The sequence below is a fragment of the bacterium genome, from assembly GCA_035549195.1.
Lineage (GTDB): Bacteria > Oederibacteriota > Muellerivitia > Muellerivitales > Muellerivitaceae > DASZRK01.
This window is the reverse complement of record DASZRK010000080.1, coordinates 1-57,671: the sequence shown is the minus strand read 5'-3', so window position 1 is coordinate 57,671 and position 57,671 is coordinate 1. Positions and strand designations below refer to the sequence as shown.

Below are 57,671 nucleotides of genomic sequence, written 5' to 3'. Positions count from 1 at the left end.
CACCTTTTGGATCTCCCTTTTCAGGTCGTCCAAAGTTGCCTTGACCCCTTTTCCAACAGGGGGAAAAACGGTCAAAAAAATACCATCGGATTGGGTCTTAATGGTCAGATAGCCGTTGGCGTCCTTGGCTGTTGGCATGCAGCCCCCTTTCGTCCACGAGTTCCTGCAAACGATAAACGGCCATGTGATGAATCTGGCAAACCCTGGACTCGCTCACCCGGAGGACCTTACCGATCTCCTTGAAAGTGAGTAATTCCACATAATAGAGGTGGAGGACTTTCTGTTCTGGTTCGCCCAACCGACCCAAGGCAAGGGAAACAAGTTCAATTTTCTCTTGTTTCTCAACTTTATCAAGGGGATTTTCGGCACGCGTGTCAGGCAGTATTTCTGCCCAGGTCTTCCCTTCCCCCCCCTCGACCCTTTGGGCATCCAAGGAAAGAAGGTTCAACATATTGATTTCAGCTATCCATTCATACAACTCATCCAACGGAATACCGATGGCTTTGGCCGTTTCTTCTTCCCGCGGAGACCGGCCCAGTTTGGCCTCTAATTTCCGTTCGGCCTCCTGGATGGTCCTGGCCTGCTTTCGGAGGTTCCTTTTGGCAAAATCAAGGGTCCGCAACTCATCGAACATTTGTCCACGGATCCTGAAGCGGGCATAGGCCTCGAATGCCCTTCCCGGATCGCTCCGCTTCTCTTTTGGGGGTTGAAAATGATCCAAGGCTTGAAGGAGCCCAATGACGCCCGCGGACCCAAGATCGTCCTTTTTCTCCCAGTAAGCCCTTGCTGGTAACCGCGCCAACATTCTCCGGGTCTCTGATTCCACGAGAAAAAAATAACTCTTCGCGAGCTCGTCCCGCACCTTGAGATCGGCTTTATTTTTGAGGAACCTTGACCAGAGGGACGCCGAACGATCCGCGGGCATGGACTCCTGCTACTGTTTGTCGGGTGTGAATTCGGGGAAAGTAAAATCGACCGATTGACCTTTTTCATCTTCGGTCGCCACCACAGGACCCTCCGCCAGAGGTTCCTCGGTCGCAGTTTCTTCGGTCATTTCCTGCCCGACCGGTTCCACCGAGGATGCGGAGAGTTCATTAACGAATGAGCTGAAGTAATGAAGGAAAAGCCACACCAAGCCCGCCCCGAAAAAGAAACCCAGAAGAGAGGCCACTAAAAAAGCGAGCACCAACGAATCCATCTCGATCCCTTCATAAGCACCAATCAGTGAAGCGATCAAAAAACCCGTGACGGAACCGGCGGATCCACCCACCAACAACATCTGGAATTGGCCGAATGGTTTTTCCCTTGTGATCTCGTAATAGATCCGATCTTTTTCTTGTCGCGCCATAATTCCTCCCGAAATCCGTCACATCACACGAGTTTGAAATTGGTTCCAGTTAACCTAAGCACCTTTAATGCTCAGCTCACGCCTCTTTTGCCCCGAAGATCCGGGTGACCTTTTTAAAAAAATTCAGGAGTGATCCATCCCCTTCCACAGGGCCACTCGTCAAAAGACCATCGGCCAGTCGCGATAATTGTAATGCAGCCGGGTTCATCGGAGACGACAAAAGAATAGGCCTTTGTTCTTTGACCGCTCGGACCATACCCATGTCCCGGGGTATAAAACCCCGGTAATCAACGTCCAAATTGAGGAATCGTTTCGAAAGGACCACCAGTTTTTTTCCCGCTTCATCCGCTTCATTTTGGGAACCGGCCATGTTGACCACGACCCTCACTAAAGGGTTTTTTCTTTCGCGGTTCAGTATCTTGATCATGCCATAGGCGTCCATCAAAGCCGTCGGTTCCGGCGTGGTCACAACAACCACCTCATCCGCCGATAACGCGAAAGCCAGGACATTTCTTTGAAGGCCAGCTCCCGTGTCGATCAGGATGACATCGACGTCGTTGCGCATCCGGACCAGGGCATCCAGGAACCTGGCGCGCTGGGTTTCGGAAAGGTCGGCCAATTCCTGGACTCCTCCGGAACCGGCCGCTATGATCTTGATGCCTTCCGGACCGTCGGTCAGGATCTCGTGCAGTTCCTTTTGTCCGTTCAGAACATGCAAAAGATTGTAAGTCGGCATCAACCCCAGCATCACGTCAACATTCGCAAGTCCCATATCCGCGTCAAAAAGCAGGACTCTTTGCCCTTTGGCCCCCATAGCCAAGGCTAAATTCACAGAAACATTCGTTTTTCCAACCCCGCCCTTTCCGCTCGTGACCGCGATGATCTTCGAGCGGCCAGGCGTAAGTTGGACCTCTTTCGGGGCATTATTATCAGCCTTCTCCATCATTTGTCGAAGGCGTTCAGCCTGATCTTGCACGACTCCCCCTAGCTTAAGAGCATCTTCGAGATTCTCTCCGCCAAGGAGTGGACCTCAGGCACTTCCAGGTCGTCCGGTACGTTCTGACCCGTGGAATAAAACGAAAGCGGTATCTGGAAATTATTCATTAAATTCAAAAAAGCTCCGTAAAAACGGGTCTCGTCCAGTTTTGTGAAGATCATCCGATTCAATGGAACAGCGGACCCGAACCGCTCAATGATCCGGATCATATCGAGGTATTTCGTGGTGGCGGAAAGGACCAAATGGATCTCGTCCGCTTGGCTTTTGGAGATGAAATACTTCAATTCTTCCAATTGATCATCGCTCGATGGACTCCGACCGGCCGTATCGATAAGGACCAGGTCCATCGAACGGTACTTGGCAAGTATCGTTGGAACATCCTCGGCCGACTCGGCGACTTCCACGGGTATACCCATGATTCGTCCGTAGGTCTTCAATTGCTCGGTGGCGGCAATTCGGTAAGTGTCCGCCGTGATCATCGCCACCTTTTTACGTTCCATCAGGTTAAAACGGGCGGCCAATTTAGCCAAAGTCGTCGTCTTACCGACACCCGTCGGGCCAACAAAAGCCAAAACCTTTTGGTACTGGGACGCGGGCCCAGGACCGGCGATCTTCAGGGCATTGCCCACGAATTGATGAATCCATCGATAGACCTCGTCCGAGCGGTCCGGATCCACGTTCTCGGTCATCATACCTTTGATCATTTTTTGAATTAAGAACTCCTCCACCTCTTGTTTGCTCAATTTTTTCCTCAAACGGGCGAACCCCGGGGATAAAAGAGCGGACGGATCCAGTTGGTTCATATCGCGGAGGGCCGATGCCACACTCGATGTTTTCATTTCATTCAATTCACGTTGGAGCGCCTTGACCTTGATCCGGTTCGGGTCCAATGTCCCCGTCGGAGCGCTCTGTGGGATCGCAGGTGATTTGACCATGGCTTTGGGGATGGACGCTTCGGCCCTTTCAGCCACCACCGGGGATAAGGACGCCTTTCTTTTAGCCACATCATCCAGAAGATTCAGATCGACCCCTGCGGTGATCTCCGCCATGGGCCGGCCAAACAGTCCCATGACCCCTCCCTTCCGGAAGGTCTTGGTGTAAAGAATGACCGCTTCAGGCCCCAAATCTTTCTTTACCTTCATCAAGGCCTCTTGGATCGTCGGCGCCTCATATCGACGGATTCTCATTCAGGGGCCTCGATGGACCCCAAGGATTGAATTTCGGTCCGGGGAAGTAATTCGCTGAAAGAAATCACGGTCAGATGCGGTATAAAACGTTCGATTATTTTTTTGAAGTAGGGCCGTACCGCCGGCGAGCAAAGGACAATGGGTTGACGCCCAGCTCCAGCCATTTTCTCAATACCTTGGGAAAGGCTACGGAATAAATTTTGAAGTATCTTCGGGTCTAAGGCCGAAAGATTCCCGGTTTCTGCGGATTGGACCGAATCCATGATCTTTTTTTCCAACCGGGGATCCACCGTTAGCCCATAAACCTTCCCATCGGTAGATTGGTAAAGTTTCGTGATAGAACGGGCCAATCCTTTTCGGGCATATTCGGTCAGGATCTGGACGTCCTTCGTTTCACGAACATGATCTGCCAATGATTCCAAGATCGTTTCCATATCCCGGATCGGAATATGTTCCCGCAACAGATTTTGAAGGACTTTTTGAAGATCACCTACGCTGAACTGGGCCGGCACCAACTCATCGACGACCGTCGGCGAATCCTTCTTGACCGTATCCACGAGTTTCGCAACGGCCTGTCGGGTCAGGAACTCATGGGCATGATTGCGGATGATTTCGGTCAAGTGGGTCGCCACGACCGTCGAAGCATCCACCACCGAATATCCGGCCTGTTCGGCCGTTCCCTTCTCCTCATCCGTGATCCAATAGGAGACCAAATTGAATGTCGGCTCCCTCGTCTCGATCCCTTCGATCTTCGGCATGTTGGGATTGGTGGACATGGCCAATAAATGCCCGGGCATGATCTTCCAACGCGAAACTTCGACACCCTTGATCTTGATGACATATTCGGCGGGTTGTAATTGCATGTTGTCCCGGATTCGGATCGGAGGCACCACAAGTCCAAGATCGGTCGCCATTTGACGCCTGATCCCCGTGATCCTCTCCAGTAGATCCCCGCCTTGAGCTTCATCCACCAACGGGATCAGGCTATAACCTATCTCCACCTCTAGATGGTCCACTTGAAGGAGACTCGTTACATTCTCGGGTTCTTTCCGCTTTTCCGGTCCCACCTGAGCCTTTTCACTCTCAGCGACCTCTTCCGCTTCCAAGCGCAGGGATCTCTCGACAAAATAAGCCAATGTCGCCGTAACGATCGAAATGAACAAAAATGCGAAGTTTGGCAATCCAGGGACGAGACCCGCAATGAACATGACCGCCGCCGTCAACCAAAGCGCCCTCGGAACGGAAATGATCTGTTTGATGAGATCCGTGCCGAGATTGCTTTCCGAAGCCGCACGTGTGACCACCACACCGGTCGCGAAAGAAAGCAGAAGGGCCGGAATCTGGGTGGCCAAACCATCACCGATGGTCAGGAGCGTGTAGCGTTGAAGGACCGCCCCCATTGGCATGCCGTATTTAAAGAATCCAACGGCAAATCCGCCCAAAATGTTGACGATCACGATCACAATGGCGGCAATAGCGTCCCCTCGGACGAATTTACTGGCACCATCCATAGCCCCGTAGAAGTCCGCTTCCCGCTCGACCTCTTTGCGGCGTTTACGGGCCTGATCGTCCGTGATCAGGCCCGAATTTAAGTCCGCATCGATCGCCATTTGCTTTCCCGGCATCGCATCCAAGGTGAACCGGGCGGCCACTTCGGCGACCCGTTGAGCGCCACTCGTGATGACAACGAACTGGACGATGATGAGGATCAAGAAGACGACGAACCCGACCCAGTAATCCCCCCCCACCACGAATTTACCGACGGATTCGATCACACGTCCGGCCGCATCCGCGCCATCCTGCCCATGTAAAAGGATCAATCGAGTAGCCGAAATATTAAGGGCCACACGGAAGATGGTCGTAATGAGCAAAAGGGTGGGAAAAATAGAAAAGTGGAGGGGCTCCAAGGTATACATCGTGATCAAAGCCACCACGAGAGCCATGGTGATATTGAATGAGATCAGGATGTCCAAAAAGATCGAGGGAAGTGGAATGATCAACATCAAAACGACCAAGATGACGCCCAGCGCCACAAAAAGATCTTGGTTATTGTTTTGAGTGGGATTGACGCTACTAACTTCAGGCATACGACCGTCCATGTTCAAGGGTGGCCAAAAAAGCGAATTCGTATTGTAACCGGATTCCCTCTATTCTTCATGCTTCCTTTTGGGGGACCCGCCCTTTCTTTTAACCTGGGGCGGGCATACCCTCCCGTCTTTTCTGGTTCAAACGGTAAACGAAAGCCAACACTTCGGCGACGGCCCCAAAAAGGTCCGAAGAGATCGGGGCTCCAACAGGACATTGCTTCAGGATCGCCCGGGCCAAGGGAGGATTTTCCACGATGGGAACACCATGCTTCCGGGCCATTTCCTTGATCCGCTCCGCGATCACCCTTTCTCCTTTCGCGAGAACCATCGGGGCCTGCATTCCATCCTTGTACTGGAGCGCCACCGCCACGTGGGTCGGATTTGTAATGACCACATCCGCTTTTGGAATGGATTCGAACATCCTGCGCCGGGCCATTTCCCTCTGGATCTGTCGGATTCGGGCTTTGATCATAGGATCGCCCTCAGATTGTTTGAACTCGTCCTTGATCTCTTGTTTTGTCATCTTGAGGCCGTCCTGGTATTCCCATCGTTGATAAAAATAATCCATCAGGGCCAGGATCACGAAAGCGAAAATGATCCAGTCCAGGATCCCCAAGGTCAACTTTCCGACGAATTTTAGCGACTCGCTCCCCTGCATATCCATGGTCGGTACCAATTGGGCAAGGGCTTCTTTCATTCCAAAAAAAGCGATGATCCCGACCAAAAAAAGCTTCATCAGCGACTTAATGAACTCCACCAGGGAACGCCGAGAAAAAAGCTTTTGGAACCCGGTCACTGGATTGATATTGGTGAACTTGGGGACCAGGGGTTTCATTGTAAAAAGGACCCCAACTTGAAGGTAATTGGAAAGCAGACCTACCACTAGGACGACACCCAGGACAGGGGCGATGATCTTAAAAACCTCCGTCATATAAAAGAGAACCATGGCGTAAACATTTTCCATGTCAAAAGACACGTCCAAATTGCGATAGCAAAAAGACGATAACCTGCCCATGGATTCGATCATATAAGGTCCCGCGAACCGAAAAGCAAACAAGGCTCCCAAGAGAACTAAGGCCGAATTGACCTCAACGGACCTGGCGACCTGTCCCTTTTCCCTCGCTTCCTGGAGCCGCCGCGGGGTCGCTTTTTCGGTTTTGGATGGATCTGCCATGCGAGGAACCTCGCCGCGTTAGTGAAGGGCCCTTAAAAGGATGGCGAAATCCCTGTGCATCCCTTTAAAAAGACCTTGAAGCATGAAAGAGAAGAATCCCATCGAAAAGGCCGTGATGATGAGACCGACCGCCATCCCCAGTGGCATACCAACGATAAAAACATTCATTTGCGGAACGGTCCTCGCGATGATGCCTAGCGTCATGTTCGTTATGAAAAGGGCTCCGATAACCGGGGCTCCAACGCGAAAAGCGATGAAGAAAACCTGGGTGAATATCTCCATCATTTTGGATCCCAAAGCAGGAGTGAAATGGGCTCCTCCCAAAGGAACGACCCCGAAACTATCCATGATCCCCCGTAGCAAAAGGTGGTGTCCATCCGCGGACAAGTAGACCAAGGTCGCCACCATGAAATAAAACTGTCCCATGACCGATATTTGGGTCGCGGTGACGGGATCGATGATGTTCGCCATTCCTAGTCCCATTTGGATATCGATGATCTGGCCAGCCAATTGGATGCCCGTGAAGACCAGGGTGGCGGCCAGACCAATGGAAAAACCAAGTAGAAGTTCGCGGACCACTGCCAGTCCGAAGGCCAGGCCGGGAGCAGGCAAGTCCCCCGTTGGAAGCGGGACAATGGGGAAAATGAGAAAAGCCGTCAAAAGAACCCAAGAAGCCTTCAAAAGAACGGGGATCTGACGGCTGGAAAAGACCGGCGCTGTCAGGAAAATCCCTGCCACTCGCATCAGGACTAGGACGAAACCCACCACTTCCCCAGGACTGAAATGGAATGGATTCTCAGGCATGGGGTCCTCACTTCACATATTGGGGTAAATTCACCCAAAGGTTGGATGTGAAGTTCAAAAGAACGATCATCATCCACTTCCCAAAGACCAGGATCGCGATGAAAATCGCGATAATTTTCGGGATGAAGGTGAGGGTCATTTCTTGTATCTGGGTCACGGCTTGAAAAATGGAAACAGCTACACCGACCACCAAGCCCAAGCCCAGGATGGGAGCGGATACCAGAAGGGTCACCCAAAGAGCCCGACTGGCAAGATCAGCGATGAATTCAACGGTCACGGATGGCTCCTAAAAGCTCAAGGCGATGGATCGGACGATCAGGTTCCATCCATCGACCATAATGAAAAGAAGGATCTTGAAAGGAAGGGAGATCAGAACAGGCGGGAGCATCAACATACCCATCGACATGAGGACCGAAGCCACCACCATATCGATGATAAGGAACGGGATAAAGATGATAAATCCCATTTCGAACGCCTTTTTCAATTCACCGATCACAAAAGCCGGGATCAGAACCCAAGTGGAAATATCCGCCGGCGTCCTAGGACGGCTGGACTTGGAAAGTGCGACAAAAAGGGCCAGGTCCTTCTCGCGGACCTGTTTGAACATGAATTGTCGCATGGGATCCTCGGCTTTTTTAAAGGCTTCAGCGGTTCCCAATTTCCCGTTCAGATAGGGGGTCAAAGCGTCCTTGTCGATCTTTTGGAACGTGGGCTGCATGGTGAAGAAGGTCAAGAAAAGTGCCAGTCCGATCAAGACTTGATTCGGAGGTACTTGTTGGGTTCCCAGCCCCTGACGCAAAAAAGCCAAGACGATAACGATCCGAGTAAAAGAAGTTGTCAGGATCAAGATGGCAGGAGCAAGGGAAAGTACCGTCAAAACCAGAAGTATCTGAAGGCTCATCGCCACTTCCTGGGGGCTCTTGGCCTGGTCGACCCCGATCCGGATGGCGGGCAAAGGAATATCCGCAGCATGGACCGGGATCGTGAAAAGGACCAAGCCTAACAACAAAAATGGCGAGGAACGTAACCGCATTAAGTATCCTTGTTCGGTGGAGTGTTCAGGATTTTTTTCTTCTTAAGATTCTTCAGTTTTTGAACGTATTCCCCAACTGCCTGGTTGCTTTCACGGATCATCGCTTGGGCACGCTCACCTCTATCTTCTGCCTCTTTGGACTTCAGTATCTTTTGAAGAGCCTGTGGAAACCCGGCAGGAAGACTTTCCTTAAGTGTCGCAACCTCACGTGGATCCATGATCACGTCCAAACAACGTATCTCCGTGGGCCCCACACCCAGGACAAGCACTTTTGAACCGATCTCCACCAATTGAATGGACAATCGGGGGCCCAAATACGTGGTATGGAACACACGGATTGGTTTTCCCTCTTCGCCAACCTGGGACAAGCCTTTGCTTTCCCACACCCATTTCAGTCCCCAAATGGTGATCACGACCAGGCCAAGGGTTATCCCCAGCGCCAAGATCAGCCGGATAAAGGTCGAAAATAAGCCGGGAGATGGGCTCGGGGTTTCCTCAGGTAGTGCCATGGGAGCCGTAACGGACGCACCAGGCGTGGAAATCGTTCCTGTTTGACTCTGGAACAAACCACTATGATCGTCCAACCCGTGGGCCGCGGAAAAAGAACACAACAAAAGACAAACCCCAACGAACCCTCCCCATAGCCGGGAGAATCTCGCGGGGTTCTTGTAGGATGAGGCGATCAAAGACATGTCACGTCCAGGACAACGGACTTTCTCAACCCTGGACTGCGGTCAGTCGTTCTTCCGGATTGATGATCTCGGTGATACGCACGCCGAAGTTCTCATCGATCACCACAACTTCGCCCTTGGCGATCAATTTTTCGTTGACCAAGATATCAACCGCTTCCCCGGCCAGCTTGTCCAATTCAACGACCGAACCCGGCGCAAGGGCTAGGATCTCTTTGACCAGTTTGGTCGTACGGCCAAGTTCCACCGTCAACTTGAGCGGAACATCCATCAGCAGGGCGATATTGCCACCCGCTGGGCGGGAGGATCCCGCGAACTCGTTCTCTAAAGGTTCCACAGCCTTACCTCCTGGCATCGATTGGGCACTTCTAACAGAAGCACCGGGTTTAACAACTTGCGCGGGCGAGGGGCCCGCCTTCCTCCCTGAACCCGTTGAAAGTCGGGTCGCGACCGCACCGGGAAAGCAAACCATCAGGTCGCCTGAAACTAGTCCCTCCACATTCAAACCATAGGTAAGCACAGCCAAGGAACTTCCCAATTGAGAAAGGGCGTTCTGGGCCCCGTCACCCTCCTGGGATACCGTTTCCTGCACTTCAAAATGGGCTTGAGGCCCGGCCAAGGGCTTGAGCCCACTAGTCAGGACCCCCGCTAACTGTTGGACGACCTCTCCAAACGCCGATAGATGGAGTTCGGTCACACGCTCCGGTGCATTCGTCCCCTCCTGCCCGATCAAGAGATCGGCGATGACGGAAGCGTCCTTTTCACGGATCACCAAAAGAGCCTGACCATCCAGCCCTCCGCTCCCTTGCAGGAAGGAGAAGAGAAAAGGACCGTCCAACACACCGCTCATGGAACCGGGGTCCGTTTCCATCAACTGAACGAACGAAACGGAGCTTTCCCTTCCCAGCAATCCGGTCAGGGTTTGGCCCATCTCGGCTGCCATGGACCCCGCCGCCGCATTCAACTTTTCCAGATCAGACATGGCCCCTACCTAGGACTTTTCATCCGGCGACATCACTTTCGTGACTTGCAACGCCTTCTTTTTCGAGGAGATGCCAGGGCGTCCCTTCAACTTGATCAAATTCTCGATCAGGACAGAGATCTCTTGGTGGGGGCTGGTATCCAACCGGACGACATCTCCTGACTTCAAGCCCAGCATTTCGCGCACGGTGATTCCGGCCGCGCCCACCCGAACAACAATAGGGATGGTCGTTTCCTTCATCACCTTGGTGAGATTCTCGACGGTCTCCGCCGTGGACTCTTTCTTCCCGACCGTGAACCATTTTTGGGCCGACAAATCCCCGATGATGGGCTCTAAAACCACATAAGGGATGCACATCGACATCTTGCCTGTCACATCATTGATCTTGATCTCGAACTCGATGACCGCAGTGATCTCGGAAGGAGCCACGATCTGAACGAATTGGGCGGTCGTTTCATACCCGGTCAGCTTGGGCTGGAAGTGACCAACCTTGAGCCAGGCTTCCTGGAGCGCTTCCATACCGCGATTGATGATCTTCTCAATGACCGATTGTTCGATCAAGGTGAGTTCCCGTGGCGCCATCGGGGCCTTTCCGGGACCTCCCAAGATACGGTCGATCAGGGTGAGGACCAACTCGGGGCCGATCTCCAAAAGGAAAGAACCATCCAGCGGCTCCATTTTAAGCACAAAAATGCAATCGGGACGGGGAAGGGACATGGTGTATTCCCGGAACGGCAACTGGCTGACCGAGACCACCTTGATATCCGCAACCGTACGAAGATAAGCCGCCACCGAAGCCGTGAAGCCCCGAGAAAAGATCTCATGGAGCATTTCCAAGGTCCGCATGTGATCCTTGGAAAAACGGTTGGGTCGGTTGAAATCATAGGTCTTGATCTTACGGCCCTGCTCATCGACCGTGATTCCCGCCTCAGGTGCCGTCGAGCTACTACCCGGTGTGTCGACCGAAGGGGATTCCCCCCCCGTCATCCCGACATCCAATTCGGAAAGTAACGCGCTTACCTCACCATCAGATAGCAGATCGTCCATTTCTCTTCTCCCCTATGGCAGCTTCCACCAACAACTTATTGGATCGCAAACTCCGTCAAGAAAACATTTGTAATAGCGCCGTATTTCAGGGTTTCGTTGACCTTCAGTTGGAACTCGCGGCGGAATTGTTCCTTCCCTTCGGCGGTCGATAATTCCACGGCCTTTCGATCGTTCAGGAGGGTGTTCACCAGATCCTTGAACTGAGCCTCACGCAACTTGATTTCCTTGTCCAGCTCGGGGTTCAGGGAACTATATTCCATGACCACATGGGCGCGGACATAACGGGAGGCCTCTTCATCGGCAAGATTCACCGTGAAAGTGCCCAGGTCATAATTCTTCCCGGGTTCCGGTTTCTGTTCGATGACCTTGACCTCCTTTTTCGATTCAGAAACACCTCCCAATTTCGTGAGGGCCAGAACACCCAAGACCGCCATCCCCACCAAAGTGAGGGCGCTGAGTAAAAGCGAGATCATCACCAAACCCCGCAAGCCCTTTTCTCCTTGATCTGCCATGTTCACCCCTCCTTTAATTAATTCAAATTCATGATAACAATGTCGACCCGCCGATTGATCCGGCGGTTCGCTTCACTGATGTTCGGGACCAACGGCTGGTATTCCGCATAACCAGCTGCGGAAAATCGGGCCGGATCCAACCCCTTTTCACCCACTAAATACTTTACGACTGCCGTCGCCCTGAGGGCAGATAGTTCCCAGTTGCTTGGGATCTTGCGGGTTTGGATGGCCAAATCGTCGGTATGGCCCTCCACTTCGACCTTTTTATCCGGATTCTTCCTGAGAATATCTGCGATATCGTTCAATGTCTCGTACATTTCCGGCCTAATCTTTGTCTCGCCGAGGTCAAAAAGCACCTTGTCCGTTAGGAGACTAATAACCAGCCCCCGAGCTTCGCGACGGATATAGACCTTATTGGCACCCAACTGCTGGCGAATACCCGGATGACCACTCTTCAGTTCTCCCATTGTAGTGATCTTGTTCGGCGGAGCGGGTCCGCCCACCGGCCCCCCTTCCCGCGGCTCTCCAGGAATGATCTTATAATGTTCACCCGCATTCGCGCTTTGGGAGGGAAGGACAGCTGTATTCCCGGGGATAGGGCCGAAAACCGCCCGGATCTGTGCCTTGATCTCCTCGATGACCTGTTTGCTCTGGCTCGCAGTCGCAAAAAGGATGATAAAGGTAGCTAACAAAAGGGTGATCAAGTCAGCATAGGTCAGGAGCCAGCGCATCATGCCGCCGGATTCCATCTCCATGCCACCGTCGTGGCCACCTTTTTTACGTTTAGGCATTCAAAAACTCCATGACACCCCCGATTCGGGGAGGATTATTCCTCTTCCTTGCCTTCGCCCTGTTTTGCCGCCGCCTCCATGTCCAGTTTCATACGCGGCGGAAGGAAGGCCTTTAACTTCTCCTCAACGATACGCGGGTTATCCCCAGCTGAAATGGCCAAGATACCTTCCAGCATGACCTCGCGAAGGAGCACCTCCGCTTGGCTGTTCTGTTTCAATTTGAAGGAAATGGGAAGGAAGACCAGGTTCGCAAAGGAGATCCCATAGAAAGTCGCAATGAAGGCTGTTGCGATAGCCGCGACCAGGGCCGCCGCATCCGCCTCCCCGCTACCGAAGGCCGACAAGGCGTGCACGAGACCGACGACGGTCCCGATGATACCCAGGGTAGGGGCAAAACCACCCAGCGTCCCGAAAATACTTTCACCGATCTTGTGACGAGCCTCCAGGAACGCTATGTCCGTCTCCATGATATTGCGGATCATTTCGATGTCGGTACCGTCAACGACCAATTGAAGGCCCTTCTTCAGGAAAGGATCCTGGATCGCTTCCGCTTCCTCTTCAAGGCCCAGCAGACCTTCGCGACGAGCCTTGGTCGCAAAACCCACCAATTGAGTGACGATCGCCGCAGGATCCAGTTCCTGTTTTTTGAAGGCCTTTTTAAGGACCGGCCAAAATTCCCTCACCGTATCGATGGGAAAGCTCATCATGGTCGCGCCTGAGGTTCCCACAAAAATGATGACGAAGGCCGCGAACTGCAACAACGCGGTCAAGGGTGTTCCATCGAGGAGGGACCCCCCGACGACACCGATGAGCCCTAAAAACAATCCTAGAACCGTTGCGATATCCACAATATCACCTCCCTAAGTTTTCGGTCGTAGCGGCCCCGATGGTCCTTTGGACCCGGTCCCGCCTTACAAAAGCGATCGAAGCGATCTCATCCAAAAAACGCTGTTCTTCGCCCAGGACTTCTTGGGCATGCTGTTTAGCTCGCTTTTCCTTCAAATTCTCCAACAATCGTCTTCCACGGGACGCCCGCATGGCCGTTTGGCGCCGCCGCTCAACTTCCTGTGCCCATTCCCTTTCCCGACGTTCCATCTCTTTTTTACGGCGCGACAACCAATCCCGATATTCGGAAAAAGCCATCACTTGGTCACTACTGAACGTCCCGGCCTCCTCAAAACGACCGTAAGACCCCAGAAAGGCGCCCTCCTCTTGCTCATGCCCCCGGAGCTCCTCTTCTATCTCCAGAAGACGCCCTTGAGCTTGGGCCAATTCCCGCACCTTTTGCTCCTCCAGCTGCTTACGGAGATTCAGTACCTGTTCCAACCGGAACCGAAAACGGGTCGGCATCGGACCCTCAGTTCAAGAAGCCAAGGAGCTTCTGGGTCATCTCCGCCCAGGGCGCCCGATCTTCTCGTGATTGCCTCAAGAACCCTTGCACCGCATCAAGCTTTTGAAGGGCTTCGTCCACTTTTGGATTGCTACCCTTCACATAAGCGCCGATGGAGATGAGATCCTCGGCCCCTTTATAGGTGGCCAGGATGGACCTCATCTTCCCCGCCGCGTCACTCTGCTCCTTCGTCACAATATCCCGCATGACGCGGGACACACTATTCAGCACATCGATGGCCGGATAGTGATTCTGCGCTGCCAGGTCCCTTGAAAGCACCACATGTCCGTCCAAAATCGACCGGCAAGTGTCCGCCACCGGCTCGTTCATGTCATCGGCTTCCACCAAGATGGTATAAAGGGCCGTAATGCTCCCTTGATGGGCCGTGGTCCCAGCCCGCTCCATCAGTTTAGGCAACAACGCAAAGACCGAAGGAGTATACCCTTTGGTCGCCGGGGGTTCTCCGATAGCCAACCCCACCTCCCGCTGGGCCATGGCAAAGCGGGTCACCGAATCCATCATTAGCATGACCCTCTTGCCCTGGTCCCGGAAATACTCCGCGACCGCCGTCGCCACCAGCGCTGCCTGGATACGGATCAGGGAAGGCTGGTCCGAGGTAGCGACCACAACCACACTACGTTTAAGCCCTTCGGTCCCCAGGTCCCTCTCCAGAAAATCCTTCACTTCCCTTCCACGTTCGCCCACCAAGGCGATCACATTGACATCCGCCTCGGTATTACGAGCGATCATCCCCAACAAAGTGCTCTTCCCGACACCGGACCCCGAGAATATCCCGAGCCGCTGACCCTCTCCCAGGGTCAACAAGGCATCAATCGCCCTCACCCCTGTCGGCATTGGCCGAGTGATCCTCCTGCGTTCCATAGGCGAAGGCGGTTCCCGGTGGATCGGGTAACTCGCCGGTTCAGGCCCCAAAGAGCCCTTTCCATCCATGGGCTTTCCCATGGCATCGATAACACGCCCCAGCAAGCATTCGCCCACCGGGATCCGGAAGGCCTGTCCGGTCGGGACCACCTCACTTCCCGGCCCGAGGCCCCTCATCTCCCCCAGGGGCATCAATAGAACACGGTGCTGGCGGAATCCAACGACCTCAGCTAGGACCATCTCGCCCTTGCCATCCGCCGGAGTGATCCAACAAGCCTCTCCCACCGAAGCGGCGGGGCCCGTCGATTCGATCACCAACCCAACGACCTGCTCCACGCGCCCATTCACCCGGACGACTTCCATGCTTTCCAGGTTCTTCTTCAACCCCTCGAGGGGCGGAAGAATCTCGTTCAAAACAGGGTTCAAGCATCCACCTTCCCCAGCCTCAACGGGCCGGCATTCCCTGCGTCAAGGCGTCCTTGGCCTGGGAAACCATCGTGGCCAGTCGCGCATCGACCGATCCAGCCTCGGTTTCCAAGACACACCCGCCGCGCTCGATGCGCGCATCCGGGACCAATTCAAGGTGTCCCGCACCCACCGAAAGGCTCAGCCTTTCACTTTGGCTCTTCACCTCTTCCACGTCGGCAGGGTTCAGATGCAGTTTCAAATGAACCCGATCCTGTGCCTTACGAAGGGCCTCCCCGACCATCTCGACGATCATCTGGTTGTCGCCTTCCGCCTTTCGCTTCAGACATTGGTAAAGGGCCTGTCCAACCAAGTCCACTAAAAGCGGCTGCATCTCCCCCAGTAACTGATGCCTCTGTTCTAAAGTCGCTTCCATCATCCCGGACCATTTTTGAATGGCTTCAAAATAGGCCTTTTGGCCTTCTTGACGGCCCATCTCAATGCCTTCCAACTTGCCTGCCTCCATTCCCTCATGACGGCCTTCGATCGCCGCATGGTCCTTCAAAGCCTGAACTTCTTTCTCCGCCTCTTCCTTGGCTTTTTGGATCAGGTCCTGGGCTTCCCAACGGGCCTGCTCCACTAGGTCATAGGCGCTCTTTCGAGCCGTTTGTTCGATACTCTTCGCCTTCTCCTCGGCCTCCAGCTTTAGTTTCTCCGCAACTTCCTCAGCGGATGGTTCGAGGGCCGCCTGCACCTCCGATGCTTCAGGATTTTCCGGAAGCATCAGAGGTTCGAATTCAGCCGGGTTCAAGGTCGGCATCGGGTCCAACAGTTTCGGAGCCCGTTCCGCCTCCAACCGCTTACGGATCTCATCCTGCCATGGCATATTGTCGACCAGGTAGCCCTGTTCGGCATACGCATAGTTCTGGTCCGGCAACAAACTGCGGCTCATGTACCTAGGGCCCGCCTTTCTTATCGACCACTCCCCGGAGATCTCCGGGGCCGGGGTTAGATCATGGCCTCTTCTTCGCCACCACGTGAAACGACGATCTCACCCATTTCCTCCAACTGCCTGACCACGTTGATGATCTTCTGTTGGGCTTCCTCGGCATGCTTCAAGCGCACCGGACCCATTACTTCCATGTCTTCGATGATCATGGCCTTGGCGCGGCTGGACATGTTCTTCAAAAGATGTTCCTTCACCTCTTCCTTGGCGCCCTTGAGGGCCAAGGCCAAATCCTTGGCGTCCACTTCCCTCAATATCTGCTGGATCGTACGATTGTCCAACGCCACCAGATCGTCGAAGACGAACATGAGGCGTTTGACCTCCTCGGCCAGTTCCGGATTGACCTCGTCCAGTTTCTCCATGATGGCCTTTTCCGTGGAGCGATCGGCTCGATTAAGGACCTCGGCCAATGCACGGACCCCACCTGCGGCCGTGAATTCCTGGGTGAAGACGGACGAAATCCGGCGCTCTAACACCCGCTCGATTTCCATGACTACGTCAGGCGCGGCCCGATCCAAGATCGCGATACGGGTCGCTACATCAACTTGGATGTCGGTAGGCAAGGCCCCTAGGATCGTTGCCGCATGATCCGCCGTCAGATGGGCCAGGATCAAAGCAATGGTCTGTGGATGCTCGGATTGGATGAAATTGAGCAACTGTTGTGGATCGGTCCGCTTGATGTAGTCGAAAGGCGTCATCTGCAGGGAGCCCTGCAGGCGGTTGATGATCTCCATCGCCTTATTGGCGCCCAAAGCCTTTTCTAGGATCTCGTGGGCATATTCGACCCCGCCCTGAGAGATGTATTCCTGGGCCGCAGCGATATTCAGCACCTCCTGCATCACCGAATCTTTTTCTTCCGGAGTGATCTTGCGCAGGTTGGCGATCTGAAGGGTGACCTGTTCGACGGTCTCTTCCTTCAGGTGCTGATAGATCTTGGCGGCGAGCTCCGGCCCCAAAGAGATCAGAAGGGCGGCGGCTTTTTGCTCACCGGTCAAGGCGGTTTTCTTTTTCGTTTCAGCCATGAAAGCTACTCCTCAGAGAGCCATTTCTTGATGATCTGAGCGACATTCTCGGGATTACGATTCGCCATATCGAAGACTTCTTTCCGGACCGCCTCCCTCTTCTTGGCATCGCGGGCCGCCTCGGCCCTAGCCAAGTCCTCCGCCGTCACATCCGTCGTGATGATGTCCTCGACCTGGGGCATCATCACGGGTTCTTCAGGCAGATCATCCAAGGTCTCGATGTATTGCTTCTCCCGTTTCGGCTTCAGCAAGGACCTCAAGAACAGGAGCATCCCCAAGGCCATCAGAACCAAAAGGCCGATCTTTCCGACGGTCAGGATGAAATTCTGGTGTTCTTCCATTTGCTTCTCCTTCTGGGCAGCCAAAGCATCCGTATTGATGAAGGGCATGTTCTCCACGGCCACTTGATCGCCCCGGTTGAGGTCCAGTCCGGCAGCGGCGACGACCGCCGACTGGATGGCTTCCTTCTGCTGGGGCTGAAGATTATCAACGAACACAGCGACCGAGATCCGCTTCGGTGCCCCTGGGGCGATCACATTGTGCTTGACCGTCCGGTTGATCTCATAATTGGTCGTATTCTCTTCCTTCGAATATTGGGAATTCGTGCCCGCCACAGCTTGGTACCCGGGAATATTGGAATCGGTCCCAGGAACCCCCCCAACAATACTGGCCGGGAAGCCACCGTCCCCTACATATTGCTCTTTTTTCGTCTGGCTGGAACGGGCGATCCCTTGCCCATCCACGACGGGTTCGAATATTTCCGAATCGCTTTCAGTCTTGTCAAAATTAAGCTCGGCGGTAACTTTCACCGAAAAATGCCCGTTCCCTTCGAGGACCTTGGCCAGCATGGAATTGATCTTGCCTTCCAGGTTCCTTTCAAAGCTTTGCTGGACCTCCATCTGGTGAAGGGTCAGCTTCGCCTGTTGGGTCAAGGCGGTCCCTTCAGGATTATCCGGATTGTTCTCTTCCTGCTCCTCTTGAATGAAGGCGGAGAGAATGTTCCCTTTGCTGTCGATCACGCTGACATTCTCGGGTTTCAAACCCTCCACACTGGCCGAGACCAAGTGCACGATACCCCGCACCTGTTCTTTGCGGAGCGGATTGTCAGGTTTCAACTCAAGGACCACGGAAGCCGTGGTCGGCTTCTCCTTCTCGGTAAAAAGCTCGGGTTCCGGCATCACGATGCTCACTCGAGCGGTTTGGATCTGCTGGAGGCTGCTGATGGTCCGCGCCATTTCGGTCTCGAGGGCGCGTTTATAATTGACCTTCTGGGTAAAGTCGGTGGACCCCCATTTGGGCTGGTCGAAGATCTCATAACCGACCCCGCTGCCTTTGGGAAGTCCCTGGCCCGCCAGATTCAGGCGAGTGTCATAGACCTTCTCGGAAGGAACGAGGACCACCACATAATTGTCCTTTGTGGCCAACTTATAAGGAATATTCTCTTTTTTAAGCTCCGCCGTCACTTCGGAGGCGTCTTTCTCCTCCAAATGGGAATAAAGGACCTCATAGCGGGACTGGGACGAGACCAGGATGAACACCAGCAATCCGATCAAAAGTACGGATGGAATGGCGATGATCAAGGTCTTCTGGGTCCGGTTAAAGCGGCCCCAAACCTCTTTGAATTGCTGGATCATTTGTTGAAAAAAGTTGTTCAATCTTTCCTCACCAAGCCCGGAATTAGGACGACCTCAACCAAAAACAAAACTTCTAGATCTGCATTTGAATGACCGACTGGTAGGACTCCAGGACCTTATTACGGATCTGGATCGCGTACTGCAGGGTCAAACTGGCCTTCTCCATCGAGATCATCACATCATGAAGGTTCTCTTCCCCGCCGGTGGCGAGGTTCTTGATCGATTCATTAGCGCCCACCTGGCTGGCATTCAGGTCCGTCAAAGCATTCTTCAAAAGATCCTTGAAGTTGGCCGCCGAAACTTCGGTGGAATTGGCGATAGATTGAGCCTCCAAAGGTTGGATAGGCTGGATCATTCCTTGCGTCATTGAGATGGGCATTTGGATCGGTTGGATCTGCATATCATCCTTCAATCGTTTTTTGCGCCAACTTTAAAAACTTACTTCCCCAGCGAAAGCGCCTGCAATGCCATGGACTTCGTGGCGTTGAAAGCCGTAATGTTCGCCTCGTAAGCCCGTGTCGCCGAGATCATATCGACCATTTCATTGACCACATTGACATTGGGATACGCCACATAGCCCTCCGCGTTAGCGTCCGGGTGGCCTGGGTCGTAGACCATTTTGGGAGTCGCCGGATCCCTTTCGATCGCCGTTACACGGACACCGACCGGCTGCCCATCCGGGGTCATCGTTGGCAAAAGCGGGGCGAAAGCCGGGGTCGCATCAAAGCGGGGAGCGAAAACCACCCTTTGCCGGACATAGGGGCCGCCTTCGACGGTCCTTGTCGTATTGGCATTGGCGATATTGTTGGAGATCACATCCATTCTCAAGCGTTCAGCCGTCAAGGCCGATGCGGAGATGGCGAACGGAGCAAAAACACCGGAAAGAGCGCCCATCGATTACTGTTTCCCTTCCGTGATGGAGTGCCGCAAATTCGCCATATAGCGGCTTGTCACATCCACGAGACTGTTGTAAAGAAGGTTGTTCTCGGCCAAAACACCGGATTCCATTTCCAAATCGACGTTGTTACCGTCATTGCGTCCGATGGTCTCGGTAATGGTCCTGGAATCGGGTTGAAAATGGTCCAGGGAGATCGGCTTGGCCATTGGAAAATGCATGGGGTTGGTCCGCCAAAGGTCCGAGGGCGGGTTGACCTCCAATGCATTCTTGAGCTTGTCTTGGAATGAAACGACCGTCCGCTTGAATTGCGGCGTATCGATGTTGGCCAGGTTGTTGGCGATGGCTTCATGCTGGATCGCAAGCGAATCCAGGCTCTTCTGGAGCACCATCAAGGGATCGATAGGGACGACAGGATTAACCACGCTGGCTCCTCAGGACAAAGTCCAATCCAACTTGGGGCGAAAGCGACGTATTTTACAAAAATGAGACTGATTTCGGCTTGAAGAACTAAGGACCAAATTTTCGACAGGGCGAAAAATTACCGTCATTATGGCAATTCCATCGTCACTGTCAAGAAATAAGCTCCCAAAACGCCTTTGTTTTCAAGCCTTTCCGAAGTCACGTTCCCCAAAAGCTCTTGACTCCGGATCCCACATTAGTGGCGGTGGCCGACCACCACCCCCTTGACCCTTCCGTTCTTTTCACGTGCCAATAGTTCTTTTATGCCACGCAAATTGATGCCTTGATCCGAGAGGCCGATGATCTTCCGACATAAGAGGAGGTCCTTTTCATTGTATATCCGGGTCCGATTCCGTCCAAAACGAGAGATCTTCAGAAGCCCGGAACGTTCCCAATTGCGCAGTGTTTGCTCGTGAACGCCAAGCTTTGAGGCGATTTCTTTGATAGTCAGGATCATTCCGCCCTCATGGCAGGGGGTTGACAACGCTCTTTGGAGCCAAGTGACAACCGCATTGTAAAGGGAGGGAAAAAGAAGGAAAGATAAAGGGCGTTTTCGGCCCCCAATAGGTGACTTTTTTGTTCCGGAACCCTTTTTTTAGTAGGTTTACTTTAAACCATACAACATATAGCACCCAACCAGCGATTTTCGGACAAGATCAATCTTGGCCAGGCCGGTAAAGTTCGACACGGTTCCGTCCATTTTTTTTTGCCGTATAGAGACCTTTATCCGCAAGTTGGATCAACTCTTTTTGCTCCCGGGAATCGAACGGGAAGGTGGATACTCCCAAGGATACTGTCACCCGGTAAAGCGGTTTACCGTTATTTTCGAAAAGATGGCCTTCCACATTCTTTCGGATACGATCCGCCCATTCCCTCCCGGCGTTCCCGTCACATTCCGGCAGGATGATGGCGAATTCTTCGCCGCCGTAACGGGCGACCGTATCGATCTTACGGCGCACGGTCCCTTGAATGACCTCCGCCACCGTTCGAAGAACGCGGTCCCCTTCCTGGTGTCCATAAGAGTCGTTGAATTTCTTGAAGTGATCCACATCCAAAAGAGCTAAGCAGAGGTCCTTGTTATAGCGCTCGGCCTTTGCCATTTCTTCGCCCAACTTTTCTTGAAAATACCTGTGATTGAAGCACCCGGTCAATCCATCCCGAATGGCCATTTCCTCGATCTGTTCCACCATGATCGCGTTTCCCAATGCCATGGCGGTTTGGTTCGCCAACGTGACCAACACATCCTGATCGTAGGACTGATAAGCGTTGGCCCGAGAGCTGTTCAACCGAATAACGCCCAATACATCCTCTCCGGACATGAGCGGCGCCATCAGGAAGGATTGGGTCGATCCCAGCATCCCCTCTTTCTTCGTGAAGGAGTTCAGGCTTTTTTCACGGACTCCCCGGGTATATCGGATCGGATTTTTGTTCTCCAACATCCAAGCCGCGAGTTCATCCTCCAATTTCGAGCTCTTTTCCGCCGCCTGGTGTCCCCACCAGGCGCGTACCGTGAAAGAGCGGTTGTCCCCTTCCAGGAGCGCGATATAGCAAGAATCGCAAATGGCGATCTCCCTGGCCGTCTTCACGGCAGCCTCCAGGACCCGTTCGACCTTCAAATGCGCGGAGAAAGAGCGGGAAACCTCATAAAGCGCGTGGAGGTTCCGTGTCTTGGTCCTTGAAAAATGAAGGATCCGGACGTTCTCGATCTCGTCGGCAACGAGCATGATCAAAGGTTCCAACAATCCCAATATCTTTTCGTTGAAAAAATCTTTTTCTGGGTGGTCCAGGACCAGTACCCCGGCTAGCTCGGTCTCATCGTTCCCGGTCCCTTCCGATGTTCCACTCTTGAAAAAAACGGGTTGCGCCAAAAAGGACCCCACATTCATGGCCCTCACATAATAAGGAAGCGCCCGGGCGCTATCGCTCGACATATCGTTCAGAAGGACCCGTCGACGTTCCTTGGCGGCCAAGCCCACCAGGGTCTCCCCAAGGACCAAGGTCACATCGGGCGCTATCGAATCGCCGGCGCTCGACCACGCCCGCAACCTCAGGACCTCCTTTTCGGCCATTTGAGTCGTGAGGAAGAAAGCGGCGGTTTGAAGGGAAAGGGCGCCTTGGAAAAGGCTCAACTGGCGCCTCAAAGTATCTTCCAGCTCCATCACGGTCCCCACGCGGGCCGAGATCCTCGATTCTTCCTGCAAGAGTTTGTCTTTGGGGATATTGAAAGAGGACGGCTCGGCCTTCGAGACCAAGTGGACGGCGTCGTTCTTCAGGCTTTTCAGTTGGTGGTCCAGATGCTCCTTTTCCTTCCGGGTCTTGACGATCCCCGCCAGGAAAAAGGCCGACGCCAAATAAGCGGCCCAGCGCAGATAAAGGGGAAACCCAAGCGTGCTGTCCTCACGCCGAAGATAAACGGCTTCCAACAGGCAAAAGGAGGCCGCCACCCAGAAACCGAACCGGGCTTCCCCTTCCCAGGCTGCGGTCCCCATCAGGATGAAAACGGCGAATAGCAACGGGGATTGTTCCCCACCCGTGCTTTGGGCCAACAGCTGGAGGCCAAGAACCGTCCCCAGAAGGAAGAACAGTCGGTTCGATTTGGCAAAAACCTGGAAACGGATCAGGGTGAAAAGCCAGGCGAAAGCCAGGCCCCACGAAAGGATGAGCCATTGGTTGGGAACTTCAGGGAGGGGACGGATACAGACCCCGCTGGCAGCCAGGAAGAACCCGGCTGCCAAAAGGGTATAAGCCAATAGTTTTTTGGGACTAAAAGGATTCTTGGACGAAACGGGACTGGTCAAGTCCGCGGATGATTACAATCGACCTTGGCGGCGCATCAGGGCCCGCATCTTCTTGCGATGCTTCTTACGCTTGTGCGTCTTGATCTTTTGACGGTGACGTTTTCTTCCGTTGGGCATCCGAGGATCCTCCGAATGAATGGGTCTTCAAAATCGGGCTTAGTTTAACAGGAAAAACCCCTTCCGAAAACACCTTAGGATACCTTCATGCACTTGGCCGTCCCTTCGGCCACGAGGGTCCCATCTTCCAATTTCGCGTCGGAGGCGGTCCACAAAAGATTCCGTTTCCTTTCCACCAGCCAGGCCGAGAAAAGAACCCTCTGTCCGGTCGGGCAAGGGGCCTTGAGCCGGACGGTGAACTCGGCGGTCACCGCCTTTTCCCCCTTCAACCAATGGAAGTTCACCATCATTTCATCCAAAAGCGTCCCCAAAACGCCCCCATGGACGACGTTCGCGAAACCCTGGTATTCCTTTGGAATGACGGTTTCCGACAAAAGACGGTCCCCTTCGTAGCGGAACTTCATCTTGAACCCGTGGGGGTTCTCCGTACCGCAACAAAGGCAGTAATGGTCGTCCATAAAAGGACCCGGGACTACCCCGCTCACCGTCCCCCCTTCAAAGCTTTACGAAGGGATTTTTCATAGGGGGCGCGACAGATCCCATTCTCAAGGATGATCGCGGTGATGAGCTTCCCGGGCGTCACGTCAAAAGCCGGGTTATAGACCGGATAGCTCTCTTTGGCGATCGGATATCCTTGTGGATGGGTCACTTCCTTAGGATTCCGCTGTTCGATGACGATCTGTTCACCGGTCTTCTTGGTCAGGTCGAGCGTCGTCGTTGGGGCCGAAACATAGAAGGGGATCCCATGGGCCTTTGCCAGGACCGCCAAGGCATAGGTCCCTATCTTATTGGCCGTATCCCCATTGGACACGATCCGGTCCGCTCCCACGATGATGGCATCGACCTTTCCATCCTTCATCAGGGATGCCGCCATGTTGTCCGTAATGAGATGGAAATCGATCCCTGCGTGGTCCACTTCGAATGCCGTTAACCGGGCCCCTTGGAGATAGGGTCTCGTTTCGTCCACCCAAACATGCAGTTTTTTGTTCCGTCGGGCCGCTGCCATGATCCCAGCCAGTGCCGTTCCTTCCCCACCGGTGGCCAAAGCCCCTGTATTGCAATGGGTCAATATATTGCGGGCACCCTTCAACAACCGGGCCCCGTACTTGCCCAATTGATCGCAAAGTGCCTCATCTTCCCGGTGGATGGCAACGGCTTCTTTTTCGATCTCCTTTACCTGGTCAAGGACCGAACGGTTTCGAATTTCTTCAAGTTTATGGGTCATGCGGTCCAAGGCCCAGAAAAGGTTCACGGCGGTCGGCCGCGTCTTGCGCAGACGGCCGATGGCATGAGCCATTTCGATCTGGAAGGCCCTCGGATCCTTGGTCCTGGATCGATGGGCTCCAACGGCCACCCCATAGGCAGCGGTGATGCCGATGGCCGGCGCTCCCCGGACCGTCATTTCTTCGATGGCCGAGGCCGTTTTCTCGACCGTATCACACTTGACCCAAACCTCCCGGAAGGGCAAAAGTCGTTGTTCCAGCAGATGGAGGACCCCGTTCTCCCAACGGATGGGCTTAAGGGACGTTTTCATTTCTTTTCCAAGGCGGAGGCCACTTCCCGCATCAGGAGGGTGAGTTTTGGTTCAGCTTCCTGGGCGTGCTTGATGATCTTTTGGATATCCGCCGGCTCCAAGGTATCGGCAACGCACTTATCGGTCACTACCGAGATCCCCAGGACCTTCAAGCCCGCATGGACCGCCACGATGACCTCCGGCACGGTGGACATGCCGACCACGTCCGCAAAGCTCGAAAGCCAGCGGTACTCGGCCCTCGTCTCGAGATTGGGACCGGTCACCGCCACATAGACCCCCTTCCGCAACGGGATCCGGTTGTTCCAGGCGATCTTTTCGGCCAAAGCCATCAAGTCCTTGGAATAGGGCTCGACCATGTCCGGCCAACGAGGACCCAAACGGTCGTCATTCTTCCCGATCAGCGGGTTATCCCCCATCAAATTCACATGGTCCTCGATGATCATCAGATCCCCTGGATCATAGGTACGGTTCATTCCTCCACAGGCATTCGAAACGAGAAGATATTCCACCCCCAGGGCCTTCATGACCCTCACGGGGAAGGTCACCTGCTGAAGGGTATAGCCCTCATAACGGTGAAAACGGCCTTTCATGGCCACAACTTCCGTATTACCCAGCTTTCCGAAGACCAGTTCGCCCGCGTGCGTTTCCACCGTGGAAAGTGGAAAATGGGGGATCTTGGCATAGGAAAGAACCTTCGGGTCCTTGATCTCCTTGGCCAAAGCTCCCAACCCGGTCCCCAAGATGATCCCGACCTTAGGCTTGGCCTTGATGGACACCCGGATCTCTTGGACCGCTTCTTGGATCTGCTCGAACAATTCAGCCATGGATACCCTCTTTGTTTTATTGGATCAGGACCCCACGAACGTCAGAAGCTTTGGCTTTGAGGACTTGGACCACTTTATGCCGCGAAGACCGCCCCGACACCAGTTCTAACGACCTCCGGGGGACCTTCAACTGGACCGCCAGGAAAGCGATCAAGGCTTCGTTCGCCAACCCATCGACCGGCGGGGCCTTCAAACGCACCTTCAACTCGCCGTTCTCCTCGCCGATCACTTGATCCCTAGGGCATTTGGGGACGACCTTGATGGAAAGGGTGCAACCCTTGCCATTTTCCCGTAGGAATCCCACGCTTTCTAATGCCTCAGCCATTCCAAACAAAACCCGCCCAGATCAGCCAGGGCAAAAAACCTTTCGCCACAGCCCAAAGTCCCAACGCTACTAAAAGCCCCCGAAGATCCAAGGTCCCTAATGACAACGGGACATAATGGTCACCCAGCCAAAGCAACGGGTAGGACGCTTTGAAAAGGGCCCGGCGGACCGGGTTCAAACCCGGCCCCGGTAGATGGTGGACCAGCCATTCCAGGACCAATAGAACGATCAGACCATAAAGCCCCAATTCAAGGGCATAAGCGACCGATCGGATCAGGGCTCCCAGGATCATCCGTTCATCCGGCGCAATTCGGCGCCCCTCTCGTTGGCGGCTTCGATGGCTTCGTGGACCGCTTCCCGAAAACCTCTTTCGGCGAATTTGTTCAAAGCCGCTTGCGTGGTTCCCCCGGGAGAGGTGACTTGGACCCGCAATTCCCCGGGAGTCTTCCCGCTTTCCAGGACCATCCGGGCCGCCCCCAAAACGGTCTGGGCGACAAGCAGATGGGCGATTTCCGGCGATAGGCCGCCCTTCACGGCCCCCTCTTCCATGGCTTCCACCATATGAAAGATGTAGGCCGGGCCGCTTCCCGACACCGCCGTCACTAGGTCCATTTGGTCTTCCCGAACCTCGACCGCACGGCCCACGGCCCCGAACAGTCTGAGCGTTTCCTTCACATGCTTCGACTTGGCCCGCTTTCCGGCGGCGACCGCCGCCATCCCTGCGCCCAAAAGAGCCGGGGTATTGGGCATGACCCGCACGACGGGACAACCCTGGGGGAGCGCCTTCTCGATCTGGTCGGTGGAAACCCCGGCCGCGATGGACACGACCAGGGCCGACCGGGGAATATTCTGGCCGGCTCGGACCAGCAGTTCCTTCATTTGCTGGGGTTTGACCGCCACGAGGACCAGGGACGCCCCATTGAGCGCCTTTTGGGCATCCGCCTCGGCCTTGATCTTGAGTTGGGCCGACGTTTTTTTGAGCTTGGTCACGTCCACATCGACCGCCACGATGGAGGCGGCCTTCATCATTTTGGAGGAGATCCACCCCCTCACCAGGGCGCTCCCCATCGCACCCAATCCCAGGACTACGGTCTTTTGTCGTTTCGGCATAACCCCGCCTTTCCTGGCGTTATTCTATCCAGGAACAACGAACTTCCATATTTTATGTTTGGAACAAATGGGGCGCTCAGGACCGTCGGCCGAATAGGGACGAGCCGATCCGCACCAAGGTCGCCCCTTCCTCGATCGCCGCTTCAAAATCCCCGCTCATGCCCATCGAGAGGACCGAAAATTCATCCCCCCCGATCCCCATTGTTTTCAGGGCATCGAAAAGCCCCTTCAACCGCTTGAAGGATTCCCTTTGGCGCATCCTGTCATCGGTCAGGGGCCCGACCGTCATAAGCCCCCGCAACCGCAATCCCGGGAGACTTGATATCCTTCCGGCCTCCTCCAAGGCCCGATCCGGGGCCGTTCCCGATTTGCTGTCCTCACCTGAAGTATTCACTTCCAAAAGGACATCCTGATGCCCACCCGACAGTCGGGCGGAAAGTGCCTGGGCCAATTTAAGGGAATCCACCGATTGGACCAGGGCGAATTTCCCGATGACCTTATTGATCTTATTGGTCTGGAGCTGGCCGATGAGGTGCCACTGGATATCTCCGGGAAGTCCGTCGATCTTCGGTATGGCTTCCTGGACGCGGTTCTCTCCGAAAAGACGGAGTCCCAGGTCATAAGCCTGCCGGATGGTCTCGGGAGGGAAGGTTTTGGTGACGGCCAAAAGGACGACGGCATCCGGAGCCCGCCCGGAACGCACCGCCGCCTGGGCGATACGCTCCCGGATCTCAAGAAGCCTGGTCTGAAGTTCCAATGGAACCCCTGTCCGACCTAAGCAAGAGCGAAGGATGCGGTCGAAGTCTTATTTCCCGGCGGGTTGGGCCTGGGGGGATTGCGGCTTGTGGCGCGACGCCAGGTCCCACTCCACCAGGATCGGGCTGGCGACGAAGATGGAGGAATAGGTCCCCACCACGATACCCAGGAGCAAGGTCAATCCGAAATCCTTGAGGACGTCCCCGCCGATGAAGGTCAAGGGCAGGAGGGTCAGAAAAACCGTGGCGCTGGTGTTGATGGTCCGGCTCAAGGTCTCGTTCACGCTCAAATTGACCAGTTGGATGAAATTGCGGTCCTTGACCAGGAACTTCATGTTCTCCCGGATCCGATCGAAGGTCACGACCGTATCGTTCAAGGAATAACCGGCCAGGGTCAGCAAGGCCGTCACCTGGAGCAAGTTGAATTCCCGGTGGGTCAGCACGATGATCCCCAGGATGACCAGGATGTCGTGGATGGTCGTGATGACCGCGGCCACCCCGAACTCGAATTTCTTGAAGCGCCAGATGATGTAAAGCAGGATCCCGACCATCGACAGGAAGAAGGCCTTGAAGGCGTCCCCCCGCAGTTTTTGGGAGACCGCCGGCCCGACCTCGTCGCTCCCATCCAGGTTGAACTTGGCGTCGGGAAAGGTCTTGGTGAAGAGGGCCAGTACATCGTCCCCCATGCTTCCCACGGCCTTGGAAGGGTCATATTTGATCTTGATGATGAATTGGAACCCTTTCTTGGTCTCGTCGGATGCCTCTTGGATCTGGGATTCGGGGAACCCTCCCGTCTTCAGGGCCTGGCGAATAGCGTCCACCGACACATCGTTCCCGGCGGATAGGCGTAATTGGACGCCCGTACCAAAATCGGTCCCCAGGACCGCCTTTCCCTGCCAAAGGAGAACGCAGGCATAGACACCCGCCAAACAGCCCAGGGTGGAAAGGAGGAGGAAAAAGCGCCTGGGCGCCATGAAGTCGATCTTCGGCTCTTGGAACCATTGGAACATGGGGCAGCCCTTTCTATATGGAGAGACTTTGACGTTCTTTGCGGACGTCAAAGATCATTTTGGTGATGACAACGGCGGTGAAGAGGCTCAAGGCGACGCCCAAGCTCAAGTTGACCGCAAACCCCTTGATGGGGCCCGTACCGAACTGGAAAAGGAAGATCGCCGAGATCAGGGTGGTCACATGGGTGTCGATGATGGCTTCCAAGGCCCGCTTGTAGCCCGCGTCGATGGCCGCTTGGATCGTCTTGCCCGCCCTCATCTCTTCCCGGATACGCTCGAAGATCAGGACGTTCGAGTCGACCGAAAGCCCCAGGGTGAGGATGATGCCCGCGATGCCGGGCAAGGTGATGGTCACCTTCATAAGCGCCAAGATGCCCAAAAGGTAGATCAAGTTCATCAAAAGACCCGCGTTGGCGATCCAACCCGACCAACGGTAATAGATGCCCATGAAAAGAAGTACCAAGACCAGACCATAAAGGGCGGCCGTGGTGCCCTTCCGCACCGAATCGGCCCCCAAGGTGGGGCCGACCACGAACTGGCTGGTAACCTTCAAGGGCGCCGGCAGGGCACCCGCACGGAGGACCAGGGCCAGGTCGGCGGCCTCCTGGTCGGTGAAACTTCCGGTAATGATCCCCGAGCCCCCGGGAATACGGCTTTGGATGACGGGAGCCGAGTAGACCCGGTCGTCAAGGACAATGGCCAATCGGCGTTGGATGTTATCGCCCGTGATGATCCCGAACTGCTTGCCACCTTCGGCATTCATCTTGAACCCGATGTAAGGGCGACCCATGGTGTCGGTCTCGACGGAAGCATCGGTCAGACACTCGCCGGTCAAAAGGACCTTCTCCAAAAGGTAGCCTTGTTCATCCTTGCCCGGAAGGTAAGTGATCCCTTCCGGAAGCTTGGAGGTTTCCACTTTCCCGTCCTTCATGTATTGGGAGAGAGGGATATCGGAAACGATGCGGAACTGGAGCTGGGCAGTGGAAAGGATGACATCCCGGGCCCGCTTGGGATCGCTCAATCCCGGCAATTGGATGACGATGCCGGAAAGGCCCTCCCGGGCCAGGACCGGTTCGGTGACCCCGAGCCCGTCGATGCGGTTACGGAGGATCTCCAGGGCCCGGTCGGCGGCATCGGACACTTCCTTATCGGTCTTGCCGGGCATCTTGTCCCGGTCCACTTCCAGGTTCATCTGGAGGCCGCCCTGGATGTCCAACCCCAGCTTCAGGGACGTGATCTTTTTTTCCTTATGGGTCTTCAACCAGGTCGTTTGTTCGTCATTGGAGATATTGAGGAAAAGGACATAAAGGCTCCCGAACCCCATCAAGATCACCAAAAGGACCATGAAAGTTCGAAAATTCACGGAACACCTTTCTTAAAAGGAAGAAATGGTAAGAAGGGCCCCCAAGGGCCAAAGCCGGTCAAAAGAGGTGGCAGTATAGGGAAAACCCTAAAAAACTGTCAAGAAACCAGGCGCACCCAAGTCGTGGGCACGATGGAACGGAAAACCCTATGGGATGATCAATTTTTAGCGGTGGACGTTTTCGAGAGGGCTGCCAAAGCGGTTTCCAACTGGGGTTTGAGCTCATTGTAGGGAAGGTACCCGACCCATTCCTTCACCGATGTACCTTTGTTCAAAAGGACCGACCGCGGTATCGCGTTGATCTTGAAGAAAGAGGCCAGTCCCGGATTCTTGTCCACGTCCACCCGGACCACTTTGATCTTGCCCTTATACTCGTCGGAGATCTGGTCCACCACCGGGCCATACATACGGCAAGGCCCGCACCATGTCGCCCAAAAATCGACGAAAACGGGGACGTCAGAACCCATCACTTCTTTTTGAAAGGAATCATCGGTGATCTCGGCCACCGAGGAAGGGCCGCCGTGCTTCGCGCAGGCTGTCAGGGCGGTCCCGGACAGCAGGGCCATGACCAACATCAGTTTGAGGATAGAGGTTTTCATGTGAACTCCCTTTCGATCCATCCGGAGCCCACTGGCCCCCCATCCTTCGGACGTCTCAGGCCCCGATGACTTCCTGTATCTCGGTGACCAATTTGGTCTTGGGATGGGCTCCGATCAATTGTTTCACCATCTGCCCATCCTTGAAGAAGAGCAGGGTCGGGATACTGCGGATATGGAAATCCATCGATACCTGCTGATTCTCGTCCACATTCACCTTGGCCACCTTGATCTTCCCGTCGTATTCCTTGGCCAATTCGTCGAGGACCGGGGCCACCATCCGGCAAGGACCGCACCATTCGGCCCAGAAATCGACCAAAACGGGGACCTTGGATTCCAGGACATCCTTTTTGAAATTCGCGTCAGTGGTATGAAGGGCGGTACCCATGTGATCCTCCGTGATGGAAATAGGCTTTGTTCGAGAAGAAGGTTACATCCTCGGTCTCGGGGGTAAGTTTAGGTACCCCCCTAGGGAGTGTCAAGGACCGGGGGTCGGAGGTTTTCGTCCGGGGTTCCCGCTTTTTTGTCCGACCGGATATCCCACAATTCGTTCCGGACCGACATGATCCGGGCCAGCAGCCCCCTTCGACCAAGACCACTTCATAGCAAGGGCAAGGACGGGTGGCGGGCCATTCGATACCCTGCTTCGATCAACTCGACCGTTCGCAAGCCTTCCTCGCCCGAGACCCAGGGGGTCTTGCCGCTCCGAATGCAGTCCAGGAAGTGTTCATAGATCGAGGGGGCGAAGGAATCCTTGTCCAGGTCCGGGAACCGCTTCCCTTCCTCTCCTCGGTCCTGAAGGGTAATGGGTTCCCCCTTGGCCAGGTTCAAGGAAAGGGTCCCTTGGGTCCCGAAAAAATAGTAGCGGTTCTGATAGGTCGTATCGGCCCAACCCACGTTCACGGTCCCGATGGCGCCGCTCTTGGCCCGAAGAAGGGCCGCGCAATGGACCTCCGAGTCGCCGGACCTGGCACCCTTGGGGTTGGCCAATAAGGCCCCGGTCAAGGTCAAATGGGAGTCCAATAGGTATTCGAGAGCCCCGAAAACATGGGGTCCCAGGTCCATCAAGGCGCCTCCCCCGGACTTCTCCCGGTCGAAGAACCAATTGGCTTTCGGGCTCCAAGCCTCGGGCCCGCGATGGGTCAGGGACCCCTTGAAGGTCAGGATATCGCCCACGACCTTCCGGGCGAGCAATTTTCGGGCGCTCCGCACGGCGGGATCGAACCGCATATTGTGGTGCACCATCAGGACCTTTTTGGCCTTTCCGGCGGCCCGGATGACCTCCAAGGCCTCGGAACGGGTCATGGTCATGGGCTTTTCGACCATCACATGCTTGCCCGCCCGCAAGGCCCGGATGGCGATGGCGGCATGGGTGAAATTCGGGGTACAGATGGAGACCGCGTCCACCTGGTCGGATTCGACCAAGTGGGTCCAGTCCTTGTAGATGATCGGGATGCCATATTGGGTCGCGACCTGTTTGGCGTGTTCTTCACGCTGGGAATGGATGGCCGTGACCTGGCAACCGGCGGCCTGGGTGTATCCCGGAAGGTGGGCTTTGAGGGCGATCTGTCCAAGGCCGATGATGCCGATGCGGACCGGGACCCTGGGGGATCTTTTTTTCACTTTCATGAGGCCATTATAAGGGAAGCGTCCATCGGACGGCTAATGAAGCAACAACACCTTGAAGGTCTTCTTGGCGGCTCCGGTGCCTGAACCGGCCTCCACGCGGAGGTAATAAAGTCCCTTGGCCACGGGAACTCCCGACCTGTCCTTCAGATCCCAGTAGACGTCGCCCTTGCCATAGATCATGGCATTCCCATCCCGCACCTTCCGGAAAGCGGTGGTAAAGACGGACCAATGGACGTTCAGGAGACCCGGCCCCTGCACCTCGATATCCATCGCGGATCCATCCTGGTCCGGATTCGGAAAAGGCGAACCGATGTCGATCCCGGAAAAAACCACGGTCGGGCTGGAGGTTTCCGTCGGGGAGGGGATCGGGGTGTCGGTCCAAGTCGGGGTCCGGGAAGCCGTCGGGGTCCCGGTCGGGGTGGGCGTACCGGATGGGGTCGCGCTAGGCGACCAGGTCTTCGTCAAGGTCGCCGTGGGGGTCGGGCTCGGGGTCAACGTGAAGGAAGCGGTCCAGGAGGCCGTGGCCGTCCGGGTCGGGGTGGAACTGGCGGTGGGGCTCCAGGTCCGGGTCGGGCTATTCGTGGGGCTGGCCGTGGGCGTCGGGGTGATGACATTAGTATTGGTCGGCGTCGGCGAGACCGTCGCGGTCGATGTGGCAGTGCGGGTCGCTGTCGTTGTGGCGGAATCCGTCGGGCTCATGGTCAAGGTCGCGGTCGCCGTTGAACTGGGGGTCAAGGAGGGCGTCGGTGTCCTGGAGGAGGTGGGGGTAGGCGTATAGGAAAGGGTCGGGGTCGACGAAGCGGTCGAACTGGCCGTGACCGTCGGGCTGGCCGTCGGCGTGGGGGTGATGGCGTTGGTGTTGGTCGGGGTCGCGGTCACCGTGGCAGTGCGGGTCGGCGTAAGGCTGGGCGAAGCGGTCGGGCTTGGGCTGGGCGTGGAACTTGGGGTCGAACTGGGGCTTAGGGTCGAGGTGGGCGTCGAAGTCCGGGAAGCCGTGGGACTCGAGGATGGGGTGCTGGAGAACGTCGCCGTAGGGCTGTTCGTCAAGGTGGTGGTCGCCGTCCGGGACGCAGTGGCCGTCGGGGTCGAAGTCAGGCTTGCGGTCGGGCTATTCGTGGGACTGGGGCTATAGGTCCGGGTAAAGGTGGGCGTGGATCCGGTGGGCGTGGGTGTGGGGCTGCAGAGGACCGAATTGTCCAGGATGTCGATCCCCGCGATCTCGGCATTATCCACCGAGGCCGTTTCCACGATATCGATGAGCCCCGTGCCGACCGTCACCACGAAGGTCCGGTCATAGGCCGCGAACTTGCCCACCTGGGTGTAGATGTCCAGGTTGGAAAGCACGGTGTTCCCGTTGATGGCCACACTGAAAACCCGCGAATTGGCCGCGTTCCAATATTGCTCGACAAAATGCAGGACCACCTGGTAGCTGCCATTGGGGACGGTGAACTTGTACTCCACCGGATTCCCGTAACGCTCGGTCTGATAAAGGCCGGGATAGGAAGTCCCCGAAATGGCGGATGTGATCGAGGCGGCCGCCGTTCCGCTGACAGAGCCCCACCCCCCGGCGCTATAGGCTTGGTCGGCCACCCAGGTGATGCCGCCCGAAACATATTGTCCACCCGAGGCGTTGACCCGACGCACCGGCGAGGCACAAGCGCTGGCCGGCTGGGGCGTTGCGGTCGCCGTATAGGTCGGGGTCGGTGTACAGGTCAGGGCCCCACAGGGGTTGGGGGCGATGTCATAGGCGTGCTTCACCGCCCAAAGGCAGTTGGCCCTCATGTAATAAGGGGCCCGCATGTTGGAAAGCCCCGTTTGCCAGGCTTCCGGGGTCCGGAACCACCATTGGCCCAGGTTCCAGATACTATTGTAGAGGCTGTAACCCATGTCGGTGGCCTGGGTGAGCATGCCCTGCTGGACCATCCCCGCCGCCGCGCCCCAACCCACGCCGACCCAGGCTTCTTGGCTCTGGGGATAACTGGTGTCGATGGCCCCGGCCGAGGTCATGACGTTCACTACTCCATGGGCCCCCGAATCGAATTTTTGCCAGTTGTTGTCGTGGACCTTCTGCCAGGCGCTCACCGCGTGGGCATCGGTCACGATGCCCGGCAAACCCAAGGCCCTGGCGTACCATTGACCGGCCAATTGGTCGCTCATGATGCGGCTGGGGGCCGAACTCCCCGTATCGATATGGTAGTAACCGCCGGCGGAGTCCCAAAGCAGGGATTCGAAATTGGTCTTCCCCGTCGTAAGCCAGCCATTGTAGGTCGTGGCCAACGCGCCGTTCCCTTTCGCGGTGGCCATGTCCGCCGCCGCCTCGCAGGCCGCCAGGAACAGGCTTCCGCAATAGGCCGTGTCCCCCGTCAGTCCGAGGTCGTCATAGGTCTGGTCGATCCCCGAGGAGATGGGCAGCCCCGTGGCGTCACATTGGCTGTGGACCTTGGTCATGGCCGCTTGGACGGCCGGCCAGCAATAATTAAGGAAAGTGCTGTCGGTCTTCCCACCCAGTTCCCAGGCCCTATAGACCATGAGGACCAGTTTTGAATTCAGGTCCTTCCAAGTCGTGGAATCCCGGTAGGTATAGTCGTTCCAAGCGGTGAAGACGTCGTTCAGGCTTCCGATGTCGTGGGCACAGGTGCCGATGGCCGTCGGCATGGGGACCCCCATGGAGCCCGCCACCACGCTATCGCAGAACTGTTTCACTTCCTGTTTGTCGATATCGGGCCAAAGCAGGGCCAGTGGCCAGGAACCATAGAATCGGACGTCCGAGGTTCCATAGAAGGGATAAATGTAACTTTCAAGGCTCGAGAAAAGGTCAGGGCCCGGATCATAGGACGTCGAACCATATTGACCGGCTTCCCAGATCGTTCCCCCGGTGAAGTAGTAATAGAGCTCGTTGAAGAGCATTTGCTTCATCCAATCGGGATAATTCCCGGCCAAGATGCCGTTCTGCCAACCGTCGATCGAGGTTTCCCAGGTCGGGTAATTGTTCAGGGCATCAAAAGCGATGGTTCCCGAGCTTTTGCCTGTTTTTCCGTAGGTGCGGGTGTATTCCCGATACCAAAGAGCACCGGTCCCCGGCTTGGCCAGGGGAATGTCCCAGGCCAGGACAATGGGGATCTTGACCGATTGCCCTGGTGCCAGACTGACCTTGAAGGCGATGCCCCCGATGGTATTGGCTCCGGTGGTATTGGCCAAAAGGCCTGCCGTTCCGAAAGCCGTTTGAAGGGTCCCCACGGCCGCCGCCGACTGATAGGTCACCGAGACCCCGGCCCCGGTCTGGGTCGCCAGGGTGAACTGGCCCTGGTTCTGGTTGGTGGCGCTTCCCGCCGCGCGATCCAGGACAAGCCCCACGTTGTTCCCGGAGGTCGTGACCGAGGCGCTGGTTCCCCCGAAATTATTGTCGAAGGTCAACATCACGGCGAAATCACAGGTAACGCCCTGGCTGTTGGTCACATCCCATTCATAGATCCCCTCCGGATAGGAGGAACGGACGTAATCGTTCGGAATGATGGGCGAGAACTGGGTGACCTTGGTCTCCAAGGGGAAGGTGCTCCCGGAATAATCCACCCAAGCCTTGGGAAAAAGGGAGTAATAGGTGGCTTGGTTGGATCCCAAGGTCGCCGCATTGAGCATCTTCATGACGGCGGCCTGACCCGAGAGCTTTTGATACATATAAAAATGGCAATTCGCGTCGGTGGTGAGGGTGCTACTGGCGATGTTCAGACGACCCTGGTAGAAGTTTCCCGCGTAGGTCCAAGAAAGGGTCCCGGCGCCAAAACCCCCAATGGGGGCCCCGTCGACATAACCGCCCGCATTGATATCCCGGCTCCAGGCTTGGGAGGGAATGGCCGTCGCGGCCCTGGTTCCGCCGGTCAAAAAGAGGAACAAAAAGAAAAAAGGATAAAAATGTTTTAAGCGGTTCAACCTGGAAATATTTTCAGGGCGATCAAAGGTCAATTCGTTTTCCGAGAAGTTTTGTTCGAAAGATCCCACAAATTTATCATAAAAATGAACGGACCTCCGTTCGAAGACGCCCAAACGGCAAAAACGAGTTTCACGTGTCATCGGAGTCTTTGAATGGGCCACCGGAACAAAAAAGATCGCGACATCAAGACCCGAACCCGGAGGTCTCCAGTTGGAAGGTGTTGTGATGGATGCCAAATTTTCGGCCCATGAGTTCATTCGCCTTTTGTAGGATCGGTTCGCCTTCGCACATGGGGCGGTCCTTTACCACCAAATGGGCGGTGAGGTGGACCTCCCCCGTCCCCACTTCCCAAAGATGGACATGATGGACCTCCAGGATCTCCGGTACTCCCTGGGTGAGGGCTTCCCCCACCTCGTCGGCGGTGAGGCCCGCGGGCGCCGACTCCAGGAGGATCCGAAGGGCTTTGCGGAAGACCCGGATACCGCTCGTGGCGATCGAAAGGGCGATCCCCAAGCTCAAGATCGGGTCCACCCAGGTCCAACCCGTCCAGGCAATGACCCCCACCCCCGCCAGGACCCCCACCGAGGACAGGAGGTCGCCCATCACATGGACCCAGGCGCTCTTCAAATTAAGATCATGCTCATGGGCCCCGTGGAGGAACCAGGCGGAGAACAGGTTCGCCACAAGTCCGGCCAGGGCGATGAGCCCCATCGCATGCCACTCGGGCAGGACGGGGTTGAAAATCCGATGAATGGCGCCCCAAGCCAGGGCGGACACCATCACAAAGAAGGTCATCGAATTGCCGAGCGCCGCCAGCACCTCCAGACGGGTCCAACCGAAGGTATGCTTCCCGCTGGCGGGCTTTTCGGCCATGACCATCGCGGCCAGGGTGATAAGAAGGGCCGCCAGGTCGGTCAACATATGGCCGGCATCGGAAAGCAAGGCCATGGAACCGGAAAGGAGCCCGCCGACCGCTTCGAGCACCAAGACCACCCCGGTGATGGCGATCGCCCCATACATCCGGGTCCGCCGGGAACGGCCTTGGGAGGACGCAGCGGGACCAACAGGATGGGAATGCGGGTGGTCGTGTCGGTGATCGGCCATGGCTTTATTAAAGCAAATTCTCCCCCGGCTTCCTACGCCTATTTCAACAGGGCCAGGTCATCCATCCAGAGGTCCATGTCCTCATCGCTGAAGTCCGCGTTGGGGCTGAAGGCGAAATAAAGGACATCGCTGAGCTTCAGGGGGATCGCACGCCCCCAGGAAGGCTGTTTGAAGTCCGAGAGGTTCAGGGAAATTTTCATCCAATCCTTCCCCGCCTTGAAATCCTGTTTGAAATTACAGTAATCCTCCACCGCGGCCCGGGCTAGGATGATGGAATAGGTCTTCCCGTCACCCTTGGTCTGGAACTCCACACCCCGGAAGGCGCTCAGGTCCACCGCCGTTCCGGAAGGGTCCAAGGTCCCCGTCAACATGGCATAGGGCCAGGGGGCCTGGCTTTTCCCGAAATGACCCCAAAGATGGGCAGCGAACTTGGGCGACGCGGGACTTCCACCCGGGGACGGCGTGAAGGGCACGGGATTGAGGACGGTCCCCAGGTTGTTGTGGTCCATGTCGGTCATCCAAACGCCTTGGAAAGCGGTCCCATTAGTTCCGCTCTCGAAATCACCGATCAGGACACGGTTCCCCGAAGCGTTCAACTTTTGCCCCGCGACCTCCTTGACCGGAAGGGCGGAAGCCACGGCCTGGGCCGCCTGGAGCTTGCGGCCGAGGACCGTCAAACGGTATTGGACCGCCCAGATCCCCTTCCCCAAAACCTTGGAGTCGGAGTTGGTCGGCAAGGCCAGGTCCGGCAAGGGGCCAGGATCGGCGGCCTTGGCCTCTTCCAGCTTGCCGGCCGCCTGCAACTTGGCCTGGGTCCCCTGGAGCTTCGAATAGGTATCTTTCAGGGTCGAGGCGAAATTGGCGAAAGTCTTTTCCAGGCCCGAAGGGGGCATGGACCGGCTCGGAAGGCCCATCGCCTTGTCCACCGCGTCCAGGAGCGGCGTGTTCTCGCCCACGATATCGGCCCCGATGTTCCAGATCATCACACCCCGGAGCCCTTGGTCCATGGCGTATCGGCATTTCAAGGCGAGGGATTTGGGGTCGTCATAACTGATGGTGTGTTCTCCGCCCTCCTTTTCCAGATAAGGCACCTGGGCGTCCTTGTCCCACTTCTTCGTATAGCCTGAGCCCGGGGTCAGGAGGCCCGCGATCTCGTAGAATTGGATCTCGCTCCCCTGGCGGGACGCGTCCCCGGTGAAGTCCTCCCCCATCCGGGCGGTGAAGAATTGGGTGCCGTAGAAAGGCAAACCCAACACCAACTTCTCGGCCGGCGCCCCAAAGCGGTTCTCCAGATGGTCCCGTTCCCTGTCCACGCTCATCTCGGTGCGGACCGGGACCGAGTCATAGAGGTTCGCGTTGTGGGCCGAATGGCCCGTCCAGCTCCCGGCGAAGTCATAGGTCATCCAATTGATCCAATCGACCTGGGCCGCCACTTCCTTCCAGGAGATATGCTTGGCCCAATAGTCCCCGCCGCCCAGCGCGGTCGTGATGAGCCATTGGGGGAAGCGGCCCCTGAGGTCCTTCATGAATTGGGTGTAGGTGGCCTGGTCCGCATCCGTCAGGGCCGAAGGTTCCCAGTCGATATCCACACCATCGTAACGATTCTGGGTGATGAGCTTGTCCAAGTTGTCGAAAAAGAGCCTCTCGGCCTTGGGGTCCCGGGCCATGGCCAACCAGTTGTCGGCGTTGGCGGCCGCGCCGCCAATGGAGGCGATGAGCTTCACCCCATGGGCATGGGCCAGCCGTTCCAGGTCCGGATCGAAGAAGCCGCCTTGCACCCCGATGGTCCCATCGGCCTTGGGCAGGAGGAAGGACCGGGCGATGTGGGTGAGCCCGTCATAGTTGTAGCTTTCGGGAGGATAAAGACCGTCGAACCAAGAGGCCGAATAACCCAGGACGATCGGTTTTTCCTTCGCCGGGACCGGACAAGGGAAGGCGACCACCAGTAAAAGAAGGCTTAATCCGACCTTGGATCTCATGTTCCCTCCCCTTTAGGTCTCACGTTAAAAGAAAACATCAAAACTCACCCTTCATAGCGGATCGAACCCGATGGATCCCGATAAGTTCAAGCCGTCATCGTCGGTCATCGATCGTAATCGGCGTAGCGGTTCTCGGTCGGATCCAAAATTCCAGGCTTTCACTTCGCTTCTTCGAGGTTAGATCAGCGCAGGAAGGTCATTTTTTCTCGTAAAGGCTGACCTTAAAACCGCTGGGAAGCTCCTTCACCCCGACATGGGTGAATTTCAGGTCCTCATAGTATTTATTGATGCGGGGGTTCTCGGCCATGCAATCCAACCGGACGATCTTTCCCTTTTCCCGGATGTAATTACAGGCCCAGTTCAAGATGGCTTCCCCTACTCCTTTATGATGAAGGAGCGGCAGGATGGCGATGCCGTGGATATAGCCCGCCTTTCCGTCCCGGCCCGTTTCGCCCCAGCTGATGGGATCTTCCCAAAGGATGGAGACCGTCCCGACCGCCATGGCCTCCTTGAGGACCAGGAAAACCTCGCCTTGGTGCACCCGCTTGTAGACCATATCCTCGCCCTGGGCCATGAGGATGCCGGCCCATTGATAGATGCCCTTTTCCTCGAGCCAAGTGGCCGCTTCCTGCTTGATGTGCAGGACCAGGGAGCGGTCCTCGTCGGTGGCCGGGCGGATGGTCAGATCGCCCAATTGGGTATTCAGAAGGTTGGAGGGCAAGGGATCCTCGCTATCGTTTCAAGGAAGGGTTCGGCCCGACGGCCCGGGCCAGGATGGCCGCCCCAAACAGATGTGGAACGGGACCTTTTAAAGGTCGATGCTGGCTAGGATTAGACCATCTTCAGCGGAGGGTTTCAACGCAAAACCCAGCTTGGCGCTGACCCTTTGCATCCGCTGGTTTTCCGGTAAAACAAAACCCACGATGCGTTTCAGGCCTTCGGCCTTCCCCATCTCCAGCAAGGCGGACATGAGGGTGGTCCCCAACCCCTGGTTCTGCCAACGATCGCTGATGAGGATGGAGTATTCGGCTTCCTCTTTCCAGAGTTCGCGGCTTAGTCGGCCGATGCCGATGACCTCCGCCTCCCCCTCGGCGCCTTTTCGGACCGCCACCAAGGCCATCTCCCGGTCGTAATCGGTGAAACAGATCCGGGTCAGGCGTTCGTGGGCCACCCGTTGGCTGATGTGGAGCGGTTGGAAATAGCGCATGAAGACCGATGTATCGGACAAGGTTTCATGGAATTTCACCACCATGGGTTCGTCCTCGGGCCGAATGGGCCGCAAAGTGATCGGGCTCCCGTCCTTCAACTTCTTTTCCTGCACATATTGGGAGGGATAGGGCCGGATGGCGGGCCGGGGCGATTTGACCCCTTCCGCCTGGAGAATGACCCGCGCGTCCAGGGCCAAAAGGCCTTCGGGCGAGGCCAGGAGGGGGTTGATATCGATCTCCTTGATGTCGGGATTCTCCACGACCAGATAACTGAACCGCACCAGGAGCTTCTCCAGGGCTTCCAAGTCCACCGGCTTTTGGCCGCGGACCCCCTGCAGGGCACGGAAGACTTTGGTCCGTTCCATCAAGCGGTGGGCTAGGTTGGTATTGAGGGGCGGCAGGGCCAAGGCCACATCCTTCAGGACCTCCACCATCTGGCCTCCCATCCCGAACAGGATCACGGGCCCGAATTGGGGGTCGATGTGGCTTCCGAGGATGATCTCCTGGCCCATATGGCGCACCATGGGCTCCACCGACACGCCTTGGAAATGTCCCGGCCCCGCCTTTTCCGCCACCGACCTCTCGATGTCCCGGAAGGCCTTTTCCACTTCAGCCGCGTCATTGAGATTGAGCTTCACCCCGCCCACATCGGTCTTGTGGGTGACGGTCTGGGAATTCAACTTCACGACCACCGGGAACCCCAGCTCCGCCGCCATCATTCCCGCCTCTTTGGGCGTCCCCGCCACCAGGGTCCGGACCGCCGGGATGCCATAGGAGGCCAACAGGTCCTTGGATTCGCTTTCGGTCAGGAGAGCTCGGCCGGAACCCCGCACCCCTTTCAGGATCCGGGAAGTCTCCTCCTTCTGCGGCTGTTTGCCGGTGAACTCCGGCAGTTGGAGCGGGGTCTCATAAAGGCCCCTGAGGTTGTAACTGAACCGCCAAAGGTCCACGAAGGTCCGCACCGCGTCGTCCGGATACTCATAGACCGGTATCCCGGCCTGGGACAGAAGGGACGAACCCGCCAGGACCTGCTGACCGCCCATCCAGCTGGCGAAGACCGGTTTTCCCTCTATCCTCGCGAAAGGCCTGAGTTTTTCGGCGGTAGCGGTCGGGTCCGTCATGGCCTGGGGGGTGAGGATGACCAAAAGGCCGTCCGTCCCCTCGTCCTTGGCGACCACCTCGAGCGCCTTGGCGTAGCGTTCCGGCTCCGCGTCCCCCAAAAGGTCGATGGGGTTGTGGTGGCTCCAGGCGGAGGGCAGGAACTGGTTGAGGGTTTTTTCGGTGCCGGGCTGCAGGTCGGCCAATTGGCCGCCCCGCCGGATGAGGCTGTCGGTGGCCAACACGCCCGGGCCGCCGGCATTGGTCAGGATGGTCAAGCGGTTCCCCCGGGGCCGGGGCTGTTTAGAGAGGATGTCCGCTAGGTCGAAGACCTCGGCGATGGTGTCTACCCGCAGAACCCCGCAACGCTCGAAAGCCGCGTCGAGCACCTCATCGTTGCCCGCCAAAGAGCCCGTATGGGATGCCGCCGCCTGGGCCGCCGCGCCGGTGCGCCCGGCTTTGATGACCACGATGGGTTTGGTCAACACCACTTCCCGGGCGGCCGAAAGAAAGCTACGGGCGTCCCCGATGCTTTCCATATAGATGACGATGCTGGTGGTCTGGGGATCGCTCCCGAAATAATCGATGAGGTCCCCCCAACCTACGTCCAGCATGGAACCCACCGACACGAAGGCCGAAAGGCCCACCCGGCTTTTCAGGCTCCAGTCCAGGATGGCGGTCCCTAGGGCCCCGCTTTGGCTCAGGAAAGCCACCCTTCCCGGCATGGCGATCTCGTTGGCGAACGTGGAATTGAGGCCCAAGGGCGGGGTCATGACCCCCAGACAATTGGGCCCGATGATGCGGATACGGCCCTTTCGGGCGGTGGCCAGGATCTTGTCCTCCAGGGCTTGGCCCTCGGGACCCGTTTCCTTGAAACCGGCCGAGATGATGATGACCGAGGGCACCCCGGCCGAAACGCATTCCTCCACGATGGCCGGAACGGTGGGAGCCGGTGTGGCGATGACGACCAGGTCGGGCACCTCGGGCAGGGTCGATAGGGACGGATAGGTCCGCACCCCCAACAGGTGGGAATGCTTGGGATTGACCGGATAGACCACGCCGCCGAAGGGATTACGAAGGAGGTTCCAAAAGACCGAACGGCCGACGCTCCCCACCTTCTCGGTGGCCCCCACGATGGCGACACTTTTGGGCTTGAAGAGGCTGTCCAACGGGCGGGCGGAAAGACGGTAAACGTCCTGGCTTCGGTCGGCAACGGGCCTTTTGACGGATTTCAAGGGTTCCATGGCGGTGCCTCAGGATGGGAATGACCCGATTCTCGGGGCCCACTCTAAAAAAAGCAACCTCCGAAGGTCATGATCTGGGTCATAGGGGCTACGTAATAAAAGTTGTTATTTGCACTGCCGTTCTAATGAGCATGGTTCTTTAAAAATGAAAATTCACTCCGACATCTATAGGAATCAAGTTCGTGTTTCCGCTTTTCTCCAATATCAGTTGGTATTTGATAGAAAAAGAAAGACCAAGATCGGGCGACAGCGGGGCTTCCGCTCCTGCCCCGACCTCGATCAAAGGCTCCGAATCATTGGAATCGGTATGGCTAATCTGGGTAACTGGCGAATCATCAAAGGGGTCATTCGTAAGGGTCGTGGAATACGCCGACAAACTCAATCCAGCCCCCATTAGAAAAAACGGCCGGAGGCCATCGCCACCAAGACCGTATTTCACAAAAAGATCCAAATTCAAAAGACTCGTGTCCACATCGGTCCTGATGGTGCTGCTGACATCCGGCACGGCCGACTTGATGGTATATGTCTGGTAGTCACTTGAGAACCCCAATTCCCATTGGGGGGCGATCCAATATCCCAGTTCCAAGCAAGCCCCCGGCATCCAGAGCAAACCCTTGCTGGCCGTATCATCTGTTGCCCCAAGCCTTCCCATTAACCCGATCTCGAAAAGGTTTTCCGATTTCGTGCCATCGCTCTCTTTTGCAGGCATCCCCCTCTCGGGCAAAACGGGAGATGGAACCGTATCGCTCCGCAAACGTCGGACCATTTGTTGCAGCCCTTGATCTTGTGGGGCGAGGTTCAACGCGCGTTGATAACCATCCAAAGCCTCCATCTTCTTTCCCAACATGTAATCACAGTTTCCGATCCCCTGGAACGCGGCCCAGGACTTCGGATCCATTTGAGCCGCGGCTTGGTAATAGCGTTCCGCTTTCCCGTAATCCTTGGCCTGATAGAACTGATTCCCGGCCCGTAAATAGTCCTCCGCTTGTTGGGCCCAGAGCGGGACCGTCACAACCAAAAACAAAAAAGCACAAGAAATAATTTTCATAAATTTCTCCCGTAATTTCATGTTCAATTTTTTTAAAAATAAAATTTTCGTTCGGCAAATAGCACAACTAAAAAAGCGGAACAATCCGCTCGGAATCTCCTGGAAAATAGGCGATATTTGAACCCTATTTTTGATGAATGGACGCCAAGGCCAGGTTGGCCCGGCGCAAACGGTTGGAGATGGAACTGATGAGGGTGGCGAGGACGTCCACCCCGACCGCCGGATTGGACTTCAGGAACGACAGGAAATCGCTGCCGCGCATGATATGGACATCACAGTTGTCCACCGCCCGGACCGAGGCCGAATAAGGCGCCCCGTCAAAAACGCTCATTTCACCGAAAATGGAACCCCGGCCGATCTTGGAAAGGCTTTTTTTCTTCTTGCCGGCCTTACCAGTGAGCACTTCCGCCTTCCCGTTGATGAGGATATGAAGGTTCCCGCCATGCTCCCCTTCCCGGATGATCAGGTCCCCCTTGCGGTAGTTCTGGACGTAACCCAGGCGGAAAATGCGGTTCAAGGTCTGGTTGTCCAGGCCCTCGAAGAGATTGACCTCTTTGAGGAACGTGGAAACTTTGGCGTTCTTGGCGATCTTCATCGGGTCCTCCGAACGAGGGTGGGAATGGTCCAAAAGGCCCAATCATCATAACCCTGGAGCGGCGGTTCCCGGCCAGAAAATTACGCCTTAATGGATCAGGACCTTCCGAATCGTTTGCACCTTCCCGAAGTTCCCCGTGAGTTCCATCCGAAGGTAATAGAGCCCGCGGGCGGCGGGCGTTCCGGTCCGGTCCTTGAGGTCCCAACCGAAGGTCTGGTCCGAGGAAAGGTCGGACCCGCCCCAGGCGATCTTCCGGAAGGCCGTGGTGAAGACGGCCCATCGCAAATGGGAAGGACCGGGCACCGTCAGGTCCACCCAAATGGGCCCGTCATTGAATGGGATGGGGTTGGGATAGGGCAAGGAAATATCGGCGTTCCCAAAGGAAAGGGTGGGGGTCGCGGACGCGGAAGGGGAGGCGGTCGGCGAAAAAGAAGGCGTGTGGGTCCAGGAAGGGGTCAAGGTCGGCGTGGAGGTCGGAGTGGCCGTACGGGACGGGGTCGGGGTGCCCGTGGGGGTCCATGTCCGGGTGGCCGTCGGCGTGTTCGTCGCAGTGGACATAAAAGTGGCCGTGGGCGTGGCGCTGGCGGTTCGGGTCGCCGTCTTGGTGGCGGTCGGGGAAGGTGAAGCGGTCGAGGTCCCTGTCGGCGAAGCCGTGGCCGTCCAAGTCACGGTCGGAGTGCCGCTGTAAGTGGGAGTAGGCGTTGGGCTGGAGGTGGCGGTATTCGTCGCGCTGAACTGAAGGGTCGCGGTCGGGGTGGCGCTGGGCGTCCAGGTGACCGAATCCGTGGGACTGGCCGTGGGAGTGGGGGTACCCGTGCGGGTGGGTGAGGACGTCGCAGTTGAAGTGGGGGTTTGGGTCGCCGTCAAAAGGAAAGTGGCTGTTGGCGTGGAGCTCGGGGTCAGGCTGGCCGTTGCGGTGGAGCTTGAGGTCGGAGTGGAACTGGGAGTACGGGTCGGGGTCGCGGACGCGCTCGCCGTGGGCGTATCGGTCGGGGAGAACGTGGAGGTCCGACTGGGGGTCAGGGTGGCCGTCCGCGTGGCCGTCGCGGTAGGAGTGCGGGTCGCCGTGGCGCTCGGGCTGTTCGTCGGCGTGGACGTGGGAACGGCCGCCTGTAGCGTACTGGCCAGGATGAAGACCAGTGGCGCGTTCCAATTGATGGCTTCCTCGTTGGAGGCATAGGCGCCTTGTTGGTCCGTATAGCAAAGGGCGGCCTTGGTCCCCGGGGAGGTGGGTGTGATGCTGTCCCCGCCCCCTGAGTTGGGACCCCCGACCAGCATGCCCGGCCAGGGCAAGGCATTCCCGTCGGAGCCGCTGGGCCGGTGATGGGGATTCAAGGGATAGGTGGTCCCCAGCCGGGTGACGAAGGAGATCTTGTTCCCGTTGCGACCCAAGAGGTAGTGGATGTCGTCCCGGGCGGCCTGGACGTAACTGGCGGTCGGGGTCATCGCATTGGCCATCAGGAGCAGGATCCCGAAATTCGCGACCCCGCCATTGGAGCCCCAAACGTAATCGGCCGTCCGCAGGCTGACCCGATAACCGTCGGCATTCTGCCGGGTCACGATGGTATTGGCCGCGTTGATGGTATCGGTCTTGATCGTGTTCCGTGCCGTTGTATTGGCCGAGGCTTGCCCGCTGAAGTAATAGGTCCACATGGCCAATTGGTGGACGTTCGACCAGTCCTGGGGGTAGGCGTTCCCGTTGACCGTGGGGGACCAACCGGTGTAGTTGGAAGTGAAATAGGTGTTATAAGCCGCCCCGCCCGTGGTGCGGAACAGTTCCGCCGCCGCCCAAAGCCTTTCATCGGTGACGGTTCCATCCCCATAAACACCGGTGCTGATGCCGGTGGGATTAACGGTGAAGGTGACATTGGGGTTCGATTGGATCCAGCCCCAGGCGGTCACCGCCGCCTGGGAACAGGCCGCCGAAAAGGTGGCGTCGAAAGGCTGGTAGACCCGGGCGGCAATGGCCATGACCGCGGCGAAATCGGCCGTGGCGGCGGTGGTCTTATAGGGGGAGGTTCCGTTCCCGATGATGTAACGGGTCCCGGCCGAGTCCACCTCGGGCATTTCGAAAGCATCGAAGGCGGCGGTGGTCAACTTGTGCCAGACGCCCCCGTCCGTATCCTGCATGGCGAGCATCCATTCCAGGTTCCAACGGGCCTCATTGAGGATGTCCGGGGTCCCATTGCCCGATTCCGGGACCTGGAGGTTCACCGCCCCGGCCGTCGAAGCGTACCACTCGTAGGTCCAAAGGATCTCCCCGGTGGAGATACCGGAATTCACGACGTATTTCCCGTAGTCCCCCGCATCATGCCAGCCCTTGGTGGCGGACTTGGTACCGCTCTTTCCCGAGGACGTGTGATAGGTGCCGTCAGCGGTGTGGCAGGCGGCATGGGTGTAACCCGGGAAGGTCGGGGCCAGGTTCACGGCCGTCCCGCAACGTTGGCCGTAATAGAAGCGCATGGATTCGTAGAAGGCATTCGAGAAAACATTGGGGCCGATGGAAAAGCTGTAGCTTTGACCCAGTCCCGCGACTTGTAGAGAGTAGGTCCCTGTCGCGGTCACCGTGGAGAAGTCGGCGGTGCGGACGCTCAAGCCCGTATTGGTATCCGTGGACGCCGAGGAAAGGGTCCCTGTAAAGACCGTGGTGGGACCGGAAGCATCCACCACGTAGAAGGTCCCGGTGGCGGAAGCATTGGTCACCATGGCCAATTTGGTCTCATTGGTGAGATAGCCCACCTGGTCGATCTGGATATCGGCCGGGGCGGCGGCCCAGACTGAGGGAACCAGACCCACCCAAAGGATGGGGAGGGCAAGGGACAGACAACGTTTCAAGGAAGGTCTCAAGGGATCCCCGATCGTGAGTGGACGTCGTGAAGCGAACGATCGAATGAAGTTTACCATCGGTTCGGAAATAAGGACCATTGGCAAGATCGTTGGGTTGAACGGTCATCCGGAGCCTCTAAAACGCTTCCACCGAAAACCGTCACTGAAGGACCAATACCTTCTTGATGCTTACCTTCCGTCCTCCCGAACCCTCGACCACGACACGAAGGTAATAGATCCCGGAGGAGACCCGCTTCCCTTCCCGGTCCAACAGGTCCCAACGGACCTGGGCCGAATTGGAAGAGAGAGTGGAGCCGCTCCGGATCTTCCGGAAGGCCGCCGTAAAGACATCCCACTGGACTTCGACCTGGAACGGGCTGGCCACATCCACCTGGAGGGTACCGGTGCTGATCGGGTTGGAGTAAGGCTGTGATATCTGGATGGCGCTGGGTGGAAGGGGCGAGGTCGGCGTGGGCGTCCAGCTCAGGGTCGGCGTGAAAGAAAATGTGGGGGTCGGGGAATGGGTCGGGGTCCCGGTAGGGCTGGGCGTAAGGGTGAACGTGTAGGTTGTGGTCGGGGTCCCGGTCGGCGTCGAGGTGGCGACAGTCGTATCCGTCGGGGTCGAGGTGAATGTGAAGGTCACGGCCGGCGTATCGGTGATCGTGGGCGTATCGGTCAGGGTGGGGCTGTCCGTCACCGTAGGGGTGCCGGTCGGGGTATCCGTGGGTTGCCCGGTGAAAGTGGGGGTGGGCGAGTCGGTGACGGTCGGACTGTCCGTCGGGGTCCCGGTGAAGGTCGAGGTGCGGGTCGGGGTCGGAGTGGAACTGAGGGTCGGCGTTGGCGTCGGGGTCCGGGTGAAGGTCGGCGTATGGGTCACCGTGGAAGTCGGCGTGTTCGTGACCGTGCGGGTGAAGGTCAGGGTGGAGGTCGGGGTCTTGGTCGGGGTTCCGGTGGGCGTCGGGGTGGGCCCGGAAGCGCAAGGATCGGTGAAGATCCCGGTCTGGACCATCAAGGAAATGACCTTATGGGCATCCTGGTAATAGGCGGACCCCATGGAAAGCGACTTCAGGTTGGTGTATTCGCTGTCCAGCCAGCTTTGGTTGGAGGAATTCACCATGGCCCCGTCCCCCGCGGGCCCCATGAAGGCGGCGTTGTGGTTGCCGGAATTCTTGGCGCCGGAGCTGTAGCTGTAGCCATCCCCCATGGTGGAAGGCGCCGGGTCGGTCGTCTTGAAGTTGGTCACGATCTTCTGGCACTGGTCCTGGGCGGTGGTGTTGCCGTTCCATAGGTAATCCAGGGAAAGACGCCAAGGCACCCGGCAGGAGTTGTATTGGTAGTCGCCGCTGTTCCATTGGCCCGAGGACATCTTGATCTGTTCCGGGGGGAGGGCGTAATTGGAATACCAATAGGCAAGCTGGTTATAGGTGTTGGTCTTGAGGGTGGCCCAGGCGTTGTTCCCGGTGAAACACTGGAAGGTCGTGTAATAGCTCGGCGCGAAATAGCTGGGATAGGTGTAACCCGTCGAGCAATTGGTGAAGCCCGGCGCATCCCCGGGACCGGTCCCGCAGGTCCCCGTTTCATAGCTCAGGATACTGGAAAGGAAATTGGTGGCCGCGGTCCCGAAACCGTTCCCCGGCCAACGGCCATCGGCCACGATCAAGCCGAAGGCGATGTCCAGGTCCCCATCAGCGGCGCTGTTGCCCCCCAAGGTGCTCGAGCAGCTCACATGCCAATTCATGAGCCCCCGGGCATCCAGATTGGCGTTGATGAAGTTCAGCAGTTGCTGGACCACCGTCTGCCCTCCCGAAGCCGGCTCCAGGTAGGCGGCCATCAACATCCCGTAGCCCATGCCTTCCGAATAGGTCTCCGAATTACCGGGATTGATGCGCACCCGGGTCCAGTTCGAATGACCCGAACAATCATTGGCGAAATAGGTGGTTTTGAAACTTGAATAGGCCGTACCGGCATCGGTGGGGTTGTTCCCCGCCGGGAGCACGCCATAGGGATAGGCCCAAAGAGCGGGAGCCCCGAAGGAGGCGGCCAAGAACAGGGGCAAGAGTCGGAAAGTTGGAAAAGGCCGGTTTTGCATGTCGAGCATGGGTCCCTAGGCGAAGATCGAACGGAACCAGGGCGAGAGGCCCCGGGTCGCCCGGTAAAATATGGCAATATCCGTGCCTCTGGAACGAATAATAAAAAGGACAAGAAAGTTTTAAAGAAGGGTTTTCCGGGGGGAGTGAGGGAACCATCGACCGGGACGGCGAAAAGATCGGGCGGATTGTCGAGTTTCGGTCAAAAACGCCGGCCCAGCGACAAAAACCCGTCGGGGATCAATGGACCAGTACGACCTTCAAGGTCTTTTGATGGACCAACCCGCCCTGGCCATTCCGGGACTCGACCACCGCGATATAAAGGCCGCTGGCCAGGCCCTGGGCCGCCCAAGTGGTTTGGTTAGGGGTTGTATCCGGTGGCGGGACCGCCACCAATTCACCTGCCGTGGTGTAGATGCGCACCGTCAAGGTCAAGGTCTGCGCCGTCGGGTCCTCGAAAGTGAGCGTCCAGTTGTTGGCCGCGTTCAGCACATTGGGCTTGGCCAGGATATCGGCCAGGCCGTTGTCCCTGCCGCCATCCATCACCGTCAACATCTTGATCAACTCGCTCTGTCCGCCCTGCCCATCCTGGGAATGGATCTCCACGAAATACTGCCCACTGGTCACGACCGATCCATTGTCGGCCTTGCCGTCCCAGACCAGGGTAGCTCCATTGCTCAAGCTGATCTTCACCTGGCTCGGGATCCCGCCGGTCTGGGTCCCGTTGGTAGGCTCAATGAGGGTATTGGAAAGTTGGATGGCGTTCACCAGGTCCTGCCCCGGGTTGTCCGTATAGGCGTAAAGGTGGCGGATCACCTCGCCGGCCGAATTATAGATGAGCACCGTCGTGGCATAGACGGGCCGGCTGACCAGGGCCTGGACCGTCGTGGTCCGGACCACTCCCTGCTGGTCCACATTGTTGATCTTGATGTAATAGCTCCCGTTGGTCGCCAGGTTCTGCGAGTCGGTGGTCCCGTCCCAGGTCCCGATGATGGTGCCCTGGTAAAGGATGTCGATCTTGCTCCCGGGACCCGACACGGTGGTGATGGTATTGCTCGTCGAGAGGGTCACGTTCTCCACCGGTTGCGTGAATTTCGTCAGGAGAATGGTCTTCACGATCTCACCCGCCTCGTTATAGACCTGGACCTGGACGGTGTAGTCTCCCAGGACAGGCACGGAGACGCAGGCCGAGACAGGCCCGTTACCCGCCGTCATCAGGTAGGCGCAATTATCCAGCGTGATACCCGCCTTGAGGAATGAGTCCACCTGGGCCTGGTAGGTCAGGGTATAGGTCCCGGCCGCGAGCGGCGATGGCAAGGTCCAGGTCAGGAGGGTTTGGGTGACCCCGGCCGTGACCACGGTCGTCGCACCCGTGGAAGTCCCCGCCGGGGAGGCCAGGAAACCTTGGAAGGTCTCTCCAACAGGAAGGAGGTCCGTGACGGCGGCATTGAGCACTGAATTCCCGGTGACGGTCACTCCCACGGTATAGACCAACCCGTCCCCTGATTGGGCTTGGGCTTCCGAGCAGATCTTGGAAATGGCGATGGAGGTGGTCGGGGTCGAGGTCGGGGTCGAGGTCGCGGTAAAAGTCGTGGTCGGGGTCGGGGTCGAAGTGGGGGTGAAGCTGGGCGTTGCCGTCGGCGTGTAGGTCCTGGTGTTGGTCGGGGTATGGGTGAAGGTCGATGTCGCGGTATCGGTCGGGGTCGAAGTGGGAGTTGCGGTCGCGGTATTCGTCGGGGTATTGGGCAGGGTTGTGGTGGGGGTCGGGGTAGCCGTGTCGGTCGGGGTGTTTGTGGGGGTGCGTGTCGGCGTGACCGTATCGGTATCCGTCGGGGTGGAGGTGTTGGTCGCGGTCGCCGTATCCGTCGGCGTGTTGGTCGGCGTGAAAGTATTGACCGGGGTATTGGTGGGGGTCACGGTCGGGGTGTTCGTAGGGGTCTGGGTCGGGGTATTGGTGGCCGTCGGCGTGATCACGGCCGTATCAGTGGGCGTATCAGTGACCGTCGGAGTGGCTGTATGAGTGGGAGTCCGGGTCGGGGTCGCGCTCGGAGTGACCGTATTGGTGTTGGTCGGGGTGTTGGTCGGGGTCCGCGTGGGGGTCTGGGTCGGGGTGAGGGTGGGCGTCGCGGTATTGGTGTAGGTCGAAGTATTCGTAGGAGTATTGGTCGGAGTCGGGGTGATGATGGCCGTGTTCGTCGGTGTCGGTGTGATGGTAGGGGTATTGGTCAGAGTATTGGTCGGAGTCCGGGTCGGGGTATTGGTGGGGGTATTGGTCGGAGTTGGCGTGTTGGTCGGCGTATGAGTCGTGGTTCGGGTCGGGGTATTCGTCGGACTGTTGGTGGGCGTAGGTGTATAGGTAGGGGTTGGGGTGTTGGTGGGAGTAAAGGTCGGCGTCCGAGTGGGGGTGTTCGTCGGGCTGGGCGTCGGCGTCAAGGTGGGTGTATTGGTCGGCGTGTTGGTGGGAGTGCGGGTGGGCGTGATCGTCGGGGTGTTGGTCGGCGTATAGGTGGGAGTGATCGTAGGCGTATTGGTGGGGGTCGGTGTTGGCGTCGGGGTCGAACATTGGACGATGGCGGTCACCGCGTTGGAAACGACCTGACTGATCCCCTGGGCATTGATGGCCGAGGCATTGATGATGGTCTGGGCGGACGAACCCGTGCAGGTAACGGCTCCCCACCAGGTTACAGCGCCCTGGAGGTTGAAGACGGTACCCGGGAAGCTCCAAGAGAGCAGACTACCGGTCTTGTTGAAGGTCGTGCCCGCCAAGCCCGAATTGGTATGGTTCTCCCCGCCATAGGTGATCCCGGTCGGTACCGTGTCCCAAAGCTTGGCATTGATCACCGGGTCCGCCTGGGAGAATTTCAGGTTCGAATAGTAATCCGGGTGCGCCGTAGCATCCCCCTGCCACCCCTGCTGCCAAATACCCGAACAAAGGTTCGCGAAAGGTGAATTGTCGGTGTAGGTAAAGACATCGACCAAAGAAGGGTTGCCCTGGGCCCAGACATACTCCGTAATGGTCATGGTGGAACCGGTATAGGTCATGACCGCCCGGACCGTATACCACTGGCCCGCCTGGATGGTCACCGGCATGGGATAGGAGGAAGCCCCGGTCCCCGCATAGCTGGTCCCATTGTTCTTTTGGATGAAAATATAGCCGTAAGGGGCGTTATCCAGGGAAATACCCGCCATATAGGCCTGGGTGACCCCTCCGTTGACGTTATAGGCCAAGGCCATGGTTCCGTCAGCGCCATAGCTGACGCCTTGGGCGCTCACGGGGATCTCGATATCCCCTTCCACGACGTAAGAACCGGCGCATAGGTTCTCGCCCCCATTGCGGAGGTCCAAGGGGTAATTCCCGCCACTGGAATTGTAAGCCGGGTTGGCGACGAGATAGTGGTTTCCCTGGGAATCCACCGCCACCGTGAAGCCGCCCGTATCCCCATTGCTCGGGATATTCGTGTAACCGGTCCCGTCATATCCCGAGGCACTCCCCCCCGAAGCCACATTGTCATAGGAGTCGTACCACTGGAGGGAAAATCCGTTGATGCTGTAAGCGAGGCTGTAGGTAATGTTGGACCCGGCCGACGGGGAAGCATTGGACTGGGATTTGATCAATTGGAACCCGCCTCCACTGACCGTGGAGGTGGCGGTATTGGAGGTCCCCGAGACACCCTTTCCGGTCAAGGTCATCGCAGCGGTGTTGCTGATCAAGGTACCGGACGCCGCCGTAGAGCTGACCTTGGCCAGGAACCACACCTGCCCCTTGGACTCCAAAGCGCTCCCAGGAACGGTCCAACTGAGGTTAGAGCCCGGTGCGACCCCGCTATTGCTCGTGACCACCGGGGACCCGGGCCCCATCTGTACCAGGGTCACGCCCGCCGGGACCGTATCCGTGATGACACCGCCCGAGGGGGAGTTCACGAAATCATAGCTGACCGTGAAAAGAACGAGGTCGTTCGGGGAAGCACTTCCCCCCTCGGCGGTCTTGTTCAAATTGACAAGCGTGGCCGACGGAACAGGAATCGTGACGGGGATGTTTACTTCCATACCTTGTTGGGGTTGAGAACCACAAGCTTCGTAATAATTACCCCCGCCAATGATGATGTTATAGGTGCCACCGTAAGAAACGTTCGATGGCATGGTCAAATTCCAGGTTTGGGTCAACGTAACACAACTTCCTAAGGTGGAGGCATCAGAGGGAACCATGGGCCAACCGATACAATTACAAGTTCCACCCGTCGGTGGTGCCACGTGGTTCACATTCACTCCGCCAGAGTCTACTAGGAACTGTTGACCAACTGCCGGACAACCAACGATGGTGGTAGCAATATTGCTCAAAGCAACCCACCAAATGGAATTATTGTTATAGATCGGGTTGCAATAGGTAACACTCAAGGAAAAGTTCTGGCCGGGCAATGGATTGGCAGGTGAAATGCCAGTTCCAAAAATCGAGAGGGTCTGGGCTTCCGCTCCCGTGGAAAAGGCCGCCAAAAGAAAGGCCAGCATTAAGGCTTTCTTCGTTCGGTGGATCGGAAATTGGTTCCTGGAGGTTTGAACGGTCATTAGCGTCGCTTTCGGCTCGTTTGTCATGGATAACGATCGATCACCTTATTAAAACGGTGCAATTTATATACCCTAACGGTCATATTTTCCTGAAAAACACGCCGACTCTCTTCTAGGGTTTCACGAAAAACCGAAGATGACGGCTCTGAAAATGCTCATATCCGAGCATTCGTCTGTCCGTTCTTGAACATTTTCTCTGAATTTTGAACAGGAAGGAAATACCTGGAAGGCCCCTGACACCCGACAACGATCAGTTCAGGACAAGGACCTTAAAGATCTTTGTGGCTGGATTCGACCCATCGACCTGGATGCGGATGTAGTAGAGCCCATTGGAAACCGGGTTTCCCCAAAGGTCCCGTTGGTCCCATTGGAAGTTCAAGGCGCCGGAGGTTTGGAAACTCTCTGTGAATATTTTCCTGAAATTCGTGGTGAAGATGTCGACTTGGACGTTCGACGGGGCCCCCACCACCACGCAAAGATTCACAGGAGCTCCGGGCAAGGCCGGGTTGGGATAGGGACGGCAGAATTCCGGGGCAAGGACCGGGGTCGGGGTGAAAGAGGCCGTGGACGTGGCCGTGAAAGTGGCCGTAGGCGTGAACGTCGCCGTAAAGGTAGGCGTGGGGGTCGGCACGATCACCGTGACGTTGTTCCCGTTCGCGGCCACGGAGGATGCACCACCCAGATAGGTGACGGAGGCGGTGTTCGAGAGGATGGCGCCGTCCGGGGCGCTGTTCGAGACCATGACGGTATAGGAGAAGTTGTAAGTTCCCGGAGACAGGGTTCCCAGGTTCCATGTCACTTGGGACCCGGCCACCGACCCGGCCGGCCCCGAGGTGAAACTTCCGAATGAAGTGAAATTCGGCATATCGTCGGTCAGAACGACCTGTTGGGCCGAACTGGTGGAGACGGTCAAGCTCAGGGTATAGGTCAGGATCTGGCCCGGATTGATGGTGGAACTGGACGCGTTTTGGGCAAGATTGAGTACAGGCAACGGGGTCGAAGTGGAAGTGGCCGTGAATGTGGAGGTGACGGTCGGGGTAGGGGTATTGGTCCAGGTCGGGGTATTCGTAAAGGTAAAGGTGGGCGTGAAGGAGAAGGTCGAAGTACCGGTGAAGGTATGGGTGGCCGTAAAGGTCGAGGTTGGAGTGTTCGTGGAGGTAAAGGTGTTCGTTGGAGTGGCTGTCGCTGAGGGCGTCGGGGTGTTGGTGAAGGTCAGGCTATTGGTAGGGGTAAAGGTCCGGGTCGGGGTCCCGGTCGCAGTGGGCGTAATGACATCCGTATCCGTCGGGGTCTGGGTCACGGTCGGCGTAAAGGTCCGGGTCGAGGTAGGGCTGTTGGTGGTGGTCGCTGTCGGTGTGAACGTGAAGGTCGAGGTGTTCGCGGGCGTATGGGTGTTCGTGGTGGTCGCCGAGGGGGTCGGTGTGATCACGTTGGTGTTCGTCGGCGACGGCGTCACAGTGGGCGAGAAGGTACCGGTAAAAGTATAGGAAGCGGTCGCTGTCCAAGTGGCCGTGTTGGCCGTTGTGGAGGTCGGGGTAAAACTACGCGTTGAGGTAGCGCTAGGACTATTCGTGGGGGTACTGGTAAAGGAGAAAGTCACCGTAGGGGTCAGGGTCTTGGTCGGGGTCCCGGTCGCGGTCGGCGTAATGACATCGGTGTTGGTTGGAGTCATCGTCACCGTCGGGGTCAAGGTGGAGGTCCGGGTAGCCGTGGTGGTGGCCGTTTGGGTCGGCGTTGAACTCGGGCTATTGGTCTTCGTGGGAGTAGAAGTGGCCGTATTGGCGGCGGTGTTGGTCGGCGTGGCACTCGCAGTGAAGGTAAGAGTGTTGGTGATGGTACTAGTATAGGTGTTCGTCCGGGTGGCGGTCGGGCTGGACGTAGAGGTGGCTGTCGAACTATTGGTCGGGGTATTGGTGCGGGTGAAGCTATTGGTAGCGGTGGCCGTATTGGTCGGCGTGAAGGTGCTGGTATTCGCCAACGTGTTGGTCCTTGTCGCCGTGGGCGTTGACGTGGCCGTGCTCGTGGGCGTACTCGTCACCGTGAAGGTGTTCGTCGACGTGTTCGTCCGCGTCGCCGTCGACGTGGATGTACTGGTAAAGGTGTTCGTGGGCGTCGGCGTCGCCGTCGGACAGGTCCCATAGAACCCGAAGTTGTCGAAATAGACCGTCGCCGTCCCCGCCGCCGCCGTTGCGAAGACCTCGATGTCGATCTCACCCACCTTCGTCTTGTCCCAGCTCGCACCGCCCGTATTGAAGGAACTCGTCGGGATCGTGATCGTCTGCCACCCACTCGCCGCCACCGTCACCGTCACCGCCGTCGAGGCCGTCACCCCACCCGATCCGGCGCCCCCGAAATCCGCCAGGATCACCCCCAGCGTAATGGGAGCTCCCGACGCCACGTTCAGGTCGAATTGCAGATTCGTGAAATTGTTCAGGTTCACCAACCGGGGTGAAACGCTCGAATAGTTCGTCCAGTTCCAGCCGATCTCCGCGTAATACGACGAAGCCGGCCAATTGTAGGCGATGTTCATCCCCTTCGTCCCCGAATTGGCCGCGCCGGCCGTCTCGCTCAAGGTCGCGTTCCCCGTCCAGCTTCCCCCGGAAAGAAGGTTCGTCCCCGATGTCTCACCGTCGTAGTACATGTACTTGCAACCCGACAAGGGCGTATTGGTGAAGGTCGGCGTGATGGTGGGGGTTCGGGTCGGCGTATTGGTCGGGGACCCGACCGTCGGGGTGTTGGTCTTGGTCGGCGTGTTCGTGAAGGTGTTCGTCGGCCCCACCACGCAGCCCGGCAACTGGACGCTCGAGGTTCCATAGGCCACGAAGGAGGTATTACCCGCTGCCAATACCGGTGAAACGCTGTTGATCGGGCCCAGGGTCACCGAATTGTTCCGATCGTCCGTGATCTGATAATAAAGAGGAGGGCTCAAGTTCCCCCCCGCGCTGCCTCCCCAGAACTGCGGGATCGAGTCGTTCGTATCCCGCGGCACGTTGCTGAACGGTCCCGACGCGCTGTTGGCGATCCCCACGCTTTGGATCGGGAACAAATAGTCCCAGAAAATGATGGGATGCCATCCATTGGAACTGCTGTCCTTGAAGGCATAGGTGATGTTTCCCGAGGAATTGTTGAATTTGATGTTCGACGAACCCGTCAAGGGGCATTGGATGAAGTGCCACGTCACCTGGTTGGCCCCCGGGGCCGAGGGACAACCGCCCGTGTTCACCGATCCGCTACCGCCGTTCGTCGCACATCCAGGGGACCCCACCAATTCCCCATAGGAGACGGCGGAAAGATCGAGATGGTGCGTGCCCGTCCCGCAGGTCGCGCACTTGTCGACGATCATCACCGTCGTCGAATGGGAGTTGTAGTTCAGCACCGCGCAGGCGCCGCAACCCGCCCCGTTCTGCCAATCCCCCGGCTCGATGGCCGCATAGTGGGACTGGTCGTACATGTTCATGTTCACGCCGCAATTCCCCAAGGAAACGGAATTGGACGTCTGCTGGTTATAGGCCGTCGTCTGCTCCGTCACCGTGAACGACGTCTCCGACGGACAATAGCTCGTCGACGTGTAATTGATGGCGGC

General features: G+C 57.1%; 49 protein-coding genes (1 of these 49 running past the window's edge). All 49 read right to left on the bottom strand.

Annotated elements, in window-relative coordinates; all coding sequences use genetic code 11:
• Positions 1-138: the beginning of a FapA family protein gene (locus VHE12_14135; GenBank protein ID HVZ81923.1), read on the bottom strand. It extends 1,545 nt beyond the left edge of the window; 138 of the gene's 1,683 nt are visible here — the first part of the coding sequence; the start codon lies at positions 136-138; the stop codon falls past the left edge of the window.
• Positions 98-925 carry a FliA/WhiG family RNA polymerase sigma factor gene (locus VHE12_14130; protein HVZ81922.1) on the bottom strand — a complete coding sequence of 276 codons (828 nt, stop codon included), beginning with the start codon at positions 923-925 and terminating at the stop codon, positions 98-100. Before VHE12_14130 ends, VHE12_14135 begins: the two co-directional genes overlap by 41 nt.
• A gap of 9 nt (positions 926-934) precedes the next feature.
• Positions 935-1,279: a hypothetical protein gene (locus VHE12_14125; GenBank protein ID HVZ81921.1), complete on the bottom strand. Its 345-nt coding sequence runs from the start codon at positions 1,277-1,279 to the stop codon at positions 935-937.
• 145 nt (positions 1,280-1,424) lie between these two features.
• Positions 1,425-2,291 carry a MinD/ParA family protein gene (locus tag VHE12_14120; protein ID HVZ81920.1) on the bottom strand — a complete coding sequence of 289 codons (867 nt, stop codon included), beginning with the start codon at positions 2,289-2,291 and terminating at the stop codon, positions 1,425-1,427.
• A gap of 41 nt (positions 2,292-2,332) precedes the next feature.
• Entirely contained in the window at positions 2,333-3,532 is a 1,200-nt protein-coding gene (flhF, locus tag VHE12_14115; protein HVZ81919.1) for a flagellar biosynthesis protein FlhF, read from the bottom strand.
• The gene (gene flhA, locus VHE12_14110; protein HVZ81918.1) at positions 3,529-5,631 is read right to left on the bottom strand and encodes a flagellar biosynthesis protein FlhA; all 2,103 of its coding nucleotides are present in this window, start codon (positions 5,629-5,631) and stop codon (positions 3,529-3,531) included. The genes flhF and flhA overlap by 4 nt, the downstream gene beginning before the upstream one ends.
• An 88-nt stretch (positions 5,632-5,719) precedes the next feature.
• Positions 5,720-6,793: a flagellar biosynthesis protein FlhB gene (gene flhB, locus VHE12_14105; GenBank protein HVZ81917.1), complete on the bottom strand. Its 1,074-nt coding sequence runs from the start codon at positions 6,791-6,793 to the stop codon at positions 5,720-5,722.
• Positions 6,794-6,811: 18 nt separating this feature from the next.
• On the bottom strand, positions 6,812-7,597 hold the full coding sequence (gene fliR, locus VHE12_14100; GenBank protein HVZ81916.1) for a flagellar biosynthetic protein FliR: 786 nt from the start codon (positions 7,595-7,597) through the stop codon (positions 6,812-6,814).
• 7 nt (positions 7,598-7,604) lie between these two features.
• Entirely contained in the window at positions 7,605-7,874 is a 270-nt protein-coding gene (gene fliQ, locus VHE12_14095) for a flagellar biosynthesis protein FliQ (GenBank protein ID HVZ81915.1), read from the bottom strand.
• Positions 7,875-7,883: 9 nt separating this feature from the next.
• On the bottom strand, positions 7,884-8,630 hold the full coding sequence (gene fliP / locus VHE12_14090; protein HVZ81914.1) for a flagellar type III secretion system pore protein FliP: 747 nt from the start codon (positions 8,628-8,630) through the stop codon (positions 7,884-7,886).
• Positions 8,630-9,196, bottom strand: a complete 567-nt coding sequence (locus VHE12_14085; GenBank protein HVZ81913.1) for a flagellar biosynthetic protein FliO — start codon at positions 9,194-9,196, stop codon at positions 8,630-8,632. The genes fliP and VHE12_14085 overlap by 1 nt, the downstream gene beginning before the upstream one ends.
• A 151-nt stretch (positions 9,197-9,347) precedes the next feature.
• On the bottom strand, positions 9,348-10,169 hold the full coding sequence (gene fliN / locus VHE12_14080; GenBank protein HVZ81912.1) for a flagellar motor switch protein FliN: 822 nt from the start codon (positions 10,167-10,169) through the stop codon (positions 9,348-9,350).
• Positions 10,170-10,310: 141 nt separating this feature from the next.
• Positions 10,311-11,348: a flagellar motor switch protein FliM gene (gene fliM / locus VHE12_14075; protein HVZ81911.1), complete on the bottom strand. Its 1,038-nt coding sequence runs from the start codon at positions 11,346-11,348 to the stop codon at positions 10,311-10,313.
• A gap of 35 nt (positions 11,349-11,383) precedes the next feature.
• A complete protein-coding gene (locus tag VHE12_14070) occupies positions 11,384-11,860 on the bottom strand; it encodes a flagellar basal body-associated FliL family protein (GenBank protein HVZ81910.1) in 477 nt (158 codons plus the stop codon).
• A gap of 17 nt (positions 11,861-11,877) precedes the next feature.
• The gene (locus tag VHE12_14065; protein ID HVZ81909.1) at positions 11,878-12,651 is read right to left on the bottom strand and encodes a flagellar motor protein MotB; all 774 of its coding nucleotides are present in this window, start codon (positions 12,649-12,651) and stop codon (positions 11,878-11,880) included.
• 35 nt (positions 12,652-12,686) lie between these two features.
• On the bottom strand, positions 12,687-13,499 hold the full coding sequence (locus VHE12_14060) for a flagellar motor protein (protein HVZ81908.1): 813 nt from the start codon (positions 13,497-13,499) through the stop codon (positions 12,687-12,689).
• Positions 13,500-13,503: 4 nt separating this feature from the next.
• Entirely contained in the window at positions 13,504-14,001 is a 498-nt protein-coding gene (gene fliJ, locus VHE12_14055) for a flagellar export protein FliJ (protein HVZ81907.1), read from the bottom strand.
• A 7-nt stretch (positions 14,002-14,008) separates the two neighbouring features.
• Entirely contained in the window at positions 14,009-15,307 is a 1,299-nt protein-coding gene (gene fliI / locus VHE12_14050; GenBank protein ID HVZ81906.1) for a flagellar protein export ATPase FliI, read from the bottom strand.
• Positions 15,308-15,368: 61 nt separating this feature from the next.
• Entirely contained in the window at positions 15,369-16,280 is a 912-nt protein-coding gene (locus VHE12_14045; protein ID HVZ81905.1) for a FliH/SctL family protein, read from the bottom strand.
• A gap of 56 nt (positions 16,281-16,336) precedes the next feature.
• Complete coding sequence (gene fliG, locus VHE12_14040; GenBank protein HVZ81904.1) at positions 16,337-17,356, bottom strand: flagellar motor switch protein FliG; 1,020 nt, start codon at positions 17,354-17,356, stop codon at positions 16,337-16,339.
• A gap of 5 nt (positions 17,357-17,361) precedes the next feature.
• Positions 17,362-19,011: a flagellar basal-body MS-ring/collar protein FliF gene (fliF, locus tag VHE12_14035; GenBank protein ID HVZ81903.1), complete on the bottom strand. Its 1,650-nt coding sequence runs from the start codon at positions 19,009-19,011 to the stop codon at positions 17,362-17,364.
• A gap of 52 nt (positions 19,012-19,063) precedes the next feature.
• Positions 19,064-19,390: a flagellar hook-basal body complex protein FliE gene (gene fliE, locus VHE12_14030; protein HVZ81902.1), complete on the bottom strand. Its 327-nt coding sequence runs from the start codon at positions 19,388-19,390 to the stop codon at positions 19,064-19,066.
• 38 nt (positions 19,391-19,428) lie between these two features.
• Complete coding sequence (gene flgC, locus VHE12_14025) at positions 19,429-19,884, bottom strand: flagellar basal body rod protein FlgC (GenBank protein HVZ81901.1); 456 nt, start codon at positions 19,882-19,884, stop codon at positions 19,429-19,431.
• A gap of 3 nt (positions 19,885-19,887) precedes the next feature.
• On the bottom strand, positions 19,888-20,310 hold the full coding sequence (gene flgB / locus VHE12_14020; protein ID HVZ81900.1) for a flagellar basal body rod protein FlgB: 423 nt from the start codon (positions 20,308-20,310) through the stop codon (positions 19,888-19,890).
• Positions 20,311-20,543: 233 nt separating this feature from the next.
• Positions 20,544-20,804 (bottom strand): MerR family transcriptional regulator, encoded by a 261-nt coding sequence (locus VHE12_14015; protein HVZ81899.1) that lies wholly within the window; start codon positions 20,802-20,804, stop codon positions 20,544-20,546.
• 199 nt (positions 20,805-21,003) lie between these two features.
• Positions 21,004-23,145: a sensor domain-containing diguanylate cyclase gene (locus VHE12_14010; protein HVZ81898.1), complete on the bottom strand. Its 2,142-nt coding sequence runs from the start codon at positions 23,143-23,145 to the stop codon at positions 21,004-21,006.
• Positions 23,146-23,336: 191 nt separating this feature from the next.
• Positions 23,337-23,747: a PaaI family thioesterase gene (locus tag VHE12_14005; protein ID HVZ81897.1), complete on the bottom strand. Its 411-nt coding sequence runs from the start codon at positions 23,745-23,747 to the stop codon at positions 23,337-23,339.
• Positions 23,744-24,796, bottom strand: a complete 1,053-nt coding sequence (gene mtnA, locus VHE12_14000; GenBank protein ID HVZ81896.1) for an S-methyl-5-thioribose-1-phosphate isomerase — start codon at positions 24,794-24,796, stop codon at positions 23,744-23,746. The genes VHE12_14005 and mtnA overlap by 4 nt, the downstream gene beginning before the upstream one ends.
• Complete coding sequence (locus VHE12_13995; GenBank protein ID HVZ81895.1) at positions 24,793-25,620, bottom strand: purine-nucleoside phosphorylase; 828 nt, start codon at positions 25,618-25,620, stop codon at positions 24,793-24,795. The genes mtnA and VHE12_13995 overlap by 4 nt, the downstream gene beginning before the upstream one ends.
• A gap of 16 nt (positions 25,621-25,636) precedes the next feature.
• The gene (locus VHE12_13990) at positions 25,637-25,945 is read right to left on the bottom strand and encodes a DUF167 domain-containing protein (protein HVZ81894.1); all 309 of its coding nucleotides are present in this window, start codon (positions 25,943-25,945) and stop codon (positions 25,637-25,639) included.
• On the bottom strand, positions 25,938-26,237 hold the full coding sequence (locus VHE12_13985; GenBank protein HVZ81893.1) for a hypothetical protein: 300 nt from the start codon (positions 26,235-26,237) through the stop codon (positions 25,938-25,940). Before VHE12_13985 ends, VHE12_13990 begins: the two co-directional genes overlap by 8 nt.
• On the bottom strand, positions 26,234-27,055 hold the full coding sequence (proC, locus tag VHE12_13980) for a pyrroline-5-carboxylate reductase (GenBank protein ID HVZ81892.1): 822 nt from the start codon (positions 27,053-27,055) through the stop codon (positions 26,234-26,236). Before proC ends, VHE12_13985 begins: the two co-directional genes overlap by 4 nt.
• 76 nt (positions 27,056-27,131) lie before the next feature.
• On the bottom strand, positions 27,132-27,812 hold the full coding sequence (locus VHE12_13975) for a YggS family pyridoxal phosphate-dependent enzyme (protein HVZ81891.1): 681 nt from the start codon (positions 27,810-27,812) through the stop codon (positions 27,132-27,134).
• Between the two features lie 48 nt (positions 27,813-27,860).
• Entirely contained in the window at positions 27,861-28,820 is a 960-nt protein-coding gene (gene secF / locus VHE12_13970) for a protein translocase subunit SecF (protein ID HVZ81890.1), read from the bottom strand.
• Between the two features lie 13 nt (positions 28,821-28,833).
• Positions 28,834-30,183, bottom strand: coding sequence for a protein translocase subunit SecD (gene secD / locus VHE12_13965; GenBank protein HVZ81889.1), 1,350 nt, complete (start codon positions 30,181-30,183; stop codon positions 28,834-28,836).
• A gap of 158 nt (positions 30,184-30,341) precedes the next feature.
• Positions 30,342-30,782 carry a thioredoxin gene (gene trxA, locus VHE12_13960; protein ID HVZ81888.1) on the bottom strand — a complete coding sequence of 147 codons (441 nt, stop codon included), beginning with the start codon at positions 30,780-30,782 and terminating at the stop codon, positions 30,342-30,344.
• A gap of 55 nt (positions 30,783-30,837) precedes the next feature.
• A complete protein-coding gene (gene trxA, locus VHE12_13955; GenBank protein ID HVZ81887.1) occupies positions 30,838-31,167 on the bottom strand; it encodes a thioredoxin in 330 nt (109 codons plus the stop codon).
• A 212-nt stretch (positions 31,168-31,379) separates the two neighbouring features.
• The gene (locus VHE12_13950; GenBank protein ID HVZ81886.1) at positions 31,380-32,408 is read right to left on the bottom strand and encodes a Gfo/Idh/MocA family oxidoreductase; all 1,029 of its coding nucleotides are present in this window, start codon (positions 32,406-32,408) and stop codon (positions 31,380-31,382) included.
• A 33-nt stretch (positions 32,409-32,441) separates the two neighbouring features.
• Positions 32,442-36,299, bottom strand: a complete 3,858-nt coding sequence (locus tag VHE12_13945; GenBank protein HVZ81885.1) for a GH116 family glycosyl hydrolase — start codon at positions 36,297-36,299, stop codon at positions 32,442-32,444.
• 220 nt (positions 36,300-36,519) lie between these two features.
• Positions 36,520-37,440 carry a cation diffusion facilitator family transporter gene (locus VHE12_13940; GenBank protein ID HVZ81884.1) on the bottom strand — a complete coding sequence of 307 codons (921 nt, stop codon included), beginning with the start codon at positions 37,438-37,440 and terminating at the stop codon, positions 36,520-36,522.
• Between the two features lie 38 nt (positions 37,441-37,478).
• Positions 37,479-39,419: a CIA30 family protein gene (locus VHE12_13935; protein HVZ81883.1), complete on the bottom strand. Its 1,941-nt coding sequence runs from the start codon at positions 39,417-39,419 to the stop codon at positions 37,479-37,481.
• 196 nt (positions 39,420-39,615) lie between these two features.
• Entirely contained in the window at positions 39,616-40,140 is a 525-nt protein-coding gene (locus tag VHE12_13930; protein HVZ81882.1) for a GNAT family N-acetyltransferase, read from the bottom strand.
• Positions 40,141-40,227: 87 nt separating this feature from the next.
• Positions 40,228-42,969 (bottom strand): bifunctional acetate--CoA ligase family protein/GNAT family N-acetyltransferase, encoded by a 2,742-nt coding sequence (locus VHE12_13925; GenBank protein HVZ81881.1) that lies wholly within the window; start codon positions 42,967-42,969, stop codon positions 40,228-40,230.
• 139 nt (positions 42,970-43,108) lie between these two features.
• On the bottom strand, positions 43,109-44,038 hold the full coding sequence (locus VHE12_13920) for an outer membrane beta-barrel protein (protein HVZ81880.1): 930 nt from the start codon (positions 44,036-44,038) through the stop codon (positions 43,109-43,111).
• Between the two features lie 103 nt (positions 44,039-44,141).
• Positions 44,142-44,612: a cyclic nucleotide-binding domain-containing protein gene (locus VHE12_13915; protein HVZ81879.1), complete on the bottom strand. Its 471-nt coding sequence runs from the start codon at positions 44,610-44,612 to the stop codon at positions 44,142-44,144.
• Between the two features lie 87 nt (positions 44,613-44,699).
• On the bottom strand, positions 44,700-47,447 hold the full coding sequence (locus VHE12_13910; GenBank protein HVZ81878.1) for a glycoside hydrolase family 9 protein: 2,748 nt from the start codon (positions 47,445-47,447) through the stop codon (positions 44,700-44,702).
• A 151-nt stretch (positions 47,448-47,598) separates the two neighbouring features.
• Entirely contained in the window at positions 47,599-49,494 is a 1,896-nt protein-coding gene (locus tag VHE12_13905; protein HVZ81877.1) for a glycosyl hydrolase family 8, read from the bottom strand.
• Between the two features lie 271 nt (positions 49,495-49,765).
• Positions 49,766-53,518, bottom strand: coding sequence for a hypothetical protein (locus VHE12_13900; protein ID HVZ81876.1), 3,753 nt, complete (start codon positions 53,516-53,518; stop codon positions 49,766-49,768).
• 820 nt (positions 53,519-54,338) lie between these two features.
• Positions 54,339-57,671, bottom strand: a 3,333-nt coding sequence (locus tag VHE12_13895) for a hypothetical protein (GenBank protein ID HVZ81875.1), incomplete at its 5' end; no start/stop codon positions are given.

Bases quoted from the DNA above. Each gene is read 5' to 3' on its own strand.
- VHE12_14120 (HVZ81920.1), bottom strand. From the start codon at position 2,291: ATGGAGAAGGCTGATAATAATGCCCCGAAAGAGGTCCAACTTACGCCT.
- VHE12_13920 (HVZ81880.1), bottom strand. From the start codon at position 44,038: ATGAAATTACGGGAGAAATTTATGAAAATTATTTCTTGTGCTTTTTTG.
- VHE12_13915 (HVZ81879.1), bottom strand. From the start codon at position 44,612: ATGAAGATCGCCAAGAACGCCAAAGTTTCCACGTTCCTCAAAGAGGTC.
- fliR (HVZ81916.1), bottom strand. From the start codon at position 7,597: ATGCCTGAGAATCCATTCCATTTCAGTCCTGGGGAAGTGGTGGGTTTC.
- VHE12_13950 (HVZ81886.1), bottom strand. From the start codon at position 32,408: ATGAAAGTGAAAAAAAGATCCCCCAGGGTCCCGGTCCGCATCGGCATC.
- fliP (HVZ81914.1), bottom strand. From the start codon at position 8,630: ATGCGGTTACGTTCCTCGCCATTTTTGTTGTTAGGCTTGGTCCTTTTC.
- flhB (HVZ81917.1), bottom strand. From the start codon at position 6,793: ATGGCAGATCCATCCAAAACCGAAAAAGCGACCCCGCGGCGGCTCCAG.
- VHE12_13995 (HVZ81895.1), bottom strand. From the start codon at position 25,620: ATGGCTGAATTGTTCGAGCAGATCCAAGAAGCGGTCCAAGAGATCCGG.
- VHE12_14130 (HVZ81922.1), bottom strand. From the start codon at position 925: ATGCCCGCGGATCGTTCGGCGTCCCTCTGGTCAAGGTTCCTCAAAAAT.
- VHE12_13990 (HVZ81894.1), bottom strand. From the start codon at position 25,945: ATGGCTGAGGCATTAGAAAGCGTGGGATTCCTACGGGAAAATGGCAAG.
- VHE12_13935 (HVZ81883.1), bottom strand. From the start codon at position 39,419: ATGAGATCCAAGGTCGGATTAAGCCTTCTTTTACTGGTGGTCGCCTTC.
- VHE12_13985 (HVZ81893.1), bottom strand. From the start codon at position 26,237: ATGATCCTGGGAGCCCTGATCCGATCGGTCGCTTATGCCCTTGAATTG.
- flhA (HVZ81918.1), bottom strand. From the start codon at position 5,631: ATGGACGGTCGTATGCCTGAAGTTAGTAGCGTCAATCCCACTCAAAAC.
- VHE12_14125 (HVZ81921.1), bottom strand. From the start codon at position 1,279: ATGTTGTTGGTGGGTGGATCCGCCGGTTCCGTCACGGGTTTTTTGATC.
- flhF (HVZ81919.1), bottom strand. From the start codon at position 3,532: ATGAGAATCCGTCGATATGAGGCGCCGACGATCCAAGAGGCCTTGATG.
- trxA (HVZ81888.1), bottom strand. From the start codon at position 30,782: ATGAAAACCTCTATCCTCAAACTGATGTTGGTCATGGCCCTGCTGTCC.
- VHE12_13925 (HVZ81881.1), bottom strand. From the start codon at position 42,969: ATGGAACCCTTGAAATCCGTCAAAAGGCCCGTTGCCGACCGAAGCCAG.
- trxA (HVZ81887.1), bottom strand. From the start codon at position 31,167: ATGGGTACCGCCCTTCATACCACTGACGCGAATTTCAAAAAGGATGTC.
- VHE12_14065 (HVZ81909.1), bottom strand. From the start codon at position 12,651: ATGCCTAAACGTAAAAAAGGTGGCCACGACGGTGGCATGGAGATGGAA.
- VHE12_14070 (HVZ81910.1), bottom strand. From the start codon at position 11,860: ATGGCAGATCAAGGAGAAAAGGGCTTGCGGGGTTTGGTGATGATCTCG.
- secF (HVZ81890.1), bottom strand. From the start codon at position 28,820: ATGTTCCAATGGTTCCAAGAGCCGAAGATCGACTTCATGGCGCCCAGG.
- fliM (HVZ81911.1), bottom strand. From the start codon at position 11,348: ATGGACGATCTGCTATCTGATGGTGAGGTAAGCGCGTTACTTTCCGAA.
- VHE12_13940 (HVZ81884.1), bottom strand. From the start codon at position 37,440: ATGGCCGATCACCGACACGACCACCCGCATTCCCATCCTGTTGGTCCC.
- proC (HVZ81892.1), bottom strand. From the start codon at position 27,055: ATGCCGAAACGACAAAAGACCGTAGTCCTGGGATTGGGTGCGATGGGG.
- fliE (HVZ81902.1), bottom strand. From the start codon at position 19,390: ATGCAGATCCAACCGATCCAAATGCCCATCTCAATGACGCAAGGAATG.
- fliG (HVZ81904.1), bottom strand. From the start codon at position 17,356: ATGGCTGAAACGAAAAAGAAAACCGCCTTGACCGGTGAGCAAAAAGCC.
- flgC (HVZ81901.1), bottom strand. From the start codon at position 19,884: ATGGGCGCTCTTTCCGGTGTTTTTGCTCCGTTCGCCATCTCCGCATCG.
- fliJ (HVZ81907.1), bottom strand. From the start codon at position 14,001: ATGCCGACCCGTTTTCGGTTCCGGTTGGAACAGGTACTGAATCTCCGT.
- fliN (HVZ81912.1), bottom strand. From the start codon at position 10,169: ATGAGCGGTGTGTTGGACGGTCCTTTTCTCTTCTCCTTCCTGCAAGGG.
- VHE12_14045 (HVZ81905.1), bottom strand. From the start codon at position 16,280: ATGAGCCGCAGTTTGTTGCCGGACCAGAACTATGCGTATGCCGAACAG.
- mtnA (HVZ81896.1), bottom strand. From the start codon at position 24,796: ATGAAAACGTCCCTTAAGCCCATCCGTTGGGAGAACGGGGTCCTCCAT.
- VHE12_14015 (HVZ81899.1), bottom strand. From the start codon at position 20,804: ATGATCCTGACTATCAAAGAAATCGCCTCAAAGCTTGGCGTTCACGAG.